Source organism: Streptomyces sp. NPDC086787 (assembly GCF_044745865.1).
GTDB lineage: Bacteria > Actinomycetota > Actinomycetes > Streptomycetales > Streptomycetaceae > Streptomyces.
The window spans coordinates 1229255-1285796 of sequence record NZ_JBIVBC010000001.1 but is presented as its reverse complement, the minus strand read 5'-3'; the positions used below and the strand labels follow the sequence as shown (position 1 = coordinate 1285796).

The following is a 56542-nucleotide window of genomic DNA, read 5'->3' as shown; positions in this document are numbered from 1 at the left end:
ACTCTGCGTCAAGCTCAAGAAAAGCTCAGATCAATCATGCAGTTCCAGTGCCGGGCCGCGGGTTACCCGTGACATACTTCGTACGCGCTCCGCATCCCCCGTCGGAGCGACGGACCGACGCCGGGCAGCTCCCCCCGTGGCTGCTCGGCGTCGCCTTTGTGCGCATCCCGTTCTGTGTTCTGTGAGACGAATTCCGTGAGTGATACGCCCATCTGTTCCGCCAAGGGCTGCCGCGCCGACGCGGTGTGGGTGCTGGCGTGGAACAACCCCAAGATTCATACGCCGCAGCGACGCAAGACATGGCTGGCCTGCGAGGAGCACCGGGAGCATCTGTCGCAGTTCCTCGGCGTCCGGGGGTTCCTCAAGGACGTGGTGAGGTTCGAGGACTGGGAAGCGCCCGAGGGGGCGTAGCCCTCCCCGAAGTCCGGGCGACGGACCCTAGCCGCCGATCGAGGACATCGGCCGGTCGGGCTGGAGGAACGACGGGTCGTCCAGGCCGGATCCGGCTTTCTTGCCCCACATCGCCAGTCGCCAGATGCGCGCTATCTCCTCGTCGGGGGCGTCGGCGCGCAGGGCCGCGCGCAGGTCGGTCTCCTCGGTGGCGAACAGGCAGGTGCGTATCTGCCCGTCGGCCGTGAGCCGGGTGCGGTCGCAGGCGGCACAGAACGGGCGGGTGACGGAGCCGATGACGCCGACGCGGTGCGGACCGCCGTCGACCAGCCAGCGTTCGGCCGGTGCCGAGCCGCGCCGCCCGGCGTCCTCGGGCGTCAGCTCGAAGCGGGTGCGCAGGGAGGCCAGGATGTCCTGGGCGGTCACCATGCCCTCGCGCTTCCAGCCGTGCTGGGCGTCGAGCGGCATCTGCTCGATGAACCGGAGTTCGTAGTCGTGCGCCACCGCCCAGGCGAGGAGGTCGGGGGCCTCGTCGTCGTTCAGGCCCGGCATCAGGACCGAGTTGACCTTGACCGGGGTGAGGCCCGCCTCGTGGGCGGCTCGCAGTCCCTCGATGACGTCCTTGTGGCGGTCACGCCTGGTGAGCCGCTTGAAGACGTCCGGGCGCAGGGTGTCGAGAGAGACGTTGACCCGGTCCAGGCCGGCCGCCTTCAGGGCGTGCGCGGTGCGGCCGAGGCCAATGCCGTTGGTGGTGAGGGACAGCTGGGGCCGGGGTGCGAGGGCGGCGGCGCGCTCGACGATGCCGACGAGGCCGGGGCGGAGCAGGGGCTCGCCGCCCGTGAAGCGGACCTCCTCGACACCGAGCAGACGCACCGCGATGTCGATCAGGCGGACGATCTCGTCGTCCGTGAGCAGGTCGGGCTTGGCCAGCCACTGCAGGCCCTCCTCGGGCATGCAGTAGGTGCACCGCAGGTTGCACCGGTCGGTGAGCGACACCCTGAGGTCGGTTGCCACTCGGCCGTAGGTGTCGATGAGCACGTGTGCCCCTCCCTCGTTCGGGTCAGTCGTCTGCCGTCACTAGCGAGCCTACGTGACCCGGCCGACATCGGCGGGTGCCCGATCCGACGAGGTGGGGGGCGGCCGCGTCGTAGCTCCCTACGAGTGCCGCGGCGCGGCCGCCGGTGGTGGGCCTCAGTGTGCCCCGGTGCCGGTCAGGGACCGGACCTCCAGCTCCGCGTACTTGGCGGTGTCCGGGGCCTCCTTGGACAGGACGGTGCCGAGGAAGCCGAACAGGAAGCCGACCGGGATCGAGATGATGCCCGGGTTCTCCAGGGGGAACCAGTGGAAGTCGGCGTCGGGGAACATGGACGTGGCCTTGCCGGAGACGACCGGTGAGAACAGCACCAGGCCCACGGCGGTGACCAGGCCGCCGTAGATCGACCACAGGGCACCGGAGGTGGTGAACCGCTTCCAGAAGAGGCTGTAGAGGATCGTCGGCAGGTTGGCGGAGGCGGCGACCGCGAAGGCGAGGGCGACGAGTCCGGCCACGTTCAGGTCGCGGGAGAGCGCGCCGAGCAGGATGGAGACGGCGCCGATGCCGACCGTGGCGTACCGGGCCGCGTTGATCTCCTGCTTCTCGGTGGCCTGGCCCCTCTTGATGACGTTGGCGTAGATGTCGTGGGCGAAGGAGGAGGACGAGGCCAGGGTGAGGCCCGCGACGACCGCGAGGATGGTGGCGAAGGCGACCGCCGAGATGGTGGCCAGCAGGATCGCGCCCCAGCTGGAGTCGACCCCGCCCAGGTGCAGGGCCAGCAGGGGGGCCGCCGTGTTGCCCGCCTTGTTGGAGGTGATGATCTCGTCCGGCTTGATCAGGGCGGCGGCGCCGAAGCCGAGGGCGAGGGTCATCAGGTAGAAGGCGCCGATCAGGCCGATGGCCCAGATGACCGACTTACGGGCGGCCTTGGCGGTGGGCACGGTGTAGAAGCGGATCAGGATGTGCGGCAGGCCGGCGGTACCGAGGACCAGGGCGATGCCGAGCGAGATGAAGTCCAGTTTGGTGGTGCCCGTCGCACCGTACTTCAGGCCGGGTTCCAGGAAGGCGGAGCCCTTGCCGCTGTTGTCGGCGGCGCTGCCGAGCAGTTCGGAGACGTTGAAGTCGAACTTCAGCAGCACCAGGAAGGTGAGCAGCAGGGCACCGGCGATCAGCAGTACGGCCTTGACCATCTGGACCCAGGTGGTGCCCTTCATGCCGCCGATGGTGACGTACACGATCATCAGGACGCCGACCAGGGCGACGATGCCGATCTTGCCGCCGTCGCTGGTGATGCCGAGCAGCAGGGAGACCAGCACGCCCGCGCCCGCCATCTGTGCCAGCAGGTAGAAGATCGACACCACGATGGTGGAGACGCCGGCGGCCGTGCGGACCGGGCGCTGGCGCATGCGGTACGCCAGCACGTCACCCATCGTGTAGCGCCCCGAGTTGCGCAGCGGTTCGGCGACCAGGAGCAGGGCGACCAGCCAGGCGACCAGGAAGCCGACGGAGTAGAGGAAGCCGTCGTAACCGAAGAGGGCGATGGCGCCGGCGATGCCGAGGAAGGACGCGGCGGACATGTAGTCGCCGGAGACCGCGAGGCCGTTCTGGAAGCCGGTGAACTGCCGTCCACCCGCGTAGAAGTCGGCGGCGTCCTTGGTCTGGCGGCCGGCCCAGACCGTGATGACGAGGGTGGCGGCGACGAACACCGCGAACAGGGAGATGATCAGCGGCCGGTGCTCGCTCGCCTCGCCGGCGGCCAGGACGCTCTGCTGTGCGATGCTCATGCGCCGTGCTCCATCCGGGACTTGATGGCCTCGGCCTTGGGGTCGAGCTGGGCGGCGGCGTGCCGCGCGTACCACCAGGCGATGAGGAACGTGGTGAGGAACTGCGCGAGGCCCAGCACCAGGGCCACGTTGATGTTGCCGGCCACCTTGGTGCCCATGAAGTCGCCCGCGTAGCTGGAGAGCAGCACGTACAGCAGGTACCAGGCGATGAACGCGATGGTCAGCGGGAAGGCGAACGACCGGTAGGAGCGGCGCAGATCCCCGAACTCCGCGCTCTGCTGCACCGCGGCGAACTCCTCCGCCGAGGGGAGTGGGTGTTGCGCGTTCGATGGGGGCGGGGTCTCGGTTGCCACGGAATCTCCTGGGGTTACGGGCTCAAATGTGACGGGGAGCACATCGTCCTCGTGCTTCCTGTTCAAGGTCACGGAGCCACGCGAGGGGTGGTTCAACCGTCGCAACTTCTTTCGGAAGTCGGCCTCGGGGGGATAGCTTCGCCCTGCACCACCCGTCATGTACCTGCCCGAGCAGCACTGTGTCTCGGGCTGGTTTCGTTTTCAGGATGATGTGGAGATCCCATGGTTCATCTGCGCTCCAGACGGCGGCTCGCCCTCGCGGTGCCGGTAGTGCTCTCGTTGACCGCCTCGCTCGGCTTCCTGCCGTCGGCGGCCTCGGCGACCCCGCGAACGGCCCCGGCAGTCCACGCGGCGGACGGTCCCGCGCTGGCGTATGTCGTCAACACCCGCACGGACCACCGGACGATCGCGTCGGTGCGCCGCGCGATCGCCGCGCACGGCGGCAGCGTCGTCGCGTCGTACGACCGGATCGGCGTGATCGTCGTGCACTCCGCCAACCCCGACTTCGGCAAGGAGATGCGCGCGGTGCGCGGAGTGCAGTCCGCGGGCGCGACCCGGACCGCGCCGCTCAGCGCCGCGGGCACCACGGACGAGGGCGCCGTGCAGGTGCTGTCCAAGGCGGAGGCCGCGAAGGTCGAGCGCAGGGCGGCGGCCGGCGAAGAGCCGCTGGAGGCCGACCAGTGGGACCTGAAGGCGATCGGCGCGGACAAGGCGGCCAGGATCGACCCGGGCAGCCGCAAGGTGACCGTCGCGGTCATCGACACCGGAGTGGACGACACCCACCCCGACATCGCGCCCAACTTCTCCGCCTCCCAGTCGGCGAGCTGCGTCAGCGGCAAGCCCGACACCACGTACGGCGCCTGGCGGCCGGCGGACGCCGACCACTACCACGGCACACATGTGGCGGGCGAGATCGCGGCGGCCCGCAACGGCATAGGCGTGGCGGGGGTCGCGCCCGGTGTGAAGGTCGCGAGCATCACCGTGGCCCAGCCCGACTCGACGCAGCTGTTCTACCCGGAGAGCGTCGTATGCGCCTTCGTCTTCGCCGCGGACCATGGTGTGGAGATCACCAACAACAGCTATTACGTGGACCCTTGGCTGTACAACTGCATGGACGACCCTGATCAGCGCGCCATTGTCGACGCCGTCAACCGGGCGCAGCTTTACGCCCAGCACAAGGGCACGCTCAGTGTGGCCTCGGCGGGCAACTCCAACGACGACCTCGACGCGGACGCCCTCACCGACGCCTCCAGCCCCGACGACTCGACCGCCGTCACGCGGACGGTGGACCCGCACAAGTGCTTCGACGTGCCGACCCAGCTGCCCGGTGTGGTCACGGTCAGCGCGGTGGGCGTCAAGGGCGCCAAGTCGTACTACTCCAGCTACGGCAAGGGCGTGATCGACGTCGCGGGCCCGGGCGGCGACAAGTACCAGATCCCCGGCACTCCGTCGCAGAACGGCCGCATCCTGTCCACGCTGCCGAACAACCAGTACGGCTTCCTGCAGGGCACGTCGATGGCCTCGCCGCACGTGGCCGCGGTGGCCGCGCTGCTGAAGTCCACTCACCCGCACGCCTCCCCGGCCCAGTTGCAGGCGCTCCTCAAGGCCGAGGCGGACAACCCGGGCTGCCCGGCGGGTCCCTACGACGGGGACGGCGACGGTGTCGTGGACGCCACCTGCGTGGGCGGCAAGCACGTCAACGGGTTCTACGGGCACGGCGTCGTCAACGCGCTCCGCGCGGTCCGCTGAACGAACGGGAGACACAGACACATGACAGCGCCCCAGTCGCGCTACCGCCGCGCCATGGCGATTCCGCTCGGTATGGCCATGGCATCGGCTCTCGCCTTCCTGCCTAACGTCACGGCGACCGCGGCCGACGTCACCACGACGGCCGCCGGTGACTCCCCCTCGCTCAGCTATGTCGTGAACATCCACCCCGGGCACGGCGCGTCCGCACGCATGCGCAAGGCCGTCACCAAGGCCGGCGGCACGGTCGTGACCTCGTACGACCGGATCGGTGTGCTCGTCGTGCACTCCGCGGACCCGGACTTCGCCCGGAAGATCCGCAAGGTGCACGGGGTCGACTCGGCCGGCGCCACGCGCAACGCGCCGCTGCCCACGCAGTCGACCACCGACATCGGCGCCCCGCAGGTGCTCAGTGCCGAGCAGGTCGCGCGGACCCGGGCGGCCGACGGACAGGACCCGCTGGAACCACTCCAATGGGACCTGCCGGCCATCAAGGCGGACAAGGCACACGAGAAGACCCTCGGCAGCCGGAAGGTGACCGTCGCGGTCATCGACACCGGAGTGGACGACACCCACCCCGACATCGCGCCCAACTTCGACCGGAACGCCTCCGTCAACTGCGTGTCGGGCAAGCCGGACACGGCCGACGGCGCCTGGCGGCCCAGCGCGTCCGAGAGCCCGCACGGCACCCACGTGGCCGGTGAGATCGCGGGCGCCAGGAACGGCGTCGGCATCACGGGGGTGGCGCCGGGCGTGCGGGTGGCCGGCATCAAGGTCGCCAACCCGGACGGCTACTTCTACACGGAGGCCGTGGTCTGCGGCTTCATGTGGGCGGCCGAGCACGACGTCGACGTGACGAACAACAGCTATTACACCGACCCGTGGTACTTCAACTGCAAGGACGACCCGGACCAGAGGGCGCTCGTGGACGCCGTCACCCGGGCCTCCCGGTACGCGGAGAAGAAGGGCACGGTCAACGTCGCGGCGGCGGGCAACGAGAGCTACGACCTGGACTCCGACGCGATCACCGATCCGGTCTCCCCGAACGACGGCACCCCCTCGGACCGGGTGATCGATCCGCACCGGTGCTCCGACATACCGACCCAGCTGCCGGGTGTCGTCACGGTCGCGTCGACCGGCGCCAAGGGCCTCAAGTCGTCGTTCTCCAACTACGGCCTCGGTGTCATCGACATCGCCGCACCCGGCGGCGACTCGACGGCCTACCAGGCGCCGCAGTCCCCGGCGACGAGCGGTCTGATCCTCGGCCCGCTGCCGGGCGGCAGGTGGGGATACATGGCCGGCACCTCTATGGCGACACCGCATGTCGTCGGGGTGGCCGCATTGATCAAGTCAACCCATCCGCATGCCTCCGCCGCTCTGGTGAAGGCGCTGCTGTACGCCGAGGCCGACGCCACGCCGTGCACGGACCCGTACGACATCGACGGGGACGGCAAGGTCGACGCCGAGTGCAAGGGCCCGAAGAACCACAACTCCTTCTACGGGTTCGGCACGGCGGACGCGTTGGACGCGGTGACACGGTGACACCGAGGTAGCGCGGGTCCCACCGCCTGGGGGCGGGTGAGCCGGTCGGCTTGCCCGCCCCTTCGCATGCAGACCTTCCATACATTGATCGAATTCCCCTTGAATCAATAGTGGATAGTGCAGTCATGACTGCAATCAAGGCAATCACGTCCGCATGGGAAGCGGTGGGCGGCGATCCCGCCCTGGTCCCGCGGGTGTCCGTCGTCCCGCGCCGGGGAGCGCTCGACGCCCGGCTGCCGGTGCGGGAGCTGGCGAGGGCCAGCGTCGGAGCCTGCGCGCTGGCCGCCGCCGAACTCGGGGCACGGCGGGCCGGGCTCGCCGAAGTGCCGGAGGTCCTGGTGGACGACGCGACGGTCGCCACCGCCTTCCACAGCGAACGGCTGATCCAGGTCGACGGGCGCACACCGGAGGCCTTCGCGCCGCTGTCGCGGTTCTGGCGGACGGCGGACGGCTGGGTGCGCACACACGCGAACTACCCGCACCACCGCGCCCGGCTGCTGAGCGCGCTGTCCATGCCCGAGGACGCCACCGCGGACGACGTGGCCGGGCTGCTGGCCCGGTGCTCCGCCCTCGCCGTGGAGGAGGCCGTGTACGCGGCCGGCGGTCTCGCCGTCGCCCTGCGCACCCCCGGGGAGTGGGCCGCGCACGAGCAGTCGGCCGCGGTGGTGCAGCAACCACTGGTGGAGCGCGCCCGGTTGGACTCGGCGCCGGTGCGGGCACTCGCCCCCGTCGGCCGCGCTCCCCTGCTGCCCGCCGCCGGACTGCGCGTGCTGGACCTGACCCGGGTCCTCGCGGGCCCGGTCGCCACCCGCACACTCGCCCTGCTGGGCGCCGACGTACTGCGCCTGGACGCCCCGCACCTGCCGGAGCTCCCCGATCTGCACGCGGACACCGGCGCCGGCAAGCGGTCGGCGACGGTGGACCTCGACAGCGACCGCGCGGTCTTCGAGGAACTGCTCGCCGAGGCGGACGTCGTGGTCACCGGATACCGGCCGGATGCCCTGGACCGGTTCGGGCTCTCCCCGCGGGCGCTGGCCGGGCGACGGCCCGGACTGGTCGTGGCGCAGGTGTCGGCGTGGGGCACCCACGGCCCGTGGGGCGGACGACGGGGCTTCGACAGCCTGGTGCAGGTCGCGACCGGCGTGGCGGTGGCCGAGGGGACGGGCGGGCGGCCCGGTGCCCTGCCCGCGCAGGCCCTCGACCACGGCACGGGCTATCTGCTGGCGGCCGCCGTATTGCGGTCGCTGACGGAGCAGTCGTACGACGGCGGCAGCCGGCTGGTACGGCTGGCGCTGGCCCGCACCGGGGCGTGGCTGACGCGGGGCGTCGGACACGGCCCGGCGGGCGGCACCTTGTACGACCCGACGGACGTCCGGCTCCTCGAGCGGGACAGCCCGCTGGGACGACTGCGGTACGCCCCGCCGGCGGTGTCCTTCGCGGACGGCCCGGCCGACTGGGCGCACCCGCCCGTGCCCTGGGGGTCGGACGCGCCCCGCTGGGTCTGATCAGCCGTTGGTGACCAGCACCTTGAGAGCGGTGCGCTCGTCCATCGCCTTGTAGCCGTCCGGGACCTCCTCCAGGCCGACCGTCAGGTCGAAGACGGGGGACGGGTCGACGGTGCCGTCCAGGACGTCGGGCAGCAGTTCCGGGAGGTAGGCGCGGACCGGTGCGACGCCGCCGCGCAGCGCGACGTTGCGGTCGAACATGACGCCGAGGTCGAGTCCGGTGCCGCTGCCGTGGGGGACGCCGACGAAGCCGATCGCGCCGCCGTCCCGGGTGATGCCGAGGGCGGTGCTCATCGACTGCTCGGTGCCCACCGCCTCGATCACGGCGTGCGCGCCCTGGCCGCGGGTGAGCTCGCGGACCGCCTCGACGGCCGCTTCGCCGCGCTCGGCGACGACGTCGGTGGCGCCGAAGCGTCGCGCGATGTCGGTACGGACCTGGTGGCGGCCGAGCGCGATGATCCGCTCCGCACCGAGGCGCCGGGCGGCCAGCACGGCGCACAGGCCGACGGCCCCGTCCCCGACGACCGCCACGGTGGCGCCGGGCCGGGCGCCCGCGCCGAGGGCGGCGTGGTGGCCGGTGCCGAGCACGTCGGAGAGGGTCAGCAGGGCGGACAGCAGATGGTCGTCGGAGGCGGCGTCCTTGGGCAGCTGCACGAGGGTGCCGTCGGCGAACGGCACCCGCACGGCCTCGCCCTGGCCGCCGTCGTAGCCGACGGAACCCCAGAAGCCGCCGTGCTCGCAGGACGTCGTCAGGCCCTCGCGGCAGTAGTCGCAGACGCCGTCGGACCACATGAAGGGGGCGACCACGAGATCGCCGCGCCGCACGGTGCCCACCTCGGAGCCGGTGTCCTCCACGATGCCGAGGAACTCGTGACCGATCCGCTGCCCCGGCTGCCGGGCCGCCTCACCGCGGTACGCCCACAGGTCGCTGCCGCAGATGCAGGCGCGCAGCACCCGCACGACGGCGTCGGTGGGCAGCTGCACCACGGGCTCGGGGACGTCCTCCACGCGCATGTCGTACGGGGCGTGGATGGTGGTGGCGCGCATGGCGAGGGTCCTTCTCTTGGGGCGCGGACGGGAGGCGCTCAGGGGGTGGTCGAGCGCATTTCACCGTACGCCGCCACCGGGGCGGGCCGCCTGTCGGGGCCCGCACCGCCACCCGCCGCGTGAGGCCGCCTATACCCCGGCGGCTCCGAGCAGGCTTCCCGCGCCGTAGGTGACGCCCATGGCGAGCGCCCCGCCCACCATGTTCCGCAGCACCGCCCGCCCGGGGTCGGCCGCGCCGAGGCGGGCGCTGCTCCAGCCGGTGAGGGCGAGCGCGGCCAGGACGGACGCCACGGTGACGAGGAGGCGTACGGAGGCGGGTGGCAGGACGATGGCGAGGAGCGGCAGCAGGGCGCCGACGGTGAAGGAGAGGAAGCTGGCCCAGGCGGCGTGCCACGGGTTGGTCAGCTGGTCCGGGTCGATGCCGAGCTCCACGCGCGCGTGGGCCCGCAGCGCGTCCCGCCGGGTGAGCTGGACCGCGGCCTCGCGGGCCACCTCCCGGGTCAGCCCGCGGTCCTCCAGCAGTCCGGTCAGTTCCTCCAGTTCGGCCTCCGGCTGCTCGCGCAGCTCCCGTCTCTCCATGGCCAGTGCGGCCAGTTCGGAGTCCCGCTGGGTGGAGACGGACACGTACTCCCCCGCCGCCATCGACATGGACCCGGCGAGCAGTCCCGCGAGGCCCGCCGTCAGCAGGGCCGCGCGGTCGCTCGTGGCACCGGCCACGCCGACGACCAGGCCCGCGGTGGACACGATGCCGTCGTTGGCGCCGAGCACCGCGGCCCGCAGCCAGTTCAGCCGCGAGCCCAGTGCTCCGCCGTGCGCCTCGTCATGGGGTGGTGCGGTCACGGGTCCGAGGATGACACCCCGGGCGTCACCAGACGCGTACCGACGCTCCTCTCGCGAACACGGGGCTCGTCGCGTCCGCGGGCGGTTCTGCGAGGGGCTGTGCGACTTCGGCGACGGTGGGTCCGGCCTTCGCCGCGATGGGGTCCAGGAGGCCGAGGTCGAAGCCGTACACGCGGGCCGCGTTGCCGCCGAGCATCGCGGCGGCCTCCTCCCTCGGCACGCCGGCGAAGGAGAAGCGCAGGGCTTCCCGGGTGTAGGGGTGGGTGCCCTCGTCGTGCGGATAGTCGCTGCCCCACATGATCCGGTCGATGCCGATGCGGTCGCGCAGCGGCACTTCGTGCGGGCGCATGAAACTCGCGCCGACGAAGCAGTTGTCGCGCCACACCCGGGACGGTGGCTCGCCCATGCCCGCGGCCAGGCCCGCACCGAACTTGGACTCGGCGGTGGCCGTCCGATCCGCCGCCGTGACCATGCGGCCGTGGTAGTAGTCCAGCATGTCGAGCACGCCCGGGATCCAGCCCGAGCCCTGTTCGGTCAGGACCAGTCTCAGGCCCGGGTGACGGCGGAAGGCGCCCCCGAAGACGAGGTGCCACAGCGCGCGGTGCGAGAACCAGGTGGTCTCCACCATGAACACCGCGCGGGCCGCCGGTTCGTCGCCGAGCGGCGGGGAGGCGGAGCCCGCGTGGTGGTTGACGGGCACGCCCAGTTCCGCGCAGACGGCCCAGATCGGGTCGTAGACGCGCGAGTACAGCTCGGGCAGGCCGGATCCCGGCGGGGTGCCCGGCAGCATCGGGCCGCCCCTGAGTCCCGCGGCGACCGCCCGGCGGATCTCCCTGACCGCCTCCTCGACGTCGTTGAGGAGGATCTGGAAGACGCCCGCGCGGCGGCCCGGTGCCGCCGCGCAGAAGTCGGCGAGCCAGCGGTTGTGGGCGCGCAGGCCCGCCCAGCGCCGCTCGAAGTCCGCGGCGGTGGGCGGTGGGGCCATGAGGGCTCCGGAGGGGAAGAACGGCGGGATGGTGTTCGGGAAGACGACCTCGGCGACGATGCCGTCCGCCTCCAGCTCGGCCAGCCTGCGCTCGGAGTTCCAGTTCCGGTCGGCCGTGTCGGCGAGGAGGTCCTCGTAGGGGTTGACGTAGGTGTCCGCCCAGGCGTCGAACGCGTCGTGGTGGCGATTTTCCAGGTAGGGGCGGTAGTCGAGCAGGTCGGCGCCCGCGTGGCAGTCGGCCGAGATCACCGTGTATCGGTCGTCGTCGCCCGCCCCGCTCATGACGTGGTCCCCAGCGTCGGGAAGTCGTTGTCCGTCAGCCAGTGCCGGCCCACTTCGCGCGAGCGGGCCCAGGACGCCGTCACGGCCGCCTGGTCGTCCGGCTGGCCGAGGTCGGCGGGGGTGGGGCCGATCCGGCGGGCCAGCGGGGCGAGCCGCTCCGTGTCGAAGCCGAAGACGTCGGCCGCGGCCAGGCCCAGCATGCGGCGCGTCTCGGTGACCGGGATGTCGTGGAAGGTGCGCCGCAGCCACCCGCGGGTGTCGGGCCAGGTGCCCTCGGGGTGCGGGAAATCGCTGCCCCACAGGATGTTGTCGACGCCGATCTCGTAACGGTGGGCGAGTTCGCGGCGCTTGGTGTTGGTCGCGCAGACGAACACCTGCCGGTCGAGGTACTCGTGCGGCGGACGGCGCAGTTCGGCGAACGGGGAGAGCTTCTTGCCGCCGTGCGCGCCGAGGTAGAGCCGGTCCATGAACCACAGCAGGTTGGGCAGCCACCAGCAGCCGCACTCGGCGACACCGAAGCGCAGTCCGGGGTGGCGTTCGAACACGCCGGACCAGAGCAGGAACCAGAGCGGCCGCGCGGGCCACCAGGTGACCTCGGAGACGTAGATGCCGAGGTGGTCGCCGTACTCGTGGCGCGGGGAGGTGCCGGAGTGGGTGAGCACGGGCATCCGGCACTCGGCGGCGGCCGCCCACACGGGGTCGTAGCGGCGGTCGTGGTACGGCTCCCTGTCGCCCCACATGGAGGGGATCATCAGGGCGCCGAGGCCGGACTCCTTGGCCCGGTGGACCTCGGCGACCACGGCGGAGACCTCGGCGGTGACCGGCAGCAGGGCCACTCCGCAGTGCCGTTCGGGGTGCTGGGAGACGAACTCGGCGAGCCAGCGGTTGTGCGCCCGCGCGCCCGCCATGCCCAGTTCGGGGTCCTGGTCGCCGGAGAGGCCGAGGCCGACTCCGAAGGGCGCGGCCGTGCGGCTGTCCACGGCGTCGGCGTCCGGGAAGACGACCTCGGCGGCCACCCCGTCGCCGTCCAGTTCCTTGAGCCGCTGCGCGGCGTCCCACCCGCCGCGCAGCCCCTCCTCGTTGTCCAGGAACCAGCGGTCGGCGAAGGCCTCGTTGCGGATGCCCAGCCGGGTCATCTCCTCGCGGCGCCGGTCGCGGCCGGCGAGGAACTCGTCGAACTCCCGGTGGAACCGGGACTCCAGATAGGGCCGGTACTCCTCGGTGGGCAGCCCGGCGTGGCAGTCGGAGGAGATGATCAGGTACGGGTCCTGGTCCGTCATCGCGGTGCCCTCCTCAGTCCAGGATGAAGTTCTCCAGGTACGACGGGTTGGCGCGGTCGAGCATCGAGCGGGCCCGCGCCCGGATCTGGGCGTCGCTGTGCCCGCTCTCGGGCAGCAGCCAGAAGCGGCCCGCGCGGATGCCGTCGACGACCAGGTCCGCGACCTCCTCGACCGGGGTGAAGGACACCTCGCGGCCCGCGTCGCGCATCGCCGTCTCCCACTGGTCGAGGCTGCGGTACGGGGTCCGGCGCGGCCGCTGCTTGGCGTAGCGGGCGGGTCGGTTGCGGTGCGACTCCCACAGGCCGGTGCGCAGCATGTGCGGGCCGGGGAAGAGCACCGAGGCGCCCACGCGCGTCTGCTCTGCCTTCAGGTGGGCGTAGAGGGACTCCGTCAGGGTGACGACGGCCGCCTTGGTGACGGCGTAGACGGAGGCGGTGGGCAGCGGGGCGATACCGCCGTCCGCGGAGGACGTGTTGACGACATGACCGGGTTGAGCGGACTTGATCATCCTGGGGACGAACGCCTGGACGCCGTGGAAGACTCCCCACACGTTGACGGAGAAGGCCCACTTCCAGTCGTTCGGCTCGTGTTCCCACATCCGGCCCTCGGCGCCCGAGCCGACCCCGGCGTTGTTGCACAGGACGTGTACGGCGCCGTAGGTGTCGTACGCCGATTCCGCGAGGTCCATGACCTGTTCGCGTTCGCTGACGTCGGTCACGCGCGCGTGCACGTCGGCGCCCTCCGCGCGCAGGTCCGCCGCGGCCTTCTCCAGCGCGGCCCCCTCGACGTCGGCGAGGACCACCTTGAGGCCCTCGGACGCGAACCTGCGGGCCATCGCCAGTCCGATACCGCTCGCCGCCCCGGTGACGACGGCGACCTGTCCCGCCCGCAGTCTCATCGGGCGCTCCCCTCGGGGGGCGCGTCGAGCGCCTGGAACGGATCGTCGTAGCGCTGGTGGAGATACGGCAACAGGGCGTGCGCGGCGACCCGTTCGACGACCCGGCCGCGCTGGTCGCTGGTCTTCTCGCCGAGGCTGATCTCCAGCAGGCGGTGCACGGGGAGGTCGGCGACGGGGTCGTACATGGACTCCCGCAGGACCACGTCCCCGGTGACCTTCTCCAGCTTGCGGACCCGCTCCTCGCGTACGCAGTGCACGAGGACGGGATCGGCGTCGAAGCCGGAACCGTCCACCGCGGGAAGGCACTTGAAGTAGAAGTCGGTCTTCCGGGACGGCTCCGGGAGGGGCAGTACGCCGGTGACGGCGCCGCGCACCTCCACGAAGGCGATGCCGTGCCGGGCGAGCGCGGCGCGGACGACGAGGCCGTCCCGTTTCACGGTGACCTCGCCGAGCTTCTTGGGCTCGCCGAAGACCTCGCGGCCGCCGGTGAGGGCGCGCTCGTGGGTCATCGGCATGACGAGCGGGTACCAGCCCTCGACCGAGTCGTGGGCGGCGGCGACCGCGAACGACCCGGCGCCGAGCGGATACCCGGGCAGTTCCACCTTGCTGACGCTCACTCGCACGAGCGGCCGCGCCGTCGGTTTGAGCGGGGGCGGCAGGACCGCGGCGACCGCGTCCGGGTCGGTCTCCCAGACGGCTGTCACACCGGTGGACCAGATGTGCGGGAGCTTCGCGCTCGCGGTGCGCGCGGCCGTGATCTCCGCCTCGGTCCGCGCGCCGTACCGTACGCGTGCCATACGCCGTACCGCCCTTCCGTAGAGGGTCAACCGCCGGGCGGCAGCACGTTCGCACCGGGTGCCGAAAAGGTCCATAGGCGTGTGCACGGACATTCGCGGCACCCGACCGGTGTTCGAACCGGCGGCGCCCCGCGGGCTGCTGAGGGGGCTTCGGGGCGGGGCTGTCGGTCCCGGCCCGTATCCTCATTGACCATGCTCGAAGACCGAACGACCGCAGCACCCTCCGCCACCCGGTGGCCGGCCGCGTATCCGCAGGGGTACGCGGTCGTTGACGTGGAGACCACCGGGCTGGCCCGGGACGACCGGATAATCTCCGCGGCCGTCTACCGGCTCGACGGGCGCGGCGAGGTCCAGGACCACTGGTACACGCTGGTCAATCCGGAGCGTGACCCGGGCCCGGTGTGGATCCACGGTCTGACGAGCGAGGTGCTGGAGGGCGCGCCGCTGTTCGCGGACATCGCGGAGGAGTTCGCGTCCCGGCTGGACGGCCGGGTGCTCGTCGCGCACAACGCGGTCTTCGACTGGCAGATGATCGCGCGTGAGTACGCGCGCGCGAAGCGGCAGGCGCCGGTGCGGCAGCGGCTGTGCACCATCGCGCTGTCCAAGGAGCTGGGCCTGCCGCTGCCCAACCACAAGCTGGAGTCGCTGGCGGCGCACTTCGGTGTCGTGCAGCGGCAGGCGCACCACGCGCTGGACGACGCGCGGGTGCTGGCGGAGGCGTTCCGGCCGAGTCTGCGGGCCGCGGCGGCGGACGATGTGCGGCTGCCGCTGCTGGAGTGCCGTCCGCTCACGGAGTGGACCGACCGGCCGGCCCCGGTGATCGGCCGGCAGGGCGGCGGCTACCGGTCGGCCGGCTGGCGTCCGTCGCGCAGCCGGCCCGCCTGCCCGTACCCCAACCCGGGCCGCTACGAGGAGGGCGGACGTCTCAGGCAGGGCATGCGGGTGGCGTTCTCCGGGGACACCTCGGTCGACCGTGAGCTGCTGGAGGACCGGGCGACCGAGGCCGGTCTTCATGTCGCGACGAGTCTGTCCCGGCTGACCAGCCTGCTCGTCACCAACGACCCCGAATCGGGCACGTCGAAGGCGGTCAAGGCGCGCCAGTTCGGTACGCCGGTGGTGGACGAGGCGGCGTTCGGTCAGCTTCTCGGGGATGTCGAAGCCGCCTCGGAAGGGTGACCCGCACCGGAGCTGCGGACGGGCTGCGGACGGGTGATTGCCGCGCGACTCGCCCGGCGCCCGCTCGCCGGGGCGAGGGCGACGGCTCACTCTGTGGCCCATGGCGAAATGTGAAGTTTGCGGAAATGACTACGGGATGACTTTCGAGGTGCACGCCCAGGGAGCGGTGCACGTCTTCGACTGCTTCTCCTGCGCCATCCACCGGATGGCCCCGGTCTGCGAGCACTGCAAGGTCTCGATCATCGGCCAGGGCGTGGAGGCCGACAACCAGTGGTACTGCGGGGCGCACTGCGCCCGCTCGGCCGGAAAGACGGGGATCGTGGACCGGGTGTGAGCCGGTACCCGACCGACAGCACCCCACGACCGAGTTGTACCGTCGTGGGGTGCACCGCTACCGCTTCCTGCTGACCCGCCAGTGGGTGATCCTCACCCTGTTCTCCCTGGCCCTGATCCCCACCATGATCAGGCTGGGCTTCTGGCAGCAGGACCGGTACGAGGAGCGCACCGCACGCAACCAGCTGGTCTCCGACGCGCTGAACGCCAAGCCGGTGGCCGTGGAGACGCTGACGTCCCCGGGCCACACCGTGACCCGGTCCGAGCGCTACCACAGCGTCACCGCGACGGGCACCTTCGACACCTCCCGGGAGGTCGTGGTCCGGCGCCGCGTCAACGCCGACGACGAGGTCGGCTTCCACGTCCTGACCCCCTTCGTGCTGACGGACGGAAAGGTACTGCTGGTCAACCGCGGCTGGATCCCCGCGAACGGCGCCCAGACCGCCTTCCCGAAGATCCCCGCCCCGCCCGCGGGCCGGACCACCGTCACCGGCCGGCTCAAGCCCGACGAGACGACCTCGGCGAGCGGCATCAAGGACGTCAAGGGGCTGCCGGACCGCCAGGTCATGCTGATCAGCAGCGAGCAGCAGGCGCGCCGGCTCGGCGCCGAGGTACTCGGCGGCTATGTCGAGCAGACGGCCCCCGAGCCGAAGGGCGACACCCCGCAGCAGATCTCCAGTCCGGGCAAGGAGGACGCCCCGCTCAACTACGCGTACATGATCCAGTGGTGGCTGTTCGCCGCGGGCGTCCCGGTGGGCTGGGTGGTCCTGGTGCGCCGTGAGAACCGGGAGCGCGAGACGGCCGCCGCCCCGGAGGAGACTGCCGCACCGGCGGAACCGGCCGGGGTGTGACCGACCGCGTGTCACCCGCCCGGCCGCACCTCTGATTGCCGGACCGGCTCACCGGGAACCGGCACCCCGTGCAGCCCCGCATCGAGGACTACGCCCTCATCGGCGACGAGCAGACGGCGGCCCTGGTCGGCAGGGACGGTTCGATCGACTGGCTCTGCCTGCCGCGCTTCGACTCCGCCGCCTGCTTCGCCCGGCTCCTGGGCGACGAGGAGAACGGCCACTGGAGGATCGCGCCCAAGGGCGCGGACCGGTGCACGCGTCGTGAGTACCGCGCCGACACCCTCGTCCTGGACACCGAGTGGGAGACCGCGGAGGGCACGGTCCGGGTCACCGACCTGATGCCGCAGCGCGACCGCTGCCCCGACGTCGTACGCATCGTGGAGGGCGTCAGCGGCCGCGTCACCGTGCACAGCACCCTGCGGCTCCGCTTCGACTACGGCGTGATCATCCCCTGGATGCGCCAGTCCGGCGGGCACCGGGTGGCCGTCGCGGGCCCCGACTCGGTGTGGCTGCGCAGCGAACCCGCCGTACGGACCTGGGGCGAGAACTTCGGCACCCACTCGGAGTTCACCGTCGCGGAGGGCGAGCGGGTCGCGTTCGTGCTCACCTGGCATCCCTCGCACGAACCGCGGCCCCCGCTCGTCGACCCGTACGACGCGCTGCGCTCCAGCGTCACGGGCTGGCGGCACTGGACGGCCCGCTGCCGCTACAACGGCCCGTACCGCCAGGAGGTCGTGCGCTCCCTGATCACCCTCAAGGCCCTCACCTACGCCCCCACCGGCGGCATCGTCGCGGCCGCCACCACCTCGCTGCCCGAGGAGCTGGGCGGGGTCCGCAACTGGGACTACCGGTTCTGCTGGCTGCGCGACTCGACCCTCACCCTGGGCGCCCTGCTGTCCGCGGGCTACCACAAGGAGGCCGAGGCCTGGCGTGACTGGCTGCTGCGCGCGGTCGCGGGCGACCCGGGAGATCTGCAGATCATGTACGGCGTGGCCGGCGAGCGGAGGCTGCCCGAGTTCACGGTGCCGTGGCTGTCCGGCTTCGCCGGGTCGGCGCCCGTCCGGATCGGCAACGCCGCCGTGAACCAGCTCCAGCTCGACGTGTACGGCGAGGTGATGGACTCGCTGTGGCTGGCCGGGCGCGCGGGGCTGCCGACCAGGCCGCACATGTGGTCGCTCCAGGGCGTCCTGCTGGAGTGGCTGCGCGAGCACTGGCGGCAGCCGGACGAGGGACTGTGGGAGGTGCGCGGCGGCCGTCGGCACTTCGTCCACTCGAAGGTGATGGTGTGGGTGGCGGCCGACCGGGCGGTGCGCACCCTGGAGGAGCGGCCCGATCTGCGCGGGGACCTGGAGGGCTGGCGCGCGCTGCGGGACGAGGTGCACCGCGAGGTGTGCGAACGCGGCTACGACCCGGTGCGGAACACCTTCACGCAGCACTACGGCTCGCGCGAACTGGACGCCTCACTGCTGCTCATCCCCCGCGTCGGCTTCCTGCCGCCGGACGACCCGCGCGTGGTCGGCACGGTGGACGCGGTCTGGGAGGAACTGGGCCACTGCGGCTTCGTACGCCGGTACGACACCGAGGAGACGCCCGTCGACGGGCTGCCGGGCGGCGAGGGGGCGTTCCTGGCGTGCTCGTTCTGGCTGGCGGACGCGCTGCACATGACGGGCCGCACGGGCGAGGCGAAGAAGCTGTTCGAGAGGCTGGCCGGTCTCGTCAACGACGTGGGGCTGCTGGCCGAGGAGTACGACCCGGTGGCGGGCCGCCAGCTCGGCAACTACCCGCAGGCGTTCAGCCACATCGCTCTGGTGAACTCCGCTCTCGCCCTCTTCGGGGAGGACGGGGCAGGATAGACATCATGGATCTTGGACTGAAGGACCGGGTGTACGTCGTCACCGGAGCCACCCGCGGACTGGGCAACGCGACGGCGCGCGAACTCCTCGCCGACGGGGCGAAGGTGGTCATCACCGGGCGGGACGAGAAGGGTGTCGCGCAGGCGGCGGCCGAACTGGGGCCGGACGCCGTGGGGGTGGCGGTCGACAACGCCGACGCGACGGCTCCGGAGCGGCTGATCGCGGCCGCCCGCGAGCACTTCGGCCGCTTCGACGGCGTGCTCGTCAGCGTCGGCGGCCCACCGGCCGGTTTTGTCGCCGACATCACGGACGAGCAGTGGGCCGCCGCCTTCGACTCGGTGTTCCTGGGCGCGGTCCGGCTGGCCCGCGCCGCGGCGGCCGAGCTGGAGGCGGGCGGTGTCATCGGGTTCGTGCTGTCGGGCTCCGTGTACGAGCCGATTCCGGGGCTCACGATCTCCAACGGGCTGCGGCCCGGTCTCGCCGGGTTCGCCAAGTCGATCGCGGACGAGCTGGGCCCGCGCGGCATCCGGGTGGTGGGGCTGCTGCCGGGCCGCATCGACACCGACCGGATGCGCCAGCTGGACGGTCTGTCGGCGGACCCCGAGGCCACCCGGGCGGCCAACGAGTCACGGATCCCGCTGCGCAGGTACGGGACGCCCCAGGACTTCGGGCGGGTGGCCGCGTTTCTGCTCTCCCCGGCCGCGGGCTATGTGACCGGGGTCATGGTGCCGGTGGACGGCGGGGTGCGGCACGGGTTCTGAGCGTCAAGTAACCCTTTCCGCGCGGTGCTTGACCGTCCGGAGCCGTACCTCCGTCGGCAGCCCGGCCAGACCCGCCGACTCCCGGGCGTGGGCCAGGGACCGCGCGGTGAGGTCCCGCAGCACCGTGCCGGGGTCGGCGTACGGCTCCAGCTGGAGCCGTACGCGGGCCCCGGGGGCGTGCCGTCCGCCGGTGAGCGTGACCTGTGCGTACGCCACACCGTCCAGGCCCGCCGCGTCGTCGGCCAGCGCGTCCTCGAAGGCCCGTCCGCGCAGCAGCACGCCCGCACCGTCGTCGCCGGTCTCGACGAGGAACTCGCCGAGCCGGCGGCGGCGCAGCACCGCCGTGAGCCACCAGAGCGCGAGCAGGACGAGGACGCCGAGCGCACCGAGGACGGCCGGCCACCACCAGCCGTTGTCCTGCCACCGGGTCCGCCGGGCCTGGGTGAGCAGGACGTCGTGCGGTCCGTCGTGGATCCACCACGCCGGCGGCCGGACGCCGAGACCCACGGCGAGCACCGAGCCTCCGACGACGGCGAGCAGCAGGCCGGCGACCCCGATCAGTATCCGGTTGACCGTCCTGAGCACCGGCCTCACCCCTTGCGTCCGGGCCGCGCGACACGCAGCGACAGGGCGACCGGCCGGGTCAGCACGAGGCCGCCGATCGCATCGGTGAGCGTGGCGTCCAGGTCGGCGCGTACGTCTTCCGGTTCGCGGAAGTGCGAGACCGCGCGGACATCGGCCTTCCTCCGCCGCACCCTCACCCGTGCCGCCCGTACGCCCGCGATCTCCATGGCACGGTCGCGCAGCACCAGGGCGGCGGCGTCCCGGCCCAGCGCGGCACGGACGTCCGGGTGCGGTCGGCGCATGGGCAGCAGGTCCCGAAGTCCCGGCGTGACGGCGAGCACGATCAGCCACAGGCCGATGACCGCCGCGACACCGGCGCCGACCAGCACCCAGGTGTCGTCCAGGGGGCGGGTGGCGAGCTGGGCGGCCAGTTCGCGGCGCCAGCGCATGGCGGGCCGGTGCGCCCGGACGGCGGCGATGTCGTACAGGAAGGCGGCCGCGACGATCAGGAGCAGCAGCGCGACGACGCCCGCGGGGACCCGGCGCGCCGACCACACACGATCGGCGTGGGCCGTCGCTGCGGGGAGTGCGCCGGGCTCCTTCTCGACGGATTGCCCGGTGGCCGGGAGCGGGTGCAGTGCCTCGGCGTGTACGACGACCTCCGGCACCGCCATTCCGGTCAGCGCGTGCACCCGCTCCGCGACGTGGCGGCGTACGGCCGCGCACCGGGCGCCGATGTCGGTGGGGTAGTCGAGTTCGAGGCGGACCCGGATCCGGGCGGTGCCGTGGTGCACGGTCACGGTGGTCTGCGGGGGCGCGGCGTGTCCGGTCGGCGGTCCCGCGGCCTCGCGGGCGGCCTGTGCCGCGATCTTGGCGATGACCCGGTCGGCGATCCGCAGCGCGCCGCGCTCGCCGGGCCGCGTGGCGGTCCCGGCTCCGCGCGGCTCATCGGTCGTGCTGTTCACGGCGGTCACCGGCGCCGGTCACGCCGGTCGTCGCGGGCGCGGAAGAAGTCACCCGGCTCCAGGTCACCCTCCAGGATCCGGCCCGCCACGAAGCCGACGGCGCCCAGCGCCGCCACCAGCAGGAAGGCACCGAATCCGCCGAAGTACCCGGCGAAGCCGAGCGCCATTCCGGCGATCATGCCGACCGCGGCCATGCTCATGCTGCGCTCCTCAGCTCGTCAGCCGTGCGTCGTCGGGGGCGGTGCGTCACTGGATCCGGGGCTCCGGTTCGTCGTCCTCCTCGTCCGGCAGTTTGACGTCGCTGACCGCGATGTTGACCTCGACGACCTCGAGTCCGGTCATCCGTTCCACGGCGGCGACCACGTTCTCCCGCACGGCCCGTGCCACGTCGCCGATGGAGACGCCGTAGTCCACGACGATCTCCAGGTCGAGGGCGGTCTGCACCTCGCCGACCTCCGCCTTCACGCCCCGGGTCACCGACTTGGTGCCACTGCCCGGCACCCGGTCCCGTACGGCGCCGAAGGTCCGCGACAGCCCGCTGCCCATGGCGTGGACGCCGAGCACGTCCCGTGCGGCGAGCCCGGCGATCTTCTCGACGACCCCGTCGGCGATGGTCGTCCGTCCCCGAACCCCCGGGTCACCGCCGCCGCGTCGCACGGCCTTGCGGGGCTGCGCGGACGACTGGGCGTCGGCCTCGGGGGGCGTCCGGTTCTGCTCCGTCATGTCGGTCATGGCCGTACGTCCTTCCGGTCGTCGTCCCCCGAACCAAGGTAAGCGGGGTTACCCGGCCGCGCGCTCAGGATGCGGCAGCCTGGAGCAACGACGACGGCGCCGCCGCCTCGCGGTGGAGGCGGCGGCGCCGGTGGCAATGCCGGCCGGGCCCGCCAAGGCGGATGCCGGCCGGGCCCGCGGACTACTCGCCCATGCCGGCGAGGTCACGCAGTCGGCGGGCCTGGGCCTGACGTTCCGCGGCGCGCTGCTCGTCGAAGGTGCGGCCGCTCGCGTCGCGCAGCAGCGTCTTGGTCTCCACGATCGCGTCCCGGGGCGCGACGAGCAGTGCCGCCGCGAGGTCGCGGACCGTGGCGTCGAGTTCGGCGACGGGCACGGCCAGGTTGGCGAGGCCCCAGTTGACGGCCTCCTCGGCCGGCACGAACCGTCCGGTGGCGCAGATCTCCAGCGCGCGGGCGTAGCCGACGAGCCCGACGAGCGGATGCGTGCCGGTCAGGTCGGGCACCAGTCCGAGGCTGGTCTCGCGCATGGCGAACTGCACGTCGTCCGCGACGACGCGCAGGTCGCAGGCGAGGGCGAGCTGGAAGCCGGCCCCGATGGCGTGCCCCTGGACGGCGGCGATGGACACGATGTCGCTGCGCCGCCACCAGGTGAAAGCCTCCTGGAACTCCGCGATGGTCGCGTCCAGCCCGGCGTCGTCACGACGCGCGAGATCGGTGAACGGCGCCTCGCCCGGGATGCCCTCCGGTGTGAACATCCGCCGGTCCAGCCCGGCGGAGAAGGACTTGCCCTCGCCGCGCAGCACGACCACCTGGACGGAGCCCGGCAGGAGCCGCCCGGCCTCGGCCAGCGCCCGCCACATGGCAGGGCTCTGGGCGTTCAGCTTGGCCGGGTTGGTCAGCGTCACCGTGGCGAGCGCGTCGCCGACGGTGAGCCGTACGCCGTCCTTGTCGAGTACGGGCGACAGATCCTTGTCGGGCGAAGCCATGGGGTGCCTCCGAGGGGTGCGGTCGTCCTGCGCACCGTACGGCATCGCCGTACGACGGCACAGCTAAGTGACTGCACAGTAACCACCCGGGCGATCAGCAGACCGACCGGGTGGCCACCATCGAAGGCGATGGGCCGCCCGGCGTCAGGACGCTGCGGCCTTCTTGCCCCGGGTCGCCCCGCCACGTCCACGCAGCGTGACGCCCGACTCACTGAGCATCCGGTGCACGAAGCCATACGAGCGGCCGGTCTCCTCGGCCAGCGCCCGGATGCTCGCACCGGAGTCGTACTTCTTCTTCAGGTCTGCCGCGAGCTTGTCGCGCGCGGCGCCGGTTACCCGGCTGCCCTTCTTCAGAGTCTCGGCCACCCGTGCCTCCTCATGGGAAGTGCGCTCTGGTCCCCTCATGATCACCCCTCCAGGGCCCGATGGCCACCCATTCGGCAAGGTCTGTGGGACAAGCTTGTGACGACAGGAGCTCGTCCCCACAAGCGGAACGGGTGATTCCGGGCGGCGCCGGCCGTGCCGCCGAACGGGTTCTTCCGCTAAGTGCCAGGTCAGAGATGCGACGCGGCCGACCCCCGGTCAGAAAGGGGTCGGCCGCGAAAATCGGTGTAGGACACACCCCGATACGAGGAGATCTCACTCAGATGATGGATCACGGATAAGCCGAATGATCCATAGCCTGTGGATCACACATTCGATCAAGCGAGGGCGACGAGGTCCGCGTAGTCGGCGCCCCACAGGTCCTCGACGCCGTCCGGCAGCAGGATGATCCGCTCCGGCTGGAGCGCCTCGACGGCGCCCTCGTCATGGGTGACCAGGACGACCGCGCCCTTGTAGGTGCGCAGCGCGCCGAGGATCTCCTCGCGGCTGGCCGGGTCGAGGTTGTTGGTCGGCTCGTCGAGGAGCAGCACGTTCGCCGACGACACCACGAGCGTGGCCAGCGCGAGCCGGGTCTTCTCGCCGCCGGAGAGGACACCGGCCGGCTTGTCCACGTCGTCGCCGGAGAACAGGAACGAGCCGAGTGTCTTGCGGATCTCGACCAGGTCGATGTCCGGGGCGGCCGAGCGCATGTTCTCCAGCACCGTGCGCTCGGGGTCCAGGGTCTCGTGCTCCTGGGCGTAGTAGCCGAGCTTGAGGCCGTGGCCGGGGACGACCTCGCCGGTGTCGGGCTGCTCGACGCCGCCGAGCAGCCGCAGCAGGGTCGTCTTGCCGGCGCCGTTCAGACCGAGGATGACGACCCTGGAGCCCTTGTCGATGGCCAGGTCGACGTCGGTGAAGATCTCCAGCGAGCCGTACGACTTCGACAGGCCCTCGGCCATCAGCGGGGTCTTGCCGCAGGGCGACGGGTCCGGGAAGCGGAGCTTGGCGACCTTGTCGGAGATCCGGACCGCTTCGAGACCGGAGAGCAGCTTCTCGGCGCGGCGGGCCATGTTCTGCGCGGCGACCGTCTTGGTGGCCTTGGCGCGCATCTTGTCGGCCTGCGAATTGAGGGCGGCGGCCTTCTTCTCGGCGTTGGCGCGCTCGCGCTTGCGGCGCTTCTCGTCGGCCTCGCGCTGCTGCTGGTACAGCTTCCAGCCCATGTTGTAGACGTCGATCTGGGCGCGGTTGGCGTCCAGGTAGAAGACCTTGTTCACGACCGTCTCGACCAGGTCGACGTCGTGAGAGATCACGATGAAGCCGCCGCGGTAGGTCTTCAGGTAGTCGCGCAGCCAGATGATCGAGTCCGCGTCGAGGTGGTTCGTCGGCTCGTCGAGCAGCAGGGTGTCGGCGTCCGAGAACAGGATCCGGGCCAGCTCGATACGGCGGCGCTGACCGCCGGAGAGCGTGTGCAGGGGCTGGCCGAGCACCCGGTCGGGCAGATTGAGCGCGGCGGCGATGGTGGCGGCCTCCGCCTCGGCGGCGTACCCGCCCTTGGTGAGGAACTCGGTCTCCTGGCGCTCGTACTGCCTCATCGCCTTGTCGCGCGTGCTGCCGGTGCCGGTGGCGATGCGCTGCTCGTTCTCGCGCATCTTGCGCAGCAGCACGTCGAGGCCGCGCGCGGAGAGGATCCGGTCGCGGGCGAGGACGTCCAGGTCGCCGGTGCGGGGGTCCTGCGGGAGGTAGCCGACCTCGCCGGAGCGGGCGACGTTGCCGGCGGCGGGGATGCCCTCACCGGCCAGCACCTTGGTGAGGGTGGTCTTGCCCGCGCCGTTGCGGCCGACCAGGCCGATGCGGTCGCCCTTGGCGATACGGAAGGTGGCGTTCTCGATGAGGATGCGGGCACCGGCGCGCAGCTCGATACCGGAGGCGGAGATCACGGACAGACTCCAGGCGGGACTGGGATTGACGGGTGGGCGGCTGAGGGCGTTCCCGCCGTCTAATGCGCGAGGAGAATGGCCATGGGGGCCATTCTAACGGGGTGGTGCAAGCGCTTTTTCTGGGCGTGCGGTCGGCCCGGACCCCGACCCGGATGCGGGCGCCTGGGCCGCGGGTGACGATGGCAGCGGATGACAGCGGACGACGGTGGGGGTTCAGGGGGCGACGCGAGCAGAGGCGGTACCCCATGCAGTTCGACGACGACGCGGACCTGGACACCTCCGAGGTGCAGGATGTGCGCGGCAGTCGGATTCCGGGCGGGAAGGCGACGGTGGGCGGCGGCCTCGCGGGGCTGATCGCGCTGATCCTCGGTCTGCTCCTGGGCGTCGGCCCCGACCAGCTCGGCCTGTCCGACGGCAGCGACTCGCCCGCGCCCACCTCGTCCTCGCTGGCGCAGGTCCAGCAGTCCTGCCACACCGGGCGCGACGCGAACACCAAGGAGGACTGCCGCATCGTGGCGGTGGTCAACAGCGTGCAGGACTTCTGGTCGCAGGAGTTCCGGGACCGCGGCGGACGGTACACGCCCGCTCAGACGGTCCTGTTCAGCGGGCGGGTCGGCACCGCGTGCGGGACGGCGACCTCGGCGGTCGGGCCGTTCTACTGCCCCGGGGACCGCAAGGTCTATCTGGACCTCGGCTTCTTCAGCGACCTGCGGGACAAGTTCGGGGCGAGCGGCGGCTCGTTCGCGCAGGCCTATGTGGTGGCACACGAGTACGCGCACCGCGTGCAGGACCTGATGGGCACCCTGGGCCGCACCAGGGACGGGCAGACCGGCTCGAACAGCAACGCGGTGCGTGTCGAGCTGCAGGCCGACTGCTACGCCGGGGTGTGGGCGCACCACGCCACCACGACCAAGGACGAGTCGACCGGAAAGCCGCTGATCACGAATCTGACGACCGCCGACATCCAGGACGGCCTGTCCGCGGCGGCGGCCGTGGGCGACGACCGGATCCAGGAGCGGTACCAGGGGCGGGTGACGCCGGAGACCTGGACGCACGGCTCGGCGCGGCAGCGGCAGCAGTGGTTCTACGAGGGCTACCGGACCGGCGACATGGCCCGGTGCGACACGTTCCGCTGAACAGCCCGGCCGCCGCACCGGGGGCGTTGTCAGTGGCGGGTGTCACACTGGCGTCGGTCCGGATTCCCGGTTCATCCCGACGCACAGGGGAGTGAGCGGCATGGCAGGTACGGGCGGTCGGCCGAGTGTGTTTCCGACGCTGCTGTACGCGGACGCGAAGGCGGCGATAGCGCAGCTCACGGAGGCCTTCGGATTCACCGAGCTGTCGGTGTACGAGGGCGAGGACGGCGCGGTGCTGCACGCCGAGCTGGTGCAGGGCAACGGGGCGGTGATGCTCGGCTCCAAGGGCCGCGGCGGTGTGTTCGACACGGCGATGAAGGAGGCCGGCCCCTCGGGGGTGTACGTGGTGGTGGACGACGTCGACGCACACCACCAGCGCGCGGTGGACCACGGCGCGGAGATCCTGATGCCCCCGACGGACCAGGACTACGGCTCACGGGACTACATGGCCCGGGACACCGAGGGCAACATCTGGAGCTTCGGCACCTACGCGCCGGACACGGGGGCCTGAGCGGGCCGGCGGCCCGACGGACCCACGCCCCGGGCGGGGGGCTATCCGCCGGTGTGCACCTGGAAGGCGGCCCGGCGCAGTGCCTTCGCGAAGGCGGGGTCGGGGTGGGCGGCGGCGAGCGCGACCAGGACCTGCACGGTGCGGGGATGCCCGACGGCGCGCACCTCGTCCAGGAGCTGGGGGACGGTGGGCTGCACGGCGGACTCCAGGTGCCGGACGAGCAGCGGCGCGTCGCCGTGGTCGGCGACGGCCGCGGCGGTGTCCACCCACAGCCAGGTGGCCTCCTCCCGGGTGAGGGCCTCGTGGGCGTCCTCCGGGTCCACGCCGTCGTGCTCGGCGAGCCACAGGAGGGCGTACGGCCGCAGGGTCGGCTCGTCCAGCACGGCGTGCACATCCGGCTCGGCGGGGGCGCCGACGACGCGCAGTGCCTCGAAGGCGAGGCCGCGCAGCAGGGCGTCCTCCCCCCGGGCGGCCTCGATCAGCTCGGTGACGGCGCTGCCGACGGTGCGGGCGGCGAGCCAGGCGCGGTACTCGGCGCGGGCCGCGTTGGGGCGCAGCTGGGCGCAGCCGCGGAGCATGTCCTCGGCGCCCTGTTCGATGTTCCCGGCGGGGCTCTGCGCGGCCACGCAGATCTGCTCCAGCTTGATCCAGACCGCCCAGCTGCCCAGCGGGGTGAGCGTGGCCTGACCGTCGCCGCAGGTGAGGGCGCCGACGGAGGCGAGGGCGTGCAGGGACCAGTCGAGCAGCGGTGCGAGCGGGGCGAAGGCCCCGCCGCGCTCGGTGCGCAGTTCGGTGACCCGCTGCTGGAGCAGGTCGAGGAGCTGCTCGACCGGGACGGGACCGGCGGACAGCTGGAGGAAGGAGAGCACCTGCGGCATGGCCGAGACGACCTCGGCGACCGCGGCGGGCTCGTGGTCCGGGTGTTCCGGGTGCTCCGGGTAGGCGAGCGACCAGGCGTCGAAGAGCGCGACCCAGCCGCGCAGCACGGCGCTGTCGTCGCGGTCCCAGGCGCGCAGGCGCCAGCCGGGGCGCGCGCTGTCGCCGTGCACCTCGACGAGGCCGGCGAGGCGGGCGATGTCCCAGTCGGCGCGGACCTGAGCGGCGGTCAGGCCCAGGTCGGCGGCGGCCCGTTCGGCGGTCGCGTCGGAGAGGGTGGCCTTGCCGTCGTCGGTCCCGCCGTCGCGGCCGGGGCCGAGGCAGGCGTCGGCCCAGCGGGCGACGCGAGCGGCGCCGGCCAGGCCGGCGCGCGCCATTCTGGCCAGTTCCGCGGGGGCCGGCGTGCCCTCCGGAGGGCGGGGTGCGGGGCGGCGCGTGCGCCGCTGGTTCATCGCTCGGGGGGCGGCGGCCAGGGGTCGCGGTCGGACGAGTCGAAGCCTGGAGTCGCGCGGGATACGGGACGTCACGGGTGCAGTCTTCCGGTTGACGGTCCGAAAACCCAAACGGAATGTCACCGCGGGCGACGGAGAGGGCCAACGCACGCGTTCCGGCGAGGGCCGAGGAGTCGGGATCGAGCCAGGTGCGGGCCCTCCCACGGCCTCAACCGGAACGGCGGGCGGGGGTCACACCGGTGGGTGTCACATCAGCGGGGTCAGGAAGCGGCGCAGCCGCTCCTCGTACTCCTTCGGGTCGGCGTTCCACATCGCGCCGTGCGGGGCGTGCGGCACGGTGTGGAGGGCGACCAGGTCGGGACGGAGGGCGGCGAGGCGGCGGGAGTACTCCCAGGGAGCCACCTCGTCGTCGGGCCCGTGGATGATCAGGGTGGGCACCGTGAGCTGTCCGGCCGGGTCGGCGGTCCGGCCGGTGTGGTCGGGGTGCAGTCCGGTACGGCCCTGGGCGGCCCGCACCGCCAGCGGCAGCAGCGCCTCCGGTGTGTGCCGGGCGGCGGCGAGGGCGCGCAGGGTGGCCTCCCAGCTGAGCACCGGCGAGTCCAGGACGAGTCCGGCGACGCGGTCGCGGACCGGCGAGTGCTGGACCGCGCGCAGCGCCATGGCGGCGCCGGTGGACCAGCCGTACAGGACGACGCGGCGGGCGCCGTAGCGGACGGCGTAGCGGATCGCCGCGTCGAGGTCGCGCCATTCGGTCTCGCCGAGGTGGCCGAGACCGTCGGGCGGGCGGGGTGCGCCGAGGTCGCCGCGGTAGGCGAGGTCGAGCACGGGCAGGCGTCTGTGGTGCAGGAAGCCCATGACGTTCATGGGGTGCTCGCGGGTGGTGCCCAGACCGTGCACGGTGATTACCCAGGTGTCCCGGTAGCCGGGCACGAACCAGGCGGGCAGGGCGCCGAGCTCGCCGGGCACGTCGATGTCGGCGTGGTCGAGGCCGAGCGCGCTGTCGGGGTTGCCGACGTGCACGTTGGGGGTGAGCCACACCTTGTCGCCGGGCCTGAGCGTGCCGTGGGTGACACGGTCCAGTCGGCGTACGACGGCGTCGGCGGTGTGCTCGGCGGACTCCATGACCGGGCCGACGACCGCGTGCGAGCCGTTTCCGGACAGGCCGTAGACGCCGGGGCGCAGGGAGGCCAGGTCGCGGGTGAGGGTGATCCGGCCCGCGGCCGTGGCGTGCACGGTGAGCCGGGGCTCGGTGGGCAGGGGCCGACCGGGCGGTGCCTTGAGGGCGGCGTCGCTGGCCATGCGCCCGGCGGCGACACCGGCCGCGCCGGCCGCCAGGACGGCTGTGACGGCAGCGGCCGTCGCTTTGACAGTGCGCACGGGTCCAGTGTCCCGGTGGACCCGCTCACCGGCCAGTGGGCCCGGCCGCCTCGGGGTGTCGCGGCTGGCCGTAGCCGCGCAGCCGTTCGCTCGCCTCGGCCAGCTGGCGCGGGGACAGCAGGCTGGGGGCCAGGCCCGGTACCGAGGACGCCGTGAGCCACAGGCGGCACATCCACTCCAGCTGTGCGGTGCGGTCGTAGGCCTGGTCGAGGGAGGTGCCGTGGGTGATCGTGCCGTGGTTCTGGAGGAGGCAGCCGGAACGTCCGTCGAGGGCGCGCAGCATGTTGTCGGCGAGTTCGTCGGTGCCGTACGTCGCGTACGGGGCGACCCGTACCGGTCCGCCGAGGGCGCCGGTCATGTAGTGGACGGGCGGGAGTTCGGTGACGAGCGTCGAGACGGCGGTGGCGTGCACGGCGTGGGTGTGGACGACGGCGCGGGCGTCGGTGGTGCGGTAGACGGCGAGGTGCATGGGCAGCTCGCTGGTGGGCACAAGGGTGCCGAGCACCCGCCGTCCGGTGAGGTCGACTCCGGTGATGTCGTCCGGGGTCAGCCGGTCGTAGGGCACTCCGGAGGGGGTGACCAGCACGGTGTCGCCGACCCGCGCCGAGACGTTGCCGGAGGTTCCGACGACCAGCGAGTCGGCCACGGTACGGCGGGCGGTGGCGACGAGCGCCTCCCAGGCGGCCGCCGTGTCGTCGCTGTCGTCGCTGTCCTCGCTGTCGTCACACTGCTGTTCGGCCATACGTCGATCCTGCCAGCCCGCTCCCGTCCGCGGGTGACGGGGATCTCTCGAAGACACGCGCCCGCGACATCGCGGCGCCCGCCTCAGTTCACCTTCCGTTCATCCAGGTTGCCTACGTTCAACCAGCCAATGACCTCGAACGATTGCCTGGGTAAATGGAAAACTTCTCGCTGATCCTCGCGATTGTGGTCGTGACCGCACTCGCGTTCGATTTCACGAACGGTTTTCACGACACCGCCAACGCGATGGCCACGACCATCTCGACCGGCGCGCTCAAGCCCAAGGTCGCGGTGGCCATGTCCGCCGCGCTCAACCTCGTGGGCGCCTTCCTCTCCGTGGAGGTCGCCAACACGATCTCCAAGGGTCTCGTCGACGAGACCGGCATCCGTCCCGAGGTCATCTTCGCCGCCCTGGTCGGCGCGATCCTCTGGAACCTGGTGACGTGGCTGGTGGGACTCCCCTCCAGTTCCTCGCACGCTCTCATGGGCGGCCTGATCGGCGCCACGATCGCCTCGGCCGGCACGGGCGCCGTCCACAGCGACGCGCTCGTCACCAAGGTCCTGATCCCGGCGGTCGCCGCCCCGGTCGTCGCCGGTCTGGCGGCCCTGCTCGCCACCCGCTTCTCCTACGCGCTGAGCAAGGGCTCCGAGACCGAGGCCACCCGCAAGGGCTACCGCGCCGGGCAGATCGCCTCGGCCGGTCTGGTCTCGCTCGCCCACGGCACCAACGATGCGCAGAAGACCATGGGCATCATCACCCTGGCGCTGGTCGCCGGCGGTTCCATCGCCCCCGGCTCCAACCCTCCCACCTGGGTCATCCTCTGCGCGGGTCTCGCGATCGCGCTCGGCACCTACCTCGGCGGCTGGCGCATCATCCGCACCATGGGCAAGGGCCTCACCGACCTTCAGCCGCGGCAGGGGTTCGCCGCCCAGACCAGCGCTGCGACCGCCATCCTGGCCTCCGCGCACCTGGGCTTCTCCCTCTCCACGACGCACGTGGTCTCCGGCTCCGTGATGGGCGCCGGCCTCGGCCGCAAGGGCGGCGTGGTCCGCTGGTCCACCGCGACCCGCATGCTCGTCGCCTGGGTACTGACGCTTCCGGCCGCTGCCCTGGTCGCCGCGCTCGCCGAGTCCGTGACCGACCTCGGTGACTGGGGCACCGCGCTCGTCGCCGTCTTCCTGGTCGCCGCCAGCGCCGCGATCTGGAAGATCTCCCGCCGCGAGGTCGTCGACCACAGCAACGTCAACGAGACCGAGGAGCCGGCGGGCGTGGTGACCACCGCGATCGCCGCCGTGACCCCGCCGCCCACGGCCGCCCTGGCCGAGGAGCTGAAGGCCACGATCCCGTCCCCGGTGCCCGCCTCCGCCGACCCGGCCGCCCCGCCGGCCACCGTCTGACCCCGAGCCCGGTTACTAAGGAAGCATCACCATGAAGATCGACTGGGCAGCTCTCGGCTCCGTCTTCGGCGTCAGCCTCGGAGTCACCGTGGGCCTCGTGGCCCTCTTCACCCTCGGTGTCGCGGGCCTCTCGCGCCGCGAACGCGCCACGGCCCAGGGCGGCGGCGCCACCCTCGCCGCCACGGGCGCCTACGTGTGCTTCGCGGCCTGCGCGTCGGCGGTCGCGTACGGCATCTACCTGATCGTGGTCAAGGCCTGACCGACCCGTGGAAGGCTCCTCCCCGACGCTTGACGGGGAGGAGCCTTTTCGTATGCCGTGACACGGCCGGGCGGGGCCGGTGTGGGGTTCTGCACACTCACCCCGTGCAGGTCAGCGGCGAGTTGACGGCTCTTCCGGGCCCGTGGTGGACTGCCCGGGCCATGTACGGCGGCAGAAGAGGAAGCCGGTGCGAATCCGGCGCGGTCCCGCCACTGTCACCGGGGTATCGGTCCCCGGGAGCCAGGAACTCTCGCCGCCGGTCTCGTCGAACCAGGGCGTGGACACCCTGAGTGAGGACATATCGCCATGCTCGCTCGGCCGTTGAGGGCCAGACAGGCCTTCGGGTACACCACAGGATCGCTGCCCGACCCTTCGGCCGGCTGAGCCGATGCGTGCCGATCGCGTCTTCGCGTACGGCGCCTCCGCCGGCCTCCTCGCCGACCTGATCCTGGGCGATCCGCGCCACGGGCACCCCGTCGCCGCGTTCGGGCGCACGGCCGCCTCCGTGGAACGGGCGCTGTGGCGGGACCACCGCGGCTGGGGGGCCGCGCACACCGCCGTCTGCGTCGGCGGAGCCGTGGCCCTCGGCGCCCTCGCCCACCGGGCAGCCCGCTCCTCCACCGCCGCCTCCGTCGCCCTCACCGCGGCGGCCACCTGGACGGTCGTCGGCGGGAGTTCACTCGCCCGCGAGGCCCGGATCATCGGGCGCGCCCTGGAGGCGGGCGACCTCTCGGCGGCCCGCGCCCGGCTGCCGCACCTGTGCGGCCGGGACCCGCAGGCCCTCGACGCCGACGCCATGGCGCGGGCGGTGGTGGAGTCCGTCGCGGAGAACACCTCGGACGCCGTGGTCGGTGCCCTGGTGTGGGGTGCCGCGGCCGGCGTGCCCGGACTCCTCGGGTTCCGCGCCGTGAACACCCTCGACGCGATGGTCGGCCACAAGTCGCTTCGCCACCGGCGGTTCGGCTGGGCCTCCGCCCGTCTCGACGACGTCGCCGGCTGGCCCGGCGCCCGGCTCACCGCCGTGCTCGCCGCCGTCGCGGGCCCGGATCCGCGCGGCGCGCTGCGCGCCTGGCGGGCGGACGCGCACCGGCACCCGAGCCCCAACGCCGGGCCGGTGGAAGCCTCCTTCGCGGGCGCCCTCGGCGTGCGGCTCGGCGGCACGCTCTCCTACGGAGGCCGGATCGAGCACCGGCCCGTGCTCAACGGCGGTGGCCGCCCCGTGGCCACCGGCGACATCCACCGGGCCGTACGGCTCTCCCGCCGGGTCGGCCTGCTCGCGCTCGGCACGGGAATCGCCGCGCGCGCCATCGTGCGGAAGGCAAGGGGGCACAACTCGTGAACGGCAGGGGTCTACTGGTCGCCGGCACCACGTCGGACGCCGGCAAGAGCGTGGTGACGGCGGGGATCTGCCGGTGGCTGGTACGGCAGGGGGTCAAGGTCGCGCCCTTCAAGGCGCAGAACATGTCGCTCAATTCGTTCGTGACCCGTGAGGGCGCGGAGATCGGCCGGGCGCAGGCGATGCAGGCGCAGGCCTGCCGCGTCGAGCCGACCGCTCTGATGAACCCCGTGCTGCTGAAGCCGGGCGGCGAGCAGAGCAGTCAGGTGGTGCTGCTGGGCAAGCCGGTGGGCGAGATGAGCGCGCGTGGGTTCTTCGGGGAGTCCGGGGGGGCCGGGAAGTCCGGGGAGTCGTCCCCCGGGGCGGGGCTGCACGGTGGACGCCGGCAGCGTCTGCTCGGGACCGTGCTGGAGTGCCTCGCCGAGTTGCGGGGCACGTATGACGCGGTGATCTGTGAAGGGGCCGGCTCTCCCGCCGAGATCAACCTGCGCCGGACCGACATCGTGAACATGGGGATCGCGCGGGGCGCGCGGCTGCCCGTGCTCGTCGTCGGCGACATCGACCGCGGCGGCGTGTTCGCCTCCTTCTTCGGCACCGTGGCCCTGCTCTCCCCCGAGGACCAGGAACTGGTCGCCGGGTTCCTCGTCAACAAGTTCCGGGGCGACGTCGGCCTCCTGGAACCGGGCCTCGACATGCTGCACGGACTCACCGGACGGCACACGTACGGCGTGCTGCCGTTCCGGCACGGGCTCGGTATCGACGAGGAGGACGGGCTGCGTGTCTCCCTGCGCGGAACCGTGCGCGAGTCGAACGTCGCCCCGCCCGTCGGGCAGGACGTGCTGCGCGTGGCGGTCTGCGCCGTGCCGCTGATGTCCAACTTCACCGACGTGGACGCCCTCGCCGCCGAACCCGGCGTCGTCGTACGGTTCGTGGACCGGCCGGAGGAGCTCGCCGACGCCGACCTGGTGATCCTGCCGGGGACCCGGGGAACCGTGCGGGCGCTGGAGTGGCTGCGGGAACGCGGGCTGGCGGACGCGATACGGCGCAGGGCCGCCGAAGGACGGCCCGTGCTCGGCATCTGCGGCGGCTTCCAGGTGCTCGGCGAGCACATCGAGGACGACGTGGAGAGCCGCCGCGGACACGTGGACGGGCTCGGAATCCTGCCCGTCCGGGTGCGGTTCGCCCGGGAGAAGACCCTCACCCGCCCGACCGGGCAGGCCCTCGGTGAGCATGTCGAGGGCTACGAGATCCACCACGGCGTCGCCGAAGTGCTGGGTGGCGACGTGTTCTTCGCCGACGACAGCGGGCACCCCTTGGACGGCTGCCGGGTCGGACAGACCTGGGGCACCCACTGGCACGGCTCCCTGGAGTCGGACGCCTTCCGGCGGGCCTTTTTGCGGGAGGTGGCGGCCGCCGCGGGCCGCCGCTTCGTGCCGGCCCCCGACACCTCGTTCGCCGAGCTGCGCGAGGAGCAGCTCGACCGGCTCGGCGACCTGATCGAACAGCACGCGGACACCGACGCGCTCTGGCGGCTCATCGAGTCGGGCGCGCCACAAGGACTGCCCTTCATTCCACCGGGAGCGCCCGCATGAGCACAGTGTTGTTGTTGTCGACCGCCGACACCGATCTGCTGGCGGCACGGGCCTCCGGCGCGTCCTACCGGATCGGCAACCCCACCCGCGTGGACGTCGCGGAGGAGCTTCCCGGGCTGATCGGGGGCGCGGACATCGCGGTCGTACGGCTGCTGGGCGGAAAGCGCGCCTGGGAGGACGGGCTCGCCGCGCTCAGGGCGTCCGGTGTCCCGACGGTGCTGCTCGGCGGTGAGAGCGTCCCCGACGCCGAGCTGATGGCGGAGTCGTCCGTACCGGCCGGTGTGGTGGCCGAGGCGCTGCGCTACCTGGTCGAGGGCGGCCCCGACAACCTCACCGAACTCGCCCGGTTCCTGTCGGACACCGTGCTGCTGACCGGCGAGGGCTTCGAGGAGCCGCGGAAGATGCCGGAGTACGGCGTCCACGGCGACCGCGCCCGCACCGAGGGCCGCCCCACCGTGGGCGTGCTCTTCTACCGCGCCCACGAACTGAGCGGCAACACCGCCTTCGTGGACACCCTGTGCGAGGCGATCGAGGCGCACGGCGCCAACGCCCTCCCGGTGTACTGCGGTTCGCTGCGCGGCGCCGACGCCGGGCTGTACGAGATCCTCGGCCGGGCGGACGCACTGGTCGCCACCGTGCTCGCGGCGGGCGGCACCCACGCCTCGCAGGCGTCGGCGGGCGGCGACGAGGAGGCCTGGGACATCGGCGCGCTGGCCGAACTGGACATCCCCGTGCTGCAGGGCCTCTGCCTGACCTCCTCGCGGGCCGCCTGGGACGAGTCCGACGCCGCCCTCTCCCCCATGGACGCGGCGATGCAGGTCGCGATCCCGGAGTTCGACGGACGGCTCATCACGGTGCCCTTCTCCTTCAAGGAGCAGGGCCCGGACGACGTCCCGGTCTACGTCGCCGACCCCGAGCGGGCCGGACGCGTCGCCGGAATCGCCGTACGGCACGCGCGACTGCGGCACAAGCCGAACGCGGAGAAGAAGCTCGCGCTGGTCTTCACCGCCTACCCGACCAAGCACTCGCGGGTCGGCAACGCGGTCGGACTCGACACGCCTGCCTCGGCGGTACGGGTCCTGGACGCGCTGCGGGACGCGGGCTACGCCCTCACCGAGTACCCCGACAACGGCGACGAGCTGATCCACCGGCTGATCGAGGCCGGCGGCCACGACGTCGAGTGGCTCACCGAGGAACAGCTCGCCACCGCGCCCGCGCGGGTGCCGCTCGCCGACTACCGCACCTGGTTCGACGGGCTCGACCCGGAACTGCGCGACGCCATGCTGGAGGCATGGGGCGAGCCGCCGGGCGGTCTGTACGTGGACGGCGAGGACATCGTGCTGGCGTCGCTCCAATTCGGGAACGTCGTCGTGATGATCCAGCCGCCGCGCGGCTTCGGCGAGAACCCGATCGCGATCTACCACGACCCCGACATGCCGCCGTCGCACCACTACATGGCCGCCTACCGCTGGCTGGACAACAGCTTCGGCGCCGACGCCGTCGTGCACATGGGCAAGCACGGCACGATGGAGTGGCTGCCGGGCAAGGGCCTCGGGCTGTCGCACGGGTGCGCGCCGGACGCGGTCCTCGGCGAACTGCCCCTGATCTACCCGTTCATCGTCAACGACCCCGGTGAGGGCACCCAGGCCAAGCGGCGCGGGCACGCCACGGTCGTGGACCACCTCGTGCCGCCGATGGCCCGCGCCGACACCTACGGCGACCTGGCCAAGCTGGAACAGCTCCTGGACGAGTACGCGCTCGTGTCGGACCTGGACCCGGCCAAGGCCCCGGCCGTACGGGCGCAGATCTGGACCCTCGTCAAGGCCGCCGAACTCCACCACGACCTGCATGTGGACGACCAGCCGGACGACGACGCCTTCGACGAGTTCGTCATGCACATCGACGGCTATCTGTGCGAGATCAAGGATGTGCAGATCCGCGACGGCCTGCACATCCTGGGCGGCGGTCCGGAGGGCGAAGCGCGCGTCAACCTCGTGCTCGCCGTGCTGCGCGCCTCGCAGGTGTGGGGCGGGCAGGCGAACGCGCTGCCGGGTCTGCGGGCCTCGCTGGCCGAGCACTTCGGGCTGGTGGAGAAGGACCTGCTGGCCGAGCCGGGCGCGCCGGTGAAGGTGCCGGTGGAGCTGACGGACCTGGTCGAAGGGCCCGCGCGCACCGGCGCCGACGCCATCGACCTGCTGGAGCAGCTGTGCCGGCGGTTCGCGCAGGGGATGGAGGAGCGCGGCTGGGACAGCGCGGCGGTCCCGGGCCTCGTCCGCGAGGTGCTCCGCACCGGGCTCCCCGACGCGGCGGCCGTGCTGGAGTTCGCCTGTACCGAGGTGGTGCCGAGGCTGGCGCGGACCACGGACGAGATCGGCCACATCCTGCGCGCCCTCGACGGCGGTTACGTCCCGGCGGGCCCGTCCGGCTCCCCCACGCGCGGCCTGGTCAACGTGCTGCCGACCGGCCGCAACTTCTACTCCGTCGACCCCAAGGCCATTCCGTCCCGGCTGAGCTGGGAGGTCGGTCAGGCGCTGGCCGACTCGCTGGTGCAGAGGTATCTGACGGACACGGGCGAGTACCCGAAGTCGGTCGGTCTCACGGTCTGGGGCACGTCCGCGATGCGCACCCAGGGCGACGACATCGCCGAGATCCTGGCCCTGCTGGGCTGCCGTCCGGTGTGGGACGACGCCTCACGGCGCGTCACCGGCTTCGAGATCGTGCCGCCGGCGGAGCTGGGGCGGCCGCGCATCGACGTGACGGTCCGGATCTCCGGCTTCTTCCGTGACGCGTTCCCGCACGTGGTGGGGCTGATCGATGACGCGGTACGCGCGGTGGCCGAACTGGACGAGCCCGCCGAGTCCAACTTCGTACGGGCCCATGTGGACGAGGACACCGCCGAACACGGCGACCGGCGGCGCGCGTCGGCCCGTATCTTCGGGTCGAAGCCGGGGGCGTACGGCGCCGGTCTGCTGCCGCTGATCGACGCGCGGAACTGGCGCTCGGACGCCGACCTCGCCGAGGTGTACGCCGTGTGGGGCGGTTACGCGTACGGGCGCGGGCTGGACGGCCGGGCGGCGCGCGGCGACATGGAGACGGCGTTCCGGCGGATCGCGGTGGCGGCCAAGAACGTCGACACGAGAGAGCACGACCTGGTCGACGCCGACGACTACTTCCAGTACCACGGCGGCATGGTCGCGATGGTGCGGCATCTGACGGGCGCCAGCCCCGAGGCGTACGTGGGCGATTCGGCGGTGCCGGACCAGGTGCGGACGCGGACGCTGGGCGAGGAGACGCACCGGGTCTTCCGGGCCCGGGTGGTCAACCCGCGCTGGATGTCGGCCATGCGCAGGCACGGCTACAAGGGCGCGTTCGAGATGGCCGCGACCGTGGACTACCTCTTCGGGTACGACGCCACGGCCGGGGTCGTGGACGACTGGATGTACGAGAAGCTGGCGTCCGAGTACGTGTTCTCGCCGGAGAACCAGGAGTTCATGCGGAATTCCAACCCCTGGGCGCTGCGCGGCATCACGGAACGGCTGCTGGAGGCCGCGGACCGGGGCCTCTGGGCGGAGCCGGACGCGGACACGCTGGAACGGCTGCGCGCCACCTATCTGGAACTCGAAGGCGATCTGGAGGGCGACGACAAGTGACTGCCCCGTTTCCGTTCACCGCCGTCGTCGGTCAGGACGACCTGCGGCTGGCCCTGCTGCTGAACGCCGTGAGCCCGTCGGTCGGCGGTGTGCTGGTGCGAGGAGAGAAGGGCACCGCGAAGAGCACGGCCGTGCGGGCCCTTTCGGCGCTGCTCCCCGGGGTCGACGTCGTCCCCGGCTGCCGTTTCTCCTGCGCCCCCGGCTCCCCCGACCCCTCCTGCCCGGACGGTCCGCACGAGGCGGGCGCCGGTGCCGAACGGCCGGCGCGCATGGTCGAACTGCCCGTCGGTGCCTCCGAGGACCGGCTGGTCGGCGCCCTGGACATCGAGCGGGCGCTCGCGGAGGGCGTGAAGGCCTTCGAGCCCGGTCTGCTGGCCGACGCGCATCGCGGGATCCTGTACGTCGACGAGGTCAACCTGCTGCACGACCACCTGGTCGACCTCCTGCTGGACGCCGCCGCCATGGGCGCCTCCTACGTCGAGCGGGAGGGCGTCTCCGTCCGCCATGCCGCGCGCTTCCTGCTCGTCGGGACCATGAATCCGGAGGAGGGCGAGCTGCGGCCCCAGCTCCTCGACCGTTTCGGGCTGACGGTCGAGGTCGCCGCCTCGCGCGAGCCCGACCAGCGCGTGGAGGTCGTACGGCGGCGGCTCGCGTACGACGACGAGCCGGCCGCCTTCGCCGCGCGCTGGGCCGACGACGAGGCCGCCGTACGGGCCCGGATCGTCGCGGCGCGGGAACTGCTGCCGTCGGTGCGGCTGGGCGACGCCGCGCTGCGGCAGATCGCGGCGACCTGCGCGGCTTTCGAGGTGGACGGCATGCGCGCCGACATCGTGATGGCGCGTACCGCCACCGCGCTGGCGGCCTGGGCCGGGCGTACCGACGTACTCGCCGAGGACGTGCGGCAGGCGGCGCTGCTGGCGCTGCCCCACCGGCGCAGGCGGAATCCGTTCGACGCGCCCGGCCTGGACGAGGACAAGCTGGACCAGACGCTGGAGGAGTTCTCCGGGGACGACGATCCCGACCCGGATCCCGACGGCGGTCCCGGTGACGGTCCCGGCGGGGGCGGCGGGCAGCCGTCGCCGGACGAGGGCCCGCAAGGCGGTGACACCGGTGCGCGGCCCGAGGCCGGGGAGGGCGGGGAGCCGCAGCCGTCCGGTGCCGGGGAGCAGTCCGCCGCACGGGCCGCCGAGCCCTTTCGCACCAAGGTGCTGAGTGTGCCCGGTATCGGTGAGGGTGCCGCCGGGCGGCGTTCACGGGCGCGGACCGAGCACGGACGGACCACGGGCGCCCGGCGGCCGCAGGGCAGGCTCGGCAAGCTGCACCTGGCGGCCACCGTCCAGGCGGCGGCTCCGCATCAGCGGGCGCGGGGGCGGTCCGGGCCGGGGCTCGTGGTGCGCAGGGACGATCTGCGGCAGGCCACCCGCGAGGGGCGCGAGGGAAACCTCGTCCTCTTCGTCGTGGACGCCTCCGGCTCCATGGCGGCGCGCCGGCGGATGAGCGCCGTGAAGGGTGCGGTGCTGTCGCTGCTCCTCGACGCCTACCAGCGGCGCGACAAGGTGGGTCTGGTGACCTTCCGGGGCAAGGAGGCGCAGGTCGCGTTGCCGCCGACCTCATCCGTCGATGCCGCCGCCGTCCGGCTGGAGTCGCTGCCCACGGGCGGGCGTACTCCGCTGGCCGCCGGGCTGCTGAAGGCGCACGAGGTGCTGCGCATCGAGCGGCTGCGGGACCCCGCGCGGCGGGCGCTGGTGGTCGTGGTGACGGACGGACGGGCCACCGGGGGCAGGGAGCCCGTGGCCCTGGCCGGGCGTGCAGCGGGACTGCTGGCCGCCGGGGGAGTCGCTTCGGTGGTCGTGGACTGCGAGTCGGGCCCGGTGCGGCTCGGGCTCGCCGGGCAGCTCGCCGGTGAACTGGGCGGTACGACCGTCACGCTGGACGAGCTGCGGGCCGACTCGATCGCCGGTCTCGTCAGGGACGTGCAGGGGACGCAACGGAACCAGAGGAGGGCCGCGTAATGCCGCAGGGGCAGCCGAGTGTCGTACCGGAGGACGGGCTGACGACCCGGCAGCGGCGCAACCGTCCGCTGGTCGTCGTGCACACCGGGATCGGGAAGGGCAAGTCCACCGCCGCTTTCGGGCTGGCGTTGCGCGCCTGGAACCAGGGCTGGCCCATCGGGGTGTTCCAGTTCGTCAAGTCGGCGAAGTGGAAGGTCGGCGAGGAGAACGCGCTGCGGGTGCTGGGGGCGTCCGGCGAGGGCGGAACCGTCGACTGGCACAAGATGGGCGAGGGCTGGTCGTGGGTCCAGCGGGACCTCGACAACTCGACCAACGAGGAGAAGGCCCGCGAGGGTTGGGAGCAGGTCAAGCGTGACCTGGCGGCCGAGACGTACCGGCTGTACGTGCTGGACGAGTTCGCCTACCCGATGCACTGGGGGTGGGTCGACACCGACGAGGTGGTGGAGGTGCTGCGCGCCCGGCCCGGTACCCAGCATGTCGTGATCACCGGACGGAACGCGCCGGAGAAGCTGGTCGGCTTCGCGGATCTCGTCACGGACATGTCCAAGGTCAAGCACCCCATGGACGCCGGCCAGAAGGGCCAGAAGGGCATCGAGTGGTGACCTCCTCGTCCGTGCCCCGGCTGGTCGTCGCCGCGCCCGCCTCGGGCAGCGGCAAGACCACCGTCGCCACGGGGCTGATGGCCGCGTTCGCCGCGCGGGGGCTCGCCGTGTCCCCGCACAAGGTCGGGCCGGACTACATCGACCCCGGGTATCACGCGCTCGCCACCGGGCGTGCGGGGCGCAACCTCGACGCGTACCTGTGCGGTCCCGACCTGGTCGGTCCGCTGTTCGCGCACGGTGCGCACGGGTGCGACATCGCCGTGGTCGAGGGCGTGATGGGGCTGTACGACGGGGCAGCCGGAGAGGGCGAGCTGGCCTCCACCGCGCATGTGGCGAAGCTGCTGCGGGCGCCGGTGGTCCTGGTCGTGGACGCCTCGTCGCAGTCCCGGTCGGTGGCCGCGCTGGTGCACGGGTTCGCCTCCTGGGATCCGCAGGTGCGGGTGGGGGGCGTGATCCTGAACAAGGTGGCGTCGGACCGGCACGAGGAGCTGCTGCGGGACGCCCTGGACTCCGCCGGGGTGCCGGTGCTCGGCGTCCTGCGGCGGGCTCGGCAGGTGGAGACTCCCTCACGGCATCTGGGACTGGTGCCGGTCGCCGAGCGGCGGCAGGCGGCGGTGGAGGCCGTCGAGGCGATGGCCTCGCAGGTCGCGGCCGGGTGCGACCTGGACGCGCTGGCGGCGCTGGCGCGGACCGCCGGTGAACTGTCGTGCGCGGCCTGGAACGCGGCCGAGGCCGTCGGCCCGGCCGCCCACGATCACCCGACCCGGCCGGCCGGGGAGCGGGCCCCCGTGGTGGCCGTCGCCGGTGGGGAGGCCTTCACGTTCTCCTACGCCGAGCACACCGAGCTGCTCACCGCCGCCGGTGCCGAGGTCGTCACCTTCGATCCGCTCCGGGACGAGGACCTGCCGGACGGAACGCGCGGGCTGGTCATCGGCGGCGGCTTCCCCGAGGTGTACGGCGCCGAGCTGTCCGCCAACGAGCCGCTGCGCAAGGCCGTCGCCGAACTGGCGCTCGGCGGCGCCCCGGTGGCCGCCGAGTGCGCCGGACTGCTGTATCTGTGCCGGGAGCTGGACGGGCACCCCATGTGCGGTGTGCTCGACGCGAGCGCGCGGATGGGTGAACGGCTCACACTCGGCTACCGGGACGCGGTGGCCGTGAGCGACAGTGTGCTCGCCGCCGCCGGAACCCGGATGCGCGGGCACGAGTTCCACCGCACGGTGGCCGAGCCCGGCGCGGGGCCGACTCCCGCCTGGGGCGTGCGTACGCCCGCGCGGCGGATCGAGGGTTTCGTACAGCAGGGCGTGCACGCGAGTTATCTGCACACGCACTGGGCGTCCACGCCCGGTGTCGCCCGTCGGTTCGTGGAGAGGTGCCGGACATCATGAGCAGCAGGCTGGTCGGGGTCGGTGTGGGGCCCGGTGATCCGGAGCTGGTGACCGTCAAGGGCGTCAACGCGCTGCGCGCCGCCGCGGTCGTGGTCGTACCCGTGATGGACACCGGTGAGCGCGGCCGGGCCGAGGCGACGGTGCTGCACTACGTGCCGGCGGAGAACGTCGTACGGGTGGTGTTCGCGCTGAACGAGCGGTCCGACCGGGCGCGCCGCGAGGCGGCCTGGGACGCTGCCGGTGGGCGGGTCGCCGAGTTGCTGCGGGAGCACGGTTCGGTCGCCTTCGCGACGATCGGCGACCCCAACGTGTACTCGACGTTCACCTATCTGGCGCAGACGATCGCGGAACTGGTGCCGGGTACGGCGGTCGAGACCGTGCCCGGGATCACCGCCATGCAGGATCTCGCGGCGCGGTCCGGGGCGGTGCTGACCGAGGGCACCGAGCCGCTGACGCTCGTACCGGTGACCGCCGGGACCGGGGTGCTCAAGGACGCGCTGAACGGGCCGGGGACGGTGGTGGCGTACAAGTTCGGGCGGCAGGCCGGGGAGGTGGCCGAGGCGCTGCGGGAGACCGGGCGGATCGGTGACGCGGTGTGGGGCTCGGCGCTGGGGCTGCCGGAGGAGTCGATCCGGCCCGCAGGTGAGCTCGACGGGGCCCCGCTGCCGTATCTGTCCACGCTCATCGCGCCCGCGCGTCGGGACGGCGGCCGGGGCGGCAAGCTGTGACACACCGGTCCGGTGCCCGGTCGGTGTCAGCCGGAGAAACCCACCACCAGCCAGATGAAGGCGGCGCCCGCGACCGTGCACAGCAGGGTCGAGCGGGCGGGGTGCTCATGGTGGGCCTCGGGGAGGATCTCGGCCGCGGCGAGATAGAGCAGCACACCGCCGAAGAGGCCGAGATAGCCGCCGAGCACTTGCTCCGGGAGGGTGAAGAAGGACGTCGACAGGGCGCCGAGGACCGGTGCGCAGGCGTCGGCCACCAGCATGGCCACCGCCTTGCGGCGGGCGTTGCCGTAGAGGCTGGTGATGGTGAAGGTGTTGAAGCCGTCGGCGAAGTCGTGGGCGATCACCGCTATGGCCACGGCCGTGCCCATGCCGCCGCCCACCTGGAAGGCGGCGCCGATGGCCACGCCGTCCATGGCGCTGTGGCCGACCATCGCGGCGGCCACCGTCAGGCCCACCTCGGGCGCCCGGTGGTCGTGCCCGTGCGGCGCGGCCGGGTGAGCGTGTTCCTCACCCCCGTGCGCGGCCTGCCGGGCCGCCAGCAGACGTTCCACCAGATGGGCGAGGAGGAACCCGGCCACGAACAGCAGCAGGGCCGCCGGTACGCCGAAGACCTCACGGCCCGCCGCGCGCAGCGCCTCCGGCAGCAGGTCGAGGCCGACCACACCGAGCATCAGCCCGCCTGCCAGGCCGAGGACGAGGTGGCGGCGGTCGGTCACACGCTGTGCCGTCCAGCCGCCGGCCAGCGTCATCAGGAACGCGCCGAGCGCGACGAAGACCGCCATAGGCCTTTGCTATCCGATCGCACCCGGCTCGCGCACATCCGGCCGCGCCGCGCCCACCGCGCCCACCGCGCCCTCCCTCTGGCCTTCAACCCGTGACATCCCGTACGAGAGGACCTCTTCCCATGGCCGATGCCCCCGCCGGCAAGGTGACCTTCGTCGGTGCCGGCCCCGGCGCCGCCGACCTGCTGACGTTCCGTGCGGCGCGTGCCATCGCCGAGGCCGACGTGGTGATCTGGGCGGCCAGCCTGGTCCAGGCGGAGGTCCTCGAACACGCCCGCGAGGACGCGGAGATCCTGGATTCCGCGACCATGTCCCTGGAGGACGTGGTCACCGTCTACCGGCGCGCCCGGCACGAGGAGCTGCGGGTGGCCCGCATCCACTCCGGTGACCCGGCCCTGTGGGGCGGCACGCAGGAGCAGCTGGACCGGTGCGCGGAGCTCGGCATCGCGACGGAGGTCGTGCCCGGTGTGTCCGCGTTCTCGGCGGTCGCCGCGCTCGCTCAGCGCGAGCTGACCATCCCGGAGGTCGCGCAGTCCGTGATCCTCACCCGGCTCGGCGGCGGCAAGACGCCGATGCCGCCGGGCGAGGAGGTGCGCGAGTTCGCCCGGCACGGCACCACCATGGCGGTCTTCCTGTCAGCGGCACGCAGCGGCCAGCTGGTGCGGGAGCTGCTGGAGGGCGGCTATCCGACCGGTACACCGGTGGTGGTCGCCTATCAGGCGACCTGGCCGGAGGAGCTGGTCGTGCGGTGCACGATCGACACGCTGGAGGAGACGGTCAAGGAGCACAAGCTCTGGAAGCACACCCTGTTCCTGGTCGGGCCGGCGCTGGACGCGCACGGCACCCGCTCGCACCTGTACCACCCCGGTCACTTCCACGGCTACCGCAAGGCGGACCCGCAGGCCCGGCGGGCACTGCGCGAGCACGGAGCGAGCAGTTGATCACGGTCGTCGGCACGGGGACGGGCGCCGCGCCGGTCCCCGACGACCTGCTCGCCGGGGCAACGCTGGTGGTCGGCGGACGGCGGCATCTGGACGCCGTACGGCTGCCCGCGGGCGCCGAACGGGTGGTGCTCGGGCCGCTGGCGCCCGCGCTGAACCGGATCGCGGAGTACGCCGGCAAGGAGCTGCCGGTGCTGGTGCTGGCCTCGGGGGACCCGGGGTTCTTCGGGATCGTGCGGGCGCTGGCGGAGCGGTTCGGGGCGGGGCGGCTCGATGTGCGGCCCGGTGTCTCGTCGGTGGCGGCGGCGTTCGCCCGGGTCGGGCTGCCCTGGGACGACGCGGTCGTGGTGAGCGCGCACGGACGTGATCCGCGTACGGCGGTCAACGCGTGCCGGGCGCATCCCAAGGTGGCGGTGCTGACCGGGCCGGGGACCGGTCCGGCCGAGCTGGGCGCGGCGGTGCCCGGGGACAGGGTGCTGGTGGTGGCGAGCGCACTGGGAGATCCGGCGCACGAGCGGGTAGAGCGGGTGACGCCCGCCGAGGCGGCCGCCCGGGACTGGGGCACGGCGGTGAGCGTGGTGCTGTGTCTGGACGAGGAGCGGGCGCTGGGCGCGGTACGGACCGTTGCCGGGGGGCGTTCGGCGCCTGCCGGGTGGGCCCTGGACGAGGGGGCGTTCACGCACCGGGATTCGATGATCACCAAGTTCGAGGTGCGGGCGCTGGCGCTGGCCAGGCTCGGGCCTCGGCTCGGTGACCTGGTGTGGGACGTCGGCGCCGGTTCGGGGTCGGTGGCCGTCGAGTGCGCGCGCCTCGGCGCCGCCGTCGTCGCGGTGGAGCACGCCGCCGACGGGGTCGAACGGGTGCGGGCCAACGCGGCGGCGCACGGTGTGGACGTGCGTGTGGTGCACGGCCGGGCCCCCGAGGCGCTGTCCGGGCTGGCCGATCCCGACGCCGTGTTCATCGGCGGCGGCGGTGCCGAGCTGCCCGCGATCGTGACCGCGTGCGCGCGGCGGGCCCGGCGGGCGGTGGTGGTCGCGATGGCCGCGCTCGACCGGGTACCGGCGGCGCGTGCGGCGCTGACCGGCTCCGGGTTCTCCTGCGACGGCGTGCTGCTCCAGTCGTCCCGGCTCGCACCGCTGCCGGGGGACGTGACCCGGCTCGCCGCGACGAACCCGGTGTTCCTGCTGTGGGGCGAGAGGCTTCCGGCAGGTGTCGCACAGGACGAGCAGGACCAGCAGGACCAGCAGATCAAGGCAATCGAGGGAGTGGATCGGTGATCGGCCTCATCTCCGCCACGGCGGCGGGCACGGCTGCGCGGGACCGGCTGGCGGACGCCTGGCCGGACCGTACGCGGGTGTACGAGGGTCCCGTAGGGGACGCCGTACGGACCGCTTTCGGGGAGTGCGAGCAGTTGGTGTGCTTCCTGGCCACCGGGGCCGTGGTGCGCCTGCTGGCACCGCTGCTGGACGGCAAGGCGAGTGACCCCGGTGTGGTGTGTGTGGACGAGGGCGGGCGGTTCGCCGTGTCGCTGCTCGGCGGGCACGGCGGCGGAGCCAATGAACTCGCGCACGAGGTGGGGAGGTTGCTCGGTGCGCAACCGGTGGTGACGACCGCGACCGACGCGGCCGGGCTGCCGGGCCTCGACACCCTCGGGTTGCCGTTCGAGGGATCGGTGGCGACCGTCTCCCGGGCCCTGCTGGACGGTGAACCCGTCGCGCTGGAGGCGGAGGTGCCGTGGCCGCTGCCCGCGCTGCCGACCTCGCCACGGGGGTCGTACACGATCCGGCTGACCGACCGGGCGGTGGTGCCCGGTGAGCGGGAGGTGCTGCTGCGGCCGCCGTCGCTTGTGGTCGGTGTCGGCGCGTCGAAGGGCGCTCCCGCCGAGGAGGTGCTGGAGCTGATCGGGGACGCGCTGCGGGACGCCGGGCTGTCCCTCGCGTCGGTCGCCGAACTCGCCACGGTGGACGCCAAGTCGGACGAGCCGGGCCTGGTGGCCGCCGCCGAGCGGCTCGGTGTGCCACTGGTGACGTACCCCGCCGGGGAACTGGCGAGGGTCGAGGTGCCCAACCCGTCCGAAGCCCCGCTGGCCGCCGTGGGTACGCCGTCCGTCGCGGAGGCCGCCGCTCTCGTGCGCGGCGGCGAGCTCCTCGTCCCCAAGCGCAAGTCCGGGGCGCGGCCCGCGATGGCGACCTGCGCGGTGGTACGGCGGCCGGCCCGGGGGCGGCTCGCGGTGGTCGGGCTGGGTCCCGGCGCCCGTGATCTGCTCACCCCGCGTGCCGAGGCGGAGCTGCGGCGGGCGTCCGTCCTCGTGGGTCTCGACCAGTACGTGGACCAGATCCGTGACCTGCTGCGGCCGGGCACCCGGATCCTGGAGTCGGGTCTTGGCGCCGAGGAGGAGCGGGCGCGCACGGCGGTCGCCGAGGCCCGTGCCGGGCACGCGGTCGCGCTGATCGGCAGCGGGGACGCGGGCGTGTACGCCATGGCCTCCCCCGCGCTCGCCGAGGCGTCCGACGACATCGACGTGATCGGGGTGCCGGGGGTGACCGCGGCGCTGGCGGCCGGGGCGATCCTGGGCGCGCCGCTGGGCCACGACCATGTGTCGATCAGCCTGTCGGACCTGCACACTCCGTGGGAGGTCATCGAGCGGCGGGTGCGTGCGGCGGCCGAGGCGGACATCGTGGTGACCTTCTACAACCCGCGCTCGCGGGGCCGCGACTGGCAGCTGCCGAAGGCCCTCGCGATCCTCGCGGAGCACCGGGAGCCGGCCACGCCCGTCGGTGTCGTACGCAACGCCTCGCGGCCGGACGAGTCCAGCCGGGTGACGACACTGGCCGCCCTGGACCCGGCGACGGTCGACATGATGACGGTCGTGACCGTGGGCAACACGGCGACCCGAAACATCGCGGGCCGCATGGTGACGCCACGCGGCTACCGCTGGCAGGAGGAGCCCAAGTGACCCTCGCAGGCGACCCGGTGGCCCGGGTGGTTCATCCGATCGAGCAGGAGTCCTTCCGGCGGCTGCGCGCCCGCCTGGACACCTCGCACTTCCCGCCGCTGACCCGGGCGGTGGTGGAGCGGGTCATCCACTCCGCCGCCGACCTGGAGTACGCCACCGACCTCGTGACGGCCGAGGCCGACCTGGTGGCCGCGCACACCGCGCTGCACGCCGGGGCACCGGTGGTCGTGGACGTGGAGATGGTCGCGGCCGGTATCACCCGGCGGGAGACCGTCTGCCGGCTGAAGGAGGCCGGGGCCGGGCCGGGGCTGACCCGTTCGGCGCACGCGGTGCGGCTGGCGTACGAGCAGGTCGGGCCGGGGGCGCTGTGGGTGATCGGCTGTGCGCCGACCGCCCTGGAGGAGCTGCTCACGCTGGACGCCTCCCCCGCGCTGGTCATCGGTCTGCCCGTCGGCTTCGTCGGCGCGGCCGAGTCCAAGGCGGCGCTGCGCGAGAGCGGACTGCCCGCCGTCAGCAACGTGTCCGAGAAGGGCGGTTCGGCGGTCGCGGCCGCCGCGCTCAACGCCCTGCTGTACCACCCGATTTCCACCGAGGAGAACCCGTGACCACCCAGCCGCCCGCCCTGCTCATCGCCGGTCACGGCACCCGGGACGACGCCGGAGCCGAGGCGTTCCGCGCCTTCGTGCGGGAGCTGGGCCGCCGACACCCCGAACTGCCCGTCGCGGGCGGCTTCATCGAGCTGTCCCCGCCGCCGCTGGGCGAGGCCGTGACCGAGCTGGTGGAGCGGGGCGTACGCCGGTTCGCCGCCGTTCCCCTGATGCTGGTGTCCGCCGGGCATGCCAAGGGTGACATCCCGGCCGCGCTGACCCGCGAGAAGGAGCGGCACCCCGGGATCACGTACACCTACGGCCGCCCGCTGGGCCCGCACCCGGCGCTGCTGAACGTGCTGGAGCGGCGCGTCGACGACGCGCTCGGCGGCGCGGACCGGTCCGAGGTGACGGTGCTGCTGGTGGGGCGCGGCTCGACGGACCCGGACGCCAACGCCGAGGTGCACAAGGCGGCCCGGCTGCTGTGGGAGGGACGCGGGTACGCGGGCGTGGAGACGGCGTTCGTGTCGCTGGCCGCGCCGGACGTGCCGAGCGGGCTCGACCGTTGTGTGAAGCTCGGGGCGCGCCGGATCGTCGTACTGCCGTACTTCCTGTTCACCGGCATCCTGCCCGACCGGGTGCGACACCAGACGGAGGGCTGGGCGGCCGCGCACCCGGACGTCGAGGTACGGTCCGCCGACGTGATCGGGCCGGAGCCGGAGCTGCTCGACCTGGTGATGGAGCGGTACGAGGAGGCGGTCCGGGGCGATCTGCGGATGAACTGCGACTCGTGCGTGTACCGGATCGCGCTGCCGGGCTTCGAGGACAAGGTGGGTCTGCCGCAGCAGCCGCACTTCCACCCGGACGACGACGGTCACCACCACCATGACCACGGCGGCCACGCCCATGCGCACTGAGGACCCCGACGGCCCGGCCGGCCACGATCTTCGGCACCACGGCGACGCCGAGGTCCGTGGCGACGGGTCGGCGCTGGTCGACCTGGCCGTCAACGTCCGGGCCGGCACGCCTCCGACATGGCTGCGGGACCGGATCGCCGCGTCCCTGAGCGGTCTCGCGGCTTACCCGGACGGCCGGTCCGCTCGGGCGGCGGTGGCGGCCCGGCACGGGCTGCCGACGGACCGGGTGCTGCTGACGGCGGGCGCGGCCGAGGCGTTCGTGCTGCTCGCGCGCGCCCTGAAGGTGCGGCGGCCGGTTGTGGTGCATCCGCAGTTCACCGAGCCGGAGGCGGCATTGCGGGACGCCGGTCACACGGTGGACCGGGTGCTGCTGCGTGCGGCGGACGGCTTCCGGCTGGATCCGGCGGCCGTCCCCGAGGACGCCGACCTGGTGGTGATCGGCAATCCGACGAACCCGACGTCGGTACTGCACCCGGTGGCCGCGATCGAGCGACTCGCCCGCCCGGGACGGGTGCTGGTGGTCGACGAGGCGTTCATGGACGCGGTGCCGGGCGAACGGGAGACACTGGCCGGGCGGACCGACGTACCCGGCCTGGTCGTGCTGCGCAGCCTGACGAAGACCTGGGGCCTGGCGGGCCTGCGCATCGGCTACGTCCTGGCGGCCCCGGAGACGGTGGCGGAACTGGCACGGGCCCAGCCCCTGTGGCCGGTGTCCACCCCCGCGCTGGCGGCGGCCGAGGCGTGCGTGGCCCCGCAGGCCCTGGCGGAGGCGGCCCACGCGGCCCACCGCATCGCGGCGGACCGCGCCCATCTCGTCGCGGGACTGCGGGAGTTCACCTCGGCGGGACTGTGGGTGGTGGACCCCGCGGAGGGCCCCTTCGTGCTGATCCGGCTCCCGCGGGCATCCGCCGTGCGCCGCCGCCTTCGCGACCTCGGCCACGCCGTCCGGCGTGGGGACACTTTCCCGGGGCTGGACGGGGACTGGCTGCGGCTGGCGGTGCGGGACCGGGCGACGACGAACGGCTTCCTTCAGGCACTGCGCCGGTCACTCGAGGCCGGGCCCGGCGGCACCGGCCCGTCCGGCTCCTGAGGATCCCCCGGGACGGGAAGGGGCAGGGCGGCGGGGGCCGGCCTCACCCCCGGCGCCGGGCGAACGCCACCGCCCCACCGCCCGCCAGCAGCAGCGCGCCCGCCCCGCCCGCGATGTACGGCGTCAGGGAACTGCCCCCCGTCTCGGCGAGGTCGGCCTTGGCCGGGGCACCCTGCGGCTTCACGTCGGTCCCCTGGTCGGTGTCCGCCGGCGCGGACTCCGCGGGCGCGGCGGGGCTCTCACAGGTCGCCCTGGCGAGGGTCACCGTGCCCTCGACATCGGCCACGTTGAGCTTGAGCGGGTTGACGGAGATCCTGAGTTCGAGCGCGGTGGCCGCGGCGGTGGCGGACGTGGTCCGCCGCTCGGAGAGGCCGAGGTGCACCTCACCGACGCCGGGCACCTTGACGTCGGTCGGACCGCTCGCACTCACCGTCACCCGCTTGCCGAGCACCGTCACCGTGCCCGGCACGTCGGCGGAGGCGACCGGCCGGCCGCCCGTCTCGCAGGTCGCCTGTGCGGTGACCGCGTCGACCTCGATGAGGGAGAGCAGCGGCAGGCCGGGGACGTGCAACCGGGCGTGGGCGATGCGGACGGAGCCCTCGGCACGATCCGCGGACACCGTCGCCCTGGCCGAGGCGACGTCCGCGGCGAGGACGGCGAACGGCTTGCCGTTGTTCACGCCGTCGAGCTGGGCGGTCAGCGCGGTCCTGTCGGCGCTCCGCGGCGCCTGGACCTCGTTGAGGGAGACCGCGAGCGGGACGTTCACGGTCTTGTTGAGCAGGGAGACGTCGAGCCCGGTGCGCAGGACGACGGCGCTCGCGCGCCCGTGGTCGTCGGTGGCGTGCGCCGGTACCGCGCCCGCGAGCGCCGTGGGACCCGCCGCGAGGGCGGCGGCGGTCACGACGGTGGCGAACCGGCGTGCGGGCATACGGAAGTTGTGGCCGTTCACGGTGTGGAACCCCTCTGGACAAGCTGGACAAACCTTGCTTGGGACCCGGCAAGAATTACGCACTATGAGTGAACGGTCAGCAATCCTGGGTTACTTCACTCCTTAGAGGGCATTCCGTGAACCCTTTCGAATCCCCCGGCACAGGCGTTCCCCGCACTCCCATGCGCCTCTTTGCGTCTCTGTGCTCCTCCATGCGCCTCTACTCAACGATTCGGCCGTTCAGCACCACCCGTCGCGGCGCGGCGAGCACCCCCACGTCCGCCCGGGGATCCGCGCCGTACACCACCAGGTCTGCCGGGGCACCCTCCTCGAGGCCCGGCCGTCCGAGCCAGGTCCTGGCCGCCCAGGCCGTCGCGGACAGCGCTTCGAGCGGCGGAATCCCGGCGGTGACCAGTTCGGCGACCTCGCCCGCGACCAGTCCGTGCGCGAGCGAGCCGCCGGCGTCGGTTCCGACGTACACCGGGATCCCCGCGTCGTAGGCGCCGCGCACCGTGTCGTAGCGCCGCTCGTGCAGCCGCCGCATGTGTGCCGACCAGCGCGGGTACTTCTTGTCACCGCCCGCGGCGAGCCGGGGGAAGGTCGCGATGTTGACGAGGGTCGGGACGATCGCGACACCGCGCTCGGCGAACAGCGGGATCAGGTCCTCGGTCAGGCCGGTCGCGTGCTCGATGCAGTCGATGCCCGCCTCGACCAGGTCGCGCAGGGAGCTCTCGGCGAAGCAGTGCGCGGTGACCCGGGCGCCCAGCCGGTGCGCCTCCGCGATCGCCGCCTCGACCTCCTCGCGCGGCCAGCAGGCCGACAGGTCGCCGAGGTCGCGGTCGATCCAGTCGCCGACCAGCTTGACCCAGCCGTCGCCGCGCCGGGCCTCCTGGGCGACGTAGGCGACCAGTTCGTCCGGCTCGATCTCGTGGGCGTAGTTCTTCATGTACCGGCGGGTGCGGGCGATGTGCCGGCCGGCCCGGATGATCTTCGGGAGGTCCTCCCGGTCGTCCACCCAGCGGGTGTCGGAGGGGGAGCCCGCGTCCCGGATCAGCAGGGTGCCCGCCTCCCGGTCGGTGAGGGCCTGCTTCTCCGCCACGTCCGCGTCGACCGGACCGTGGGCTCCGAGGCCCACATGGCAGTGGGCGTCGACCAGTCCGGGCAGGGCCCAGCCCTCGACGCCGACGACGTCCCGGGCGCCGGCCGGACGGTCGTAGGAGATCCGCCCGCCGACCACCCACAGCTCGTCGCGGACCTCGTCCGGACCGACGAGGATCCGCCCCTTCACATGAAGCACCGCGTGATCACTCATGTACGGCACCTTAGTGAGGGGGTCAACAGCTACGGCCTGCCGTCCCCGTCCTCGACCACCCCGCCCGGGGTCCCCTCCTCGACGTCCGCCATCGCCGGGTCGAGGAGCCTGGACAGGAAGTGCCTGGTGCGTTCGTGCCTCGGGGCGCCGATGACCTGATCCGGGGTGCCGTCCTCGACGACGACCCCGCCGTCCATGAAGACGACCCGGTCGGCGACCTCGCGGGCGAAGGTCATCTCGTGGGTGACGACCATCATCGTCATGCCCTCGTCGGCGAGCATGCGCATCACGGCGAGTACGTCCCCCACCAGCTCGGGATCGAGCGCGGAGGTCGGCTCGTCGAACAGCATCACCTCGGGGCCCATCGCCAGTGAGCGGGCGATGGCGACACGCTGCTGCTGCCCGCCGGAGAGGGCGGACGGGCTGGCGTCGGCCTTCTCGGACAGGCCGACGCGGGTCAGGTTCTCGGCGGCGATCCGCGCCGCCGTCGCCTTGTCCCGCCCGAGCACGCGGCGCTGCGGGAGGGTGAGGTTCTCGGTCACCGACAGGTGGGGGAACAGGTTGAACTGCTGGAACACCATGCCGATACGGCGGCGCACGGCGTCGATGTCGACGTCGGGATCGGTGACCTCGGTGCCGCCGACGAAGACCTGGCCCCTGGTGGGTTCCTCCAGGAGGTTGACGCACCGCAGCAGGGTCGACTTGCCCGAGCCGGACGGGCCGATCACACAGACGACCTCGCCCCGGGCGATCTCCAGGTCGATGCCCTTGAGCACCTCGTTGTCGCCGAAGGACTTGTGCAGACCTCGGACTTGGATCTCCGGGCGGGTCACCGGACGGCCTCCTGGCTCTTGGACTCCATACGGCGCACGACGAAACCGAGCGGGATCGTCACGAGCAGGTAGCACAGGCCCGCGACCAGGATCGGGGTGGAGTTGGCCGTCGTGCTGGCCAGGTCGCGGCCGAACTTGGACAGTTCGCGCTCCTCCAGGGTCACACCGAGCAGCAGCACCAGGGAGGAGTCCTTGAAGAGCATGATCAGCTCGTTGGTGAGCGGCGGAAGGATGATCCGGAACGCCTGCGGGATGACGATCGAGACCATGGCGCGGGCGGGTGAGAAGCCCAGCGAGCGGGCGGCCTCCACCTGTCCCCTGGGTACCGCCTGGATGCCTGCGCGGAAGGTCTCCGCCATGTAGGCGGCGCCGATCAGACCGAGTCCCAGGGCGGCCTTGCCGTAGGTGCCGCCGGGGATCTCCGTGCCGGGGAAGGCGAGTGGGACGGCCACACCGATGAAGATGAAGATCAGCAGGGCGGGCAGACCGCGGAAGATCTCGATGTAGACGCTCGCGACCCAGCGGTAGGGGCCCACGGAGGACAGTCGCATCAGCGCGACGACCAGTCCGAGCGCCACACCGAGGACGAAGCCGGACACCGTGTACAGCACGGTGTTCTTCAGCGCCAGCGTGATGACGTCGGGGAACATCTGCTTCGCGATGTCGGGCTGCGCGAACTGGTTCTGGAGCCGCCCCCAGTCCGCCGTGACCGCGAAGGCGATCACGGCGGCGACGAAGACGGCGTACTGGACGCCCCGGGACAGCCGGCGCTTCTGGCGCCGGGTCAGCCCCTTCTTCTTCGGCTGGACCTGTACGTCTGTGTCGGCCATGGGGTCAGGCGGCGGGGGCGGAGGCGGCGGGAGAGGCGGCGGCGGACGCGGGGTAGGGCCCGATCCACTTCTCGTAGAGCTTCTTGTACGTGCCGTCGGCCTTCGCGTCCGTGAGCGCCTTGTTGATGGCGGCGAGGAGCTTGGTGTTGCCCTTCTTGACCGTGAAGCCGTACTGCTCACCGGTGTTGAGGTTGTCGACCACCTTGAAGGCGTCCGCGTTGGCCTTGTCCTTCAGCCAGCCCTGGACCACCGGGTAGTCGATGACGACGGCCTGGACCTGGCCGGTGCGCAGTCCGTTGAGGACCGCGTCGGAGGACTCGAAGGAGACCGGGTCGTAGCCCTTGCCCTTCGCGTACTCCTCGCCGGTGGTCTGCGCCTGCGCGCCGAGCTTCTTGCCCTTGGCCTTGATGTCGGCGAGCGAGCCGATGCCGCTCTTCTTGTCGACCAGGACGGCCTGGGTGGCGTCGAAGTACGGGTCGGAGAAGTCGACGTTCTTCTTCCGCTCGGGCGTGATGGTCATGCCCGCGGCGGCGAGGTCGCACTGGCCGGAGTTCAGGAACGCGCCGGTCTTGAAGTTCTCGAACGGGGTGTCGAGGACCTTCTGCTTCACTCCGAGGTTCTTGGCGACGAGGTCGATCAGCGACACGTCGAAGCCCTGCACCTTGCCGTCGATCTCCGACTGGAACGGCGGATACGGCAGGTGGGTGCAGGTGGTGAGCTTCCCGGCCCTGACCACGGGGACCCCACCGGCCGCCTTCCCGGGCCCCTCGTCCCCCGACGAACAGGCGGTCACCAGCACGAGCCCAGCCGTCACACCGGTTACGGCCAGCGCACGGGCCCGGCGCCCGAGGAGCTTGTTCACGAGGGGGTACCTCCTGTTGTGGGGTAGCTGTGCTTCCGCTTACGCGGCTTCCGATTATAAGGAAACGTTTGGGTTCCTCAAACCATTCCGATGGCCACAGGGTCACATGACCTACGAAATCACACTCGAAGGACATCTCCACACAAGTCGGGCACGACGCTTCGCAACGCCGGGGCGACGTCGAGGGGACGTCGGGGCGGGCGCCGGGGCATGAGGGGACATCCGAGAAAGGGCAGGGAATGCGCAATTGAATTGCAGCGCTTTTCGGCGATAGCTTTCCCGAGTGCTTCTGCCCGCTTTTCGCAGAGCTAAACAGGGCTGATTTCCTCCAGGTTTCAACCCTGTGACACACTCCACATATGCACACTCTTTGTCCGGTTTTCTACCGGTACAAATCACCACATACGGCCATCCAGCACTTGGGGGACCAACCCACCCGCCCGTGCATTTTTGCATTTGCCTCGCTAAATTCAAGCCGCATGACTGCCGCACAAGCAGACCTGCTGATCGACCGGCCGGAGGTTACGGACGGGGCGGCGCTCTGGCGTCTTGCCAAGGATTCCGGAACCCTCGATCTGAACTCCTCCTACAGCTACCTCCTGTGGTGCCGCGACTTCGCGGCCACCTCGGCGGTGGCCCGTGGCGCGGACGGCACGCCCGTCGGCTTCGTGACCGGATACGTCCGGCCGGAACACCCACAGACCCTGCTCGTCTGGCAGGTGGCGGTCGACGCGGCCCACCGAGGACGCGGTATCGCCGCCGCGCTGCTCGACGGGCTGACCGCGCGGCTCGGCGCGGAGCGCGGGATCACCTCCGTCGAGACGACCATCACACCGGACAACACCGCCTCCGACCGCCTCTTCACCTCGTACGCCGAGCGTCACGGTGCCTCCGTCTCCCGCGAGGCGCTGTTCGACGCGGGCCTGTTCCCCGACGGCCCCCACGAGCCCGAAGTGCTGTACCGCATCGGGCCGCTGACCCCCCACCCGTCGCACTGAGGAGCCAATCACCGTGACCATCACCCAGCCCGACCTGAGTGTGTTCGAGACCGTCGAGTCCGAGGTGCGCAGCTACTGCCGCGGCTGGCCCACGGTCTTCGACCGCGCGCAGGGCAGCCTGCTGTTCGACGAGGACGGACACCGGTACCTCGACTTCTTCGCCGGTGCGGGCTCGCTCAACTACGGACACAACAACCCCGTTCTCAAACGGGCACTGATCGACTACCTGATGCGTGACGGGATCACCCACGGGCTCGACATGTCCACCACGGCGAAACGTTCCTTCCTCCAGGCCTTCCAGGACCTGGTGCTGCGGCCGCGCGACCTGCCGTACAAGGTCATGTTCCCGGGCCCGACCGGCACCAACGCCGTCGAGTCCGCGCTGAAGCTGGCCCGGAAGGTGAAGGGACGCGAGGCGATCGTGTCGTTCACCAACGCCTTCCACGGGA

The 56542-nt window shown here is 72.4% G+C and carries 53 protein-coding genes and 1 riboswitch (1 of these 54 only partly in view); of the genes, 28 read left to right on the top strand and 25 right to left on the bottom strand.

What is annotated here, in order from left to right; all coding sequences use genetic code 11:
- The first annotated feature begins 195 nt into the window (after positions 1-195).
- Positions 196-411 carry a hypothetical protein gene (locus ACIPK3_RS05970; protein WP_402566790.1) on the top strand — a complete coding sequence of 72 codons (216 nt, stop codon included), beginning with the start codon at positions 196-198 and terminating at the stop codon, positions 409-411.
- Between the two features lie 27 nt (positions 412-438).
- Here the strand turns inward: ACIPK3_RS05970 and moaA are convergent, their stop codons facing one another.
- The 3 genes from moaA to ACIPK3_RS05955 all read right to left on the bottom strand — a co-directional run bounded on the left by moaA (position 439) and on the right by ACIPK3_RS05955 (position 3560).
- Positions 439-1428 carry a GTP 3',8-cyclase MoaA gene (gene moaA / locus ACIPK3_RS05965; RefSeq protein WP_402566789.1) on the bottom strand — a complete coding sequence of 330 codons (990 nt, stop codon included), beginning with the start codon at positions 1426-1428 and terminating at the stop codon, positions 439-441.
- A gap of 153 nt (positions 1429-1581) precedes the next feature.
- A complete protein-coding gene (locus tag ACIPK3_RS05960; RefSeq protein WP_402566788.1) occupies positions 1582-3207 on the bottom strand; it encodes a cation acetate symporter in 1626 nt (541 codons plus the stop codon).
- Positions 3204-3560: a DUF485 domain-containing protein gene (locus ACIPK3_RS05955; protein WP_402566787.1), complete on the bottom strand. Its 357-nt coding sequence runs from the start codon at positions 3558-3560 to the stop codon at positions 3204-3206. The genes ACIPK3_RS05960 and ACIPK3_RS05955 overlap by 4 nt, the downstream gene beginning before the upstream one ends.
- Before the next feature lie 222 nt (positions 3561-3782).
- Between ACIPK3_RS05955 and ACIPK3_RS05950 the strand changes: the two genes are divergently transcribed.
- The 3 genes from ACIPK3_RS05950 to ACIPK3_RS05940 all read left to right on the top strand — a co-directional run bounded on the left by ACIPK3_RS05950 (position 3783) and on the right by ACIPK3_RS05940 (position 8353).
- Positions 3783-5309 (top strand): S8 family peptidase, encoded by a 1527-nt coding sequence (locus ACIPK3_RS05950; RefSeq protein WP_402566786.1) that lies wholly within the window; start codon positions 3783-3785, stop codon positions 5307-5309.
- Between the two features lie 21 nt (positions 5310-5330).
- Complete coding sequence (locus tag ACIPK3_RS05945; protein ID WP_402566785.1) at positions 5331-6848, top strand: S8 family peptidase; 1518 nt, start codon at positions 5331-5333, stop codon at positions 6846-6848.
- Between the two features lie 125 nt (positions 6849-6973).
- Positions 6974-8353: a CoA transferase gene (locus ACIPK3_RS05940; protein ID WP_402566784.1), complete on the top strand. Its 1380-nt coding sequence runs from the start codon at positions 6974-6976 to the stop codon at positions 8351-8353.
- Here ACIPK3_RS05940 and ACIPK3_RS05935 read toward each other — a convergent pair whose 3' ends face one another.
- The 6 genes from ACIPK3_RS05935 to ACIPK3_RS05910 all read right to left on the bottom strand — a co-directional run bounded on the left by ACIPK3_RS05935 (position 8354) and on the right by ACIPK3_RS05910 (position 14482).
- Positions 8354-9400, bottom strand: a complete 1047-nt coding sequence (locus ACIPK3_RS05935; RefSeq protein ID WP_402566783.1) for a zinc-dependent alcohol dehydrogenase family protein — start codon at positions 9398-9400, stop codon at positions 8354-8356.
- Positions 9401-9529: 129 nt separating this feature from the next.
- Entirely contained in the window at positions 9530-10240 is a 711-nt protein-coding gene (locus tag ACIPK3_RS05930) for a VIT family protein (RefSeq protein WP_402566782.1), read from the bottom strand.
- 25 nt (positions 10241-10265) lie between these two features.
- On the bottom strand, positions 10266-11507 hold the full coding sequence (locus ACIPK3_RS05925) for an amidohydrolase family protein (RefSeq protein ID WP_402566781.1): 1242 nt from the start codon (positions 11505-11507) through the stop codon (positions 10266-10268).
- Positions 11504-12787, bottom strand: coding sequence for an amidohydrolase family protein (locus tag ACIPK3_RS05920; protein WP_402566780.1), 1284 nt, complete (start codon positions 12785-12787; stop codon positions 11504-11506). Before ACIPK3_RS05920 ends, ACIPK3_RS05925 begins: the two co-directional genes overlap by 4 nt.
- Positions 12788-12800: 13 nt before the next feature.
- Entirely contained in the window at positions 12801-13685 is an 885-nt protein-coding gene (locus ACIPK3_RS05915; protein WP_402566779.1) for an SDR family NAD(P)-dependent oxidoreductase, read from the bottom strand.
- On the bottom strand, positions 13682-14482 hold the full coding sequence (locus ACIPK3_RS05910; protein ID WP_402566778.1) for an acetoacetate decarboxylase family protein: 801 nt from the start codon (positions 14480-14482) through the stop codon (positions 13682-13684). The genes ACIPK3_RS05915 and ACIPK3_RS05910 overlap by 4 nt, the downstream gene beginning before the upstream one ends.
- A 192-nt stretch (positions 14483-14674) precedes the next feature.
- Between ACIPK3_RS05910 and ACIPK3_RS05905 the strand changes: the two genes are divergently transcribed.
- The 5 genes from ACIPK3_RS05905 to ACIPK3_RS05885 all read left to right on the top strand — a co-directional run bounded on the left by ACIPK3_RS05905 (position 14675) and on the right by ACIPK3_RS05885 (position 19456).
- Positions 14675-15658 (top strand): DEDDh family exonuclease, encoded by a 984-nt coding sequence (locus ACIPK3_RS05905; protein ID WP_402566777.1) that lies wholly within the window; start codon positions 14675-14677, stop codon positions 15656-15658.
- A 100-nt stretch (positions 15659-15758) separates the two neighbouring features.
- Positions 15759-15992, top strand: a complete 234-nt coding sequence (locus tag ACIPK3_RS05900; protein WP_402566776.1) for a hypothetical protein — start codon at positions 15759-15761, stop codon at positions 15990-15992.
- A gap of 49 nt (positions 15993-16041) precedes the next feature.
- Positions 16042-16842 (top strand): SURF1 family protein, encoded by an 801-nt coding sequence (locus ACIPK3_RS05895; RefSeq protein WP_402566775.1) that lies wholly within the window; start codon positions 16042-16044, stop codon positions 16840-16842.
- 68 nt (positions 16843-16910) lie between these two features.
- Positions 16911-18695: a glycoside hydrolase family 15 protein gene (locus tag ACIPK3_RS05890; RefSeq protein WP_402566774.1), complete on the top strand. Its 1785-nt coding sequence runs from the start codon at positions 16911-16913 to the stop codon at positions 18693-18695.
- Between the two features lie 5 nt (positions 18696-18700).
- Positions 18701-19456, top strand: coding sequence for an SDR family oxidoreductase (locus ACIPK3_RS05885; RefSeq protein ID WP_402566773.1), 756 nt, complete (start codon positions 18701-18703; stop codon positions 19454-19456).
- A gap of 3 nt (positions 19457-19459) precedes the next feature.
- Here the strand turns inward: ACIPK3_RS05885 and amaP are convergent, their stop codons facing one another.
- The 7 genes from amaP to abc-f form a co-directional block, all read right to left on the bottom strand.
- The gene (amaP, locus tag ACIPK3_RS05880) at positions 19460-20050 is read right to left on the bottom strand and encodes an alkaline shock response membrane anchor protein AmaP (protein ID WP_402566772.1); all 591 of its coding nucleotides are present in this window, start codon (positions 20048-20050) and stop codon (positions 19460-19462) included.
- Positions 20047-20694: a DUF6286 domain-containing protein gene (locus ACIPK3_RS05875; RefSeq protein WP_402566869.1), complete on the bottom strand. Its 648-nt coding sequence runs from the start codon at positions 20692-20694 to the stop codon at positions 20047-20049. The genes amaP and ACIPK3_RS05875 overlap by 4 nt, the downstream gene beginning before the upstream one ends.
- A 296-nt stretch (positions 20695-20990) precedes the next feature.
- Positions 20991-21185 carry a hypothetical protein gene (locus tag ACIPK3_RS05870; protein WP_402566771.1) on the bottom strand — a complete coding sequence of 65 codons (195 nt, stop codon included), beginning with the start codon at positions 21183-21185 and terminating at the stop codon, positions 20991-20993.
- A gap of 46 nt (positions 21186-21231) precedes the next feature.
- Positions 21232-21717 (bottom strand): Asp23/Gls24 family envelope stress response protein, encoded by a 486-nt coding sequence (locus tag ACIPK3_RS05865; RefSeq protein ID WP_402566770.1) that lies wholly within the window; start codon positions 21715-21717, stop codon positions 21232-21234.
- 181 nt (positions 21718-21898) lie between these two features.
- Positions 21899-22702 carry an enoyl-CoA hydratase/isomerase family protein gene (locus ACIPK3_RS05860; protein WP_402566769.1) on the bottom strand — a complete coding sequence of 268 codons (804 nt, stop codon included), beginning with the start codon at positions 22700-22702 and terminating at the stop codon, positions 21899-21901.
- A 144-nt stretch (positions 22703-22846) separates the two neighbouring features.
- Positions 22847-23068: a helix-turn-helix domain-containing protein gene (locus ACIPK3_RS05855; RefSeq protein WP_018533414.1), complete on the bottom strand. Its 222-nt coding sequence runs from the start codon at positions 23066-23068 to the stop codon at positions 22847-22849.
- Positions 23069-23403: 335 nt separating this feature from the next.
- On the bottom strand, positions 23404-25002 hold the full coding sequence (abc-f, locus tag ACIPK3_RS05850; RefSeq protein WP_402566768.1) for a ribosomal protection-like ABC-F family protein: 1599 nt from the start codon (positions 25000-25002) through the stop codon (positions 23404-23406).
- 245 nt (positions 25003-25247) lie between these two features.
- On the opposite strand from abc-f, the gene ACIPK3_RS05845 reads away from it, so the two are divergent.
- The gene (locus ACIPK3_RS05845; protein ID WP_402566767.1) at positions 25248-26138 is read left to right on the top strand and encodes a neutral zinc metallopeptidase; all 891 of its coding nucleotides are present in this window, start codon (positions 25248-25250) and stop codon (positions 26136-26138) included.
- A gap of 100 nt (positions 26139-26238) precedes the next feature.
- Positions 26239-26649 carry a VOC family protein gene (locus ACIPK3_RS05840; RefSeq protein WP_402566766.1) on the top strand — a complete coding sequence of 137 codons (411 nt, stop codon included), beginning with the start codon at positions 26239-26241 and terminating at the stop codon, positions 26647-26649.
- 41 nt (positions 26650-26690) lie between these two features.
- On the opposite strand, the gene ACIPK3_RS05835 is transcribed toward ACIPK3_RS05840, so the two are convergent.
- From ACIPK3_RS05835 to ACIPK3_RS05825, 3 genes are all read right to left on the bottom strand, one after another.
- Positions 26691-28052, bottom strand: a complete 1362-nt coding sequence (locus ACIPK3_RS05835; protein WP_402566765.1) for a hypothetical protein — start codon at positions 28050-28052, stop codon at positions 26691-26693.
- A 171-nt stretch (positions 28053-28223) separates the two neighbouring features.
- Positions 28224-29354 (bottom strand): alpha/beta hydrolase family protein, encoded by a 1131-nt coding sequence (locus ACIPK3_RS05830; protein WP_402566764.1) that lies wholly within the window; start codon positions 29352-29354, stop codon positions 28224-28226.
- 25 nt (positions 29355-29379) lie between these two features.
- Complete coding sequence (locus tag ACIPK3_RS05825) at positions 29380-30096, bottom strand: class II aldolase/adducin family protein (RefSeq protein WP_402566763.1); 717 nt, start codon at positions 30094-30096, stop codon at positions 29380-29382.
- A gap of 155 nt (positions 30097-30251) precedes the next feature.
- Between ACIPK3_RS05825 and ACIPK3_RS05820 the strand changes: the two genes are divergently transcribed.
- From ACIPK3_RS05820 to cobI, 9 genes are all read left to right on the top strand, one after another.
- Positions 30252-31493, top strand: a complete 1242-nt coding sequence (locus ACIPK3_RS05820) for an anion permease (RefSeq protein WP_402566762.1) — start codon at positions 30252-30254, stop codon at positions 31491-31493.
- A gap of 31 nt (positions 31494-31524) precedes the next feature.
- Positions 31525-31752, top strand: a complete 228-nt coding sequence (locus tag ACIPK3_RS05815) for a hypothetical protein (RefSeq protein ID WP_402566761.1) — start codon at positions 31525-31527, stop codon at positions 31750-31752.
- Positions 31753-31881: 129 nt separating this feature from the next.
- Positions 31882-32025: riboswitch (cobalamin riboswitch) on the top strand.
- Between the two features lie 115 nt (positions 32026-32140).
- Positions 32141-33091, top strand: a complete 951-nt coding sequence (locus tag ACIPK3_RS05810) for a cobalamin biosynthesis protein (RefSeq protein ID WP_402566760.1) — start codon at positions 32141-32143, stop codon at positions 33089-33091.
- Complete coding sequence (locus tag ACIPK3_RS05805; protein WP_402566759.1) at positions 33088-34680, top strand: cobyric acid synthase; 1593 nt, start codon at positions 33088-33090, stop codon at positions 34678-34680. The genes ACIPK3_RS05810 and ACIPK3_RS05805 overlap by 4 nt, the downstream gene beginning before the upstream one ends.
- The gene (gene cobN, locus ACIPK3_RS05800) at positions 34677-38330 is read left to right on the top strand and encodes a cobaltochelatase subunit CobN (RefSeq protein WP_402566758.1); all 3654 of its coding nucleotides are present in this window, start codon (positions 34677-34679) and stop codon (positions 38328-38330) included. The genes ACIPK3_RS05805 and cobN overlap by 4 nt, the downstream gene beginning before the upstream one ends.
- The gene (locus ACIPK3_RS05795) at positions 38327-40342 is read left to right on the top strand and encodes a putative cobaltochelatase (protein ID WP_402566757.1); all 2016 of its coding nucleotides are present in this window, start codon (positions 38327-38329) and stop codon (positions 40340-40342) included. Before cobN ends, ACIPK3_RS05795 begins: the two co-directional genes overlap by 4 nt.
- Positions 40342-40944, top strand: a complete 603-nt coding sequence (gene cobO, locus ACIPK3_RS05790; protein ID WP_402566756.1) for a cob(I)yrinic acid a,c-diamide adenosyltransferase — start codon at positions 40342-40344, stop codon at positions 40942-40944. The genes ACIPK3_RS05795 and cobO overlap by 1 nt, the downstream gene beginning before the upstream one ends.
- Entirely contained in the window at positions 40938-42329 is a 1392-nt protein-coding gene (locus ACIPK3_RS05785) for a cobyrinate a,c-diamide synthase (protein WP_402566755.1), read from the top strand. The genes cobO and ACIPK3_RS05785 overlap by 7 nt, the downstream gene beginning before the upstream one ends.
- Positions 42326-43057 carry a precorrin-2 C(20)-methyltransferase gene (gene cobI, locus ACIPK3_RS05780; RefSeq protein WP_402566754.1) on the top strand — a complete coding sequence of 244 codons (732 nt, stop codon included), beginning with the start codon at positions 42326-42328 and terminating at the stop codon, positions 43055-43057. Before ACIPK3_RS05785 ends, cobI begins: the two co-directional genes overlap by 4 nt.
- A gap of 26 nt (positions 43058-43083) precedes the next feature.
- Here cobI and ACIPK3_RS05775 read toward each other — a convergent pair whose 3' ends face one another.
- Entirely contained in the window at positions 43084-43839 is a 756-nt protein-coding gene (locus ACIPK3_RS05775) for a ZIP family metal transporter (protein ID WP_402566753.1), read from the bottom strand.
- Between the two features lie 122 nt (positions 43840-43961).
- Here ACIPK3_RS05775 and cobM point away from each other — a divergent pair, with 122 nt between their 5' ends.
- From cobM to cobC, 6 genes are read left to right on the top strand one after another with little or no spacing between them, the layout of a single operon-like run.
- Positions 43962-44780 carry a precorrin-4 C(11)-methyltransferase gene (gene cobM, locus ACIPK3_RS05770; RefSeq protein ID WP_402566752.1) on the top strand — a complete coding sequence of 273 codons (819 nt, stop codon included), beginning with the start codon at positions 43962-43964 and terminating at the stop codon, positions 44778-44780.
- Entirely contained in the window at positions 44777-46057 is a 1281-nt protein-coding gene (gene cbiE / locus ACIPK3_RS05765; RefSeq protein ID WP_402566751.1) for a precorrin-6y C5,15-methyltransferase (decarboxylating) subunit CbiE, read from the top strand. Before cobM ends, cbiE begins: the two co-directional genes overlap by 4 nt.
- On the top strand, positions 46054-47736 hold the full coding sequence (cobJ, locus tag ACIPK3_RS05760; protein ID WP_402566750.1) for a precorrin-3B C(17)-methyltransferase: 1683 nt from the start codon (positions 46054-46056) through the stop codon (positions 47734-47736). The genes cbiE and cobJ overlap by 4 nt, the downstream gene beginning before the upstream one ends.
- 17 nt (positions 47737-47753) lie before the next feature.
- On the top strand, positions 47754-48341 hold the full coding sequence (locus tag ACIPK3_RS05755; protein ID WP_402566868.1) for a precorrin-8X methylmutase: 588 nt from the start codon (positions 47754-47756) through the stop codon (positions 48339-48341).
- Complete coding sequence (locus tag ACIPK3_RS05750; RefSeq protein ID WP_402566749.1) at positions 48338-49240, top strand: sirohydrochlorin chelatase; 903 nt, start codon at positions 48338-48340, stop codon at positions 49238-49240. The genes ACIPK3_RS05755 and ACIPK3_RS05750 overlap by 4 nt, the downstream gene beginning before the upstream one ends.
- Positions 49230-50330 (top strand): Rv2231c family pyridoxal phosphate-dependent protein CobC, encoded by a 1101-nt coding sequence (cobC, locus tag ACIPK3_RS05745; protein WP_402566748.1) that lies wholly within the window; start codon positions 49230-49232, stop codon positions 50328-50330. Before ACIPK3_RS05750 ends, cobC begins: the two co-directional genes overlap by 11 nt.
- Before the next feature lie 43 nt (positions 50331-50373).
- On the opposite strand, the gene ACIPK3_RS05740 is transcribed toward cobC, so the two are convergent.
- From ACIPK3_RS05740 to ACIPK3_RS05720, 5 genes are all read right to left on the bottom strand, one after another.
- Positions 50374-51279 carry an SCO1860 family LAETG-anchored protein gene (locus ACIPK3_RS05740; protein ID WP_402566747.1) on the bottom strand — a complete coding sequence of 302 codons (906 nt, stop codon included), beginning with the start codon at positions 51277-51279 and terminating at the stop codon, positions 50374-50376.
- Positions 51280-51478: 199 nt separating this feature from the next.
- Positions 51479-52570 (bottom strand): amidohydrolase family protein, encoded by a 1092-nt coding sequence (locus ACIPK3_RS05735; RefSeq protein ID WP_402566746.1) that lies wholly within the window; start codon positions 52568-52570, stop codon positions 51479-51481.
- Between the two features lie 29 nt (positions 52571-52599).
- Positions 52600-53403 carry an amino acid ABC transporter ATP-binding protein gene (locus ACIPK3_RS05730; protein WP_402566745.1) on the bottom strand — a complete coding sequence of 268 codons (804 nt, stop codon included), beginning with the start codon at positions 53401-53403 and terminating at the stop codon, positions 52600-52602.
- The gene (locus ACIPK3_RS05725; protein ID WP_402566744.1) at positions 53400-54233 is read right to left on the bottom strand and encodes an amino acid ABC transporter permease; all 834 of its coding nucleotides are present in this window, start codon (positions 54231-54233) and stop codon (positions 53400-53402) included. The genes ACIPK3_RS05730 and ACIPK3_RS05725 overlap by 4 nt, the downstream gene beginning before the upstream one ends.
- A 4-nt stretch (positions 54234-54237) precedes the next feature.
- Positions 54238-55095 (bottom strand): transporter substrate-binding domain-containing protein, encoded by an 858-nt coding sequence (locus tag ACIPK3_RS05720; RefSeq protein WP_402566743.1) that lies wholly within the window; start codon positions 55093-55095, stop codon positions 54238-54240.
- Between the two features lie 479 nt (positions 55096-55574).
- Here ACIPK3_RS05720 and ectA point away from each other — a divergent pair, with 479 nt between their 5' ends.
- The gene (gene ectA / locus ACIPK3_RS05715; protein ID WP_402566742.1) at positions 55575-56093 is read left to right on the top strand and encodes a diaminobutyrate acetyltransferase; all 519 of its coding nucleotides are present in this window, start codon (positions 55575-55577) and stop codon (positions 56091-56093) included.
- Positions 56094-56106: 13 nt separating this feature from the next.
- Positions 56107-56542 carry the beginning of a diaminobutyrate--2-oxoglutarate transaminase gene (gene ectB, locus ACIPK3_RS05710; RefSeq protein ID WP_402566741.1) on the top strand. 836 nt of this gene lie beyond the right edge of the window, so only the first 436 of its 1272 coding nucleotides appear in the window; the start codon lies at positions 56107-56109; its stop codon lies off the right edge, out of view.

Coding starts and splice junctions, on each gene's coding strand:
- ACIPK3_RS05960 (WP_402566788.1), bottom strand. CDS start 3,207: ATGAGCATCGCACAGCAGAGCGTCCTGGCCGCCGGCGAGGCGAGCGAG.
- ACIPK3_RS05950 (WP_402566786.1), top strand. CDS start 3,783: ATGGTTCATCTGCGCTCCAGACGGCGGCTCGCCCTCGCGGTGCCGGTA.
- ACIPK3_RS05945 (WP_402566785.1), top strand. CDS start 5,331: ATGACAGCGCCCCAGTCGCGCTACCGCCGCGCCATGGCGATTCCGCTC.
- ACIPK3_RS05940 (WP_402566784.1), top strand. CDS start 6,974: ATGACTGCAATCAAGGCAATCACGTCCGCATGGGAAGCGGTGGGCGGC.
- ACIPK3_RS05935 (WP_402566783.1), bottom strand. CDS start 9,400: ATGCGCGCCACCACCATCCACGCCCCGTACGACATGCGCGTGGAGGAC.
- ACIPK3_RS05925 (WP_402566781.1), bottom strand. CDS start 11,507: ATGAGCGGGGCGGGCGACGACGACCGATACACGGTGATCTCGGCCGAC.
- ACIPK3_RS05920 (WP_402566780.1), bottom strand. CDS start 12,787: ATGACGGACCAGGACCCGTACCTGATCATCTCCTCCGACTGCCACGCC.
- ACIPK3_RS05915 (WP_402566779.1), bottom strand. CDS start 13,685: ATGAGACTGCGGGCGGGACAGGTCGCCGTCGTCACCGGGGCGGCGAGC.
- ACIPK3_RS05910 (WP_402566778.1), bottom strand. CDS start 14,482: ATGGCACGCGTACGGTACGGCGCGCGGACCGAGGCGGAGATCACGGCC.
- ACIPK3_RS05905 (WP_402566777.1), top strand. CDS start 14,675: ATGCTCGAAGACCGAACGACCGCAGCACCCTCCGCCACCCGGTGGCCG.
- ACIPK3_RS05900 (WP_402566776.1), top strand. CDS start 15,759: ATGGCGAAATGTGAAGTTTGCGGAAATGACTACGGGATGACTTTCGAG.
- ACIPK3_RS05885 (WP_402566773.1), top strand. CDS start 18,701: ATGGATCTTGGACTGAAGGACCGGGTGTACGTCGTCACCGGAGCCACC.
- ACIPK3_RS05875 (WP_402566869.1), bottom strand. CDS start 20,694: ATGGCGGTGCCGGAGGTCGTCGTACACGCCGAGGCACTGCACCCGCTC.
- ACIPK3_RS05870 (WP_402566771.1), bottom strand. CDS start 21,185: ATGAGCATGGCCGCGGTCGGCATGATCGCCGGAATGGCGCTCGGCTTC.
- ACIPK3_RS05865 (WP_402566770.1), bottom strand. CDS start 21,717: ATGACCGACATGACGGAGCAGAACCGGACGCCCCCCGAGGCCGACGCC.
- ACIPK3_RS05860 (WP_402566769.1), bottom strand. CDS start 22,702: ATGGCTTCGCCCGACAAGGATCTGTCGCCCGTACTCGACAAGGACGGC.
- ACIPK3_RS05845 (WP_402566767.1), top strand. CDS start 25,248: ATGCAGTTCGACGACGACGCGGACCTGGACACCTCCGAGGTGCAGGAT.
- ACIPK3_RS05840 (WP_402566766.1), top strand. CDS start 26,239: ATGGCAGGTACGGGCGGTCGGCCGAGTGTGTTTCCGACGCTGCTGTAC.
- ACIPK3_RS05825 (WP_402566763.1), bottom strand. CDS start 30,096: ATGGCCGAACAGCAGTGTGACGACAGCGAGGACAGCGACGACAGCGAC.
- ACIPK3_RS05820 (WP_402566762.1), top strand. CDS start 30,252: ATGGAAAACTTCTCGCTGATCCTCGCGATTGTGGTCGTGACCGCACTC.
- ACIPK3_RS05815 (WP_402566761.1), top strand. CDS start 31,525: ATGAAGATCGACTGGGCAGCTCTCGGCTCCGTCTTCGGCGTCAGCCTC.
- ACIPK3_RS05810 (WP_402566760.1), top strand. CDS start 32,141: ATGCGTGCCGATCGCGTCTTCGCGTACGGCGCCTCCGCCGGCCTCCTC.
- cobN (WP_402566758.1), top strand. CDS start 34,677: ATGAGCACAGTGTTGTTGTTGTCGACCGCCGACACCGATCTGCTGGCG.
- cobO (WP_402566756.1), top strand. CDS start 40,342: ATGCCGCAGGGGCAGCCGAGTGTCGTACCGGAGGACGGGCTGACGACC.
- cobI (WP_402566754.1), top strand. CDS start 42,326: ATGAGCAGCAGGCTGGTCGGGGTCGGTGTGGGGCCCGGTGATCCGGAG.
- ACIPK3_RS05775 (WP_402566753.1), bottom strand. CDS start 43,839: ATGGCGGTCTTCGTCGCGCTCGGCGCGTTCCTGATGACGCTGGCCGGC.
- cobM (WP_402566752.1), top strand. CDS start 43,962: ATGGCCGATGCCCCCGCCGGCAAGGTGACCTTCGTCGGTGCCGGCCCC.
- cobC (WP_402566748.1), top strand. CDS start 49,230: ATGCGCACTGAGGACCCCGACGGCCCGGCCGGCCACGATCTTCGGCAC.
- ACIPK3_RS05735 (WP_402566746.1), bottom strand. CDS start 52,570: ATGAGTGATCACGCGGTGCTTCATGTGAAGGGGCGGATCCTCGTCGGT.
- ACIPK3_RS05725 (WP_402566744.1), bottom strand. CDS start 54,233: ATGGCCGACACAGACGTACAGGTCCAGCCGAAGAAGAAGGGGCTGACC.
- ectA (WP_402566742.1), top strand. CDS start 55,575: ATGACTGCCGCACAAGCAGACCTGCTGATCGACCGGCCGGAGGTTACG.